Origin of the sequence: Shewanella algicola, assembly GCF_014648035.1 — a bacterium.
In the GTDB taxonomy this organism is placed as follows: domain Bacteria; phylum Pseudomonadota; class Gammaproteobacteria; order Enterobacterales; family Shewanellaceae; genus Shewanella; species Shewanella algicola.
In genome coordinates, this window is sequence record NZ_BMQI01000008.1 from 57,672 (window position 1) to 111,720 (window position 54,049).

The following is a 54,049-nucleotide window of genomic DNA, read 5'->3' on the forward strand; positions in this document are numbered from 1 at the left end:
CGTGTGATGGAAAACCACAGGCAGTACAGCGATAACTAGGACGGAATTTAATTTGTTGTTCAACAAGCTGCTCAAGCATGGATAAACTTTGTTTTGCCTGGCCATCTTCTGCTTGTTTAATGTGTAATTTCATTAAGTGCTGAAACCCTTTCATGGTCGGATGGCGATATAGATTATCGAGCATCATGGTTTCAGCGCTTTGGTGTTGGTTCAGTGTGATTTTATGTTCGGCTAGCGCGACAACGACGCTGGCGCCTGCACCGTCGGCAATCGCTTTGGCAAGCAGTTCATGAAAGCCTTCTGGGTCTTGAGTATCGCGATACACTTGTTTAGCAATCGCGACACCATCGGCAAATAGGTCGATGTCGGCCACTTTGAGCTCTAACAGCGCTTGTTTACATTGTTCAAATTGCCCTGCGTCGAGGTAAATTTTGGCAAGGGTTAACCAGGCTCGACCGCATTTGGCGTCTTGTTTGATGGCTTGTTGCAGTTTTTTTATTTTATCGATGTCGTTAGGTGTTTCATCGGCAAGCTGACAATAAAAATGGGCGGTGGTGTTTTTTAGCGCTTGTTGGCGCTTGCGCGGAAGACGCTTAGTAATATCAATGGCGTTTTGCCATTCTTTGGTCACCTGGTAAATCAAAATCAGCTGTGTTTCAGCTTCTTCGCTGTGATCATCTTGGCTAACCAAATTAGTAAAGATTTCTTCTGCACGGTCGTAAAAACCTGCGGCCATGTAATCTTTACCTAACTCCATCATCGCGATATCGCGCTGTTCATTGGTTAAACTTGGGCGGGCAATCAAATTTTGATGAATGCGAATTGAGCGGTCCACTTCGCCGCGCTTACGAAACAATGACCCTAATGATAAGTGTGTATCAATGGTTTCATCATCCACATCTAACATACTGATAAATAAGTCTACAGCTTTATCTGACTCATTTGACAGTAAAAAATTAAGCCCAGTGAAATAGTCTCGGCTTAATTTCTTACTTTGTTGGCTATCACTATGGCGAATACTGCGTCGCCCCATGTACCAACCGTATCCGGCGGCAATGGGTAATAGCAAGAACAAGATTTCTAGCATACTAGACAGCTTGATCCTTAGCGGGTGCGTCGATGTTTATCGCATCAACTGTGGTAAATTTTTTGAGTGCTTTATTACTTTTACGTAATGCCAGTTTGAGCTTAAGGATGTAAAAGCTCGCAAATATCCAACTGATGATAAACCCACCAAAAAACACACTAGCAAGTACCACGGGTAAACGATATTCACCTTCGGCAATGAAGTAACTCAAGGTTACAATTTGTTCGTTTTTAGCCCCAAATAGTAATGCTAAAACAAACAGCAAACCAATTAGTACAATGACAATAAAAGATCTCACGTTATTCTCCATGTATACGCATCAATATAATGATTATCCAAGAAATTTACTAAGCTGACCAGCATTGACTGTGATTAGATACAAAAAAGCCTCCAAATGGAGGCTTTTTTTAAAGCGTTAATCAAACATTAACAGCATCGACACGTTCGCGCAGTTCTTTGCCTGGCTTAAAGTGCGGTACATACTTGCCTTCCAAATCAACAGATGTGCCTGTTTTTGGGTTACGACCAGTACGAGGTGCACGATAGTGAAGAGAAAAACTACCAAAGCCACGGATTTCTATACGATCACCGCCTTCTAATGTTGTTGCCATTTGCTCCAACATTTCTTTGATTGCACTTTCCACTTCTTTCGCCGACAATTGCGACTGCCTAGTGGCAAGTTTTTCGATCAGTTCAGATTTTGTCATCTTAGCTATCCCATATTATCAAGCCAAACACAGTCGCCTAATGGGGACGGTGTCCCCATACAACAGACGATTTTCGATTACTTACGAGCCGCTTTGAAAGCTTCAGCCATCGCGCTGCTCATTACAACGTCATCTTGCTTGTTCAGAGTAGCAATCGCTTCTTTCTGTTCAGCTTCATCTTTCGCTTTGATAGATAAGCTGATAGAACGGTTCTTACGATCTACACCCATGAACTTAGCTTCGATTGCGTCACCTACTGAGTATACAGTAGATGCATCTTCGATGCGTTCTGCAGAGATGTCAGCTACACGGATGTAACCTTCAACAGTTTCTGCTAATTCAACTGTAACACCTTTTGCGTCAACAGCAGAAACAGTACCGTTAACTACGGTGCCTTTCTTCTTGTCAGCTAAGTATGCGTTGAATGGATCATCTTCAGTTTGCTTAACACCTAAGCTGATGCGCTCACGCTCTGGGTCTACAGATAGAACCACTGCGTGGATTTCGTCGCCTTTCTTGTATTCAGACACTGCGTCTTCGCCAGTACCGTTCCAAGAAATGTCAGATAAGTGAACAAGACCATCGATTCCACCGTCAAGACCGATAAAGATACCGAAGTCAGTGATTGACTTGATCTTACCAGATACTTTGTCGCCTTTGTTAAACTTAGTAGCGAAGTCATCCCATGGGTTAACTTTACACTGTTTAAGGCCTAGAGAAATACGACGACGTTCTTCATCGATGTCTAGTACTAACACTTCAACTTCATCACCTAAGTTAACAACTTTAGATGGGTGAATGTTCTTGTTAGTCCAATCCATTTCTGAAACGTGTACTAAACCTTCAACGCCTTCTTCGATTTCTACGAAGCAGCCGTAGTCAGTAAGGTTAGTTACGCGACCAGTAAGCTTAGTGCTTTCTGGGTAACGCTTGCTGATTTCTAACCATGGATCTTCGCCAAGTTGCTTAAGACCTAGTGATACGCGAGTACGCTCACGGTCATACTTAAGAACTTTAACGTTGATTTCGTCACCAACATTAACGATTTCAGATGGGTGCTTAACACGTTTCCACGCCATATCAGTGATATGTAATAGACCGTCAACGCCACCTAAATCTACGAATGCACCGTAGTCAGTAAGGTTCTTAACGATACCTTTAACTGCTTGGCCTTCTTGTAGATTTTCAAGAAGTGCATCACGTTCTGCACTGCTTTCAGATTCGATAACTGCACGACGAGAAACAACAACGTTGTTGCGCTTCTGGTCAAGCTTGATAACTTTGAATTCTAATTCTTTGTACTCTAAGTGAGCGGTGTCGCGAACTGGGCGCACGTCAACTAGAGAACCTGGTAAGAAGGCACGGATACCGTTTAATTCAACAGTGAAACCACCTTTAACTTTACCATTGATGATACCGATTACAGTTTCAGCATCTTCGTACGCTTTTTCTAGAACGATCCAAGCTTCATGACGCTTAGCTTTTTCACGAGACAATTGAGTCTCACCAAAGCCATCTTCAACAGAGTCAAGCGCTACGTCAACTTCATCGCCTACTTGAATTTCTAAAACGCCTTGTGCGTTTTTGAATTCGTCAGCAGAGATTGGGCTTTCAGACTTAAGGCCTGCGTCAACAAGTACCATACCGTTTTCGATGGCAACAACTGTACCACGAACGATAGAACCTGGACGGAACTCTAGGGTTTGAAGGGATTGTTCAAATAGATCAGCAAAAGATTCAGTCATGTTTTAGGTTACTTTCATTAAATAAACCACCATCCATCCTAGATGTGGAGTCTAGTAATATTATTCGTATCATCCTTAACACGAATACCTACTGTGCGCGTTAACCGGGAATTCGATTAGGCTACAGTAATTTTTTGTTCAACGTATTCAAGCACTTGCTTTAATACATCGTCAATGCCTACGCCACTTGTATCAATAACAAGTGCGTCTTCAGCAGGAACTAATGGCGAGGCGGCACGATTAATATCGCGGTCATCTCGTTCGATAATTTCAGCTAAAAGGCGATCGATTTTAACATCGAAGCCCTTGTCCTGCAACTGATTATAGCGTCTTTGCGCCCGTTCTTCAGCGGACGCAGTTAAAAATATTTTTACTGGCGCTTTAGAAAAAACAACCGTGCCCATATCGCGGCCGTCGGCCACTAAACCTGGAGCGGCGCAAAATGCACGTTGACGACGTAATAATGCTTCGCGAACACGCGGTAATGCAGCCACTTTAGAGGCGGCATTTGAGCATTCTTGAGTGCGAATGGTGCTGGTAACATCCTCGCCTTCTAAAATCACTTTAATGGCATTTTGTTCTGTGCCAGTAAGAAACTGCACATCAAGGTGGGCTGCTAACAGTGTTAATGCTTCTTCGTTTTCGAGTTCTACATCATGATGTAAAGCGGCTAACGCTAACACACGATAAATTGCACCACTGTCTAATAAATGCCAGCCTAAATGCTGCGCCAATAATTGGCAGATCGTCCCTTTCCCTGCACCGCTAGGGCCATCAACTGTGATCACTGGAGACCGTTCAGACATAATTTCCTCCGAAAATAATCTATCTTCCCTGAAAGTAAAAAAGGGGGTTACCAAATTAAGCGCGCGCATTGTATAACAAATAAATGTTAATTACTGATGAAATTTTAGTTATTTAAACCAAGATCGCCCTTTTGCATTGTAAAGAAACACAAAAAGGCGTCAGGTAAACAGAGGTTATCAGCTTATTTAGCTAAACGACTAAACTGGGCAAAATAATCGGGGAACGTTTTAGAAGTACAATCTGGATCGTTAATGGTTATGCCACAATCAGCAAAAGCCATCATTGAAAAACACATCGCCATACGGTGATCGTTGTAAGTATCAATATCAGCAGTATTTAACTGTTCTGGTGGCGTAATGGTTATGTAGTCATGACCTTCATCAACTATTGCCCCCACTTTGCGCAGCTCTGTCGCCATTGCGGCTAAGCGGTCAGTTTCTTTAATGCGCCAATTGTAAATATTAGTCAACTTGGTGGTGCCTTGAGCAAATAGCGCTGCGGTAGCAATGGTCATGGCCGCATCAGGGATGTGGTTCATGTCCATTTCGATGGCGGTTAATGGCGATTTACGGGCAATAATGTAATCATCGCCCCACTCTATATCGGCACCCATTTTAGCTAAAGCATCGGCAAACTTCACATCACCTTGAATACTTAAACGCCCAACGCCAGTGACTTTAACTTCACCGCCTTGAATGGCACCCGCCGCTAAAAAGTACGATGCCGATGAAGCATCACCTTCAACTAACACTTTACCTGGTGATACATACTGCTGACCGGCTTTAATTTCAAAACGCTGATATTGATGGTTAATTACTTCAACACCAAACTGTTTCATCAAGGCGATGGTGATGTCGATATAAGGCTTAGACACTAACTCGCCTTTAATTTTAATATTTACACTGTCTTTGGTGAGCGGCGCAACCATTAATAAAGCCGTTAAAAACTGACTTGATAAATCGCCAGCAATTTCGACATCACCACCATTAAGGCCGGTTGCATTAATGGTTAATGGTGGAAACCCCTCATTTTTAAGGTAATTCACATCAGCGCCTAACTGACGCAGCGCATCCACTAAGTCGCCAATAGGACGTTCTTCCATGCGCGGCTCGCCCGTTAAGGTGAATTCACCCTGACCTAACGTCAACGCTGCACACAAAGGACGCATTGCGGTGCCTGCATTGCCTAAAAATAAATTTTGAGCGGTGTCAGACGATATTGGCCCGCCGTTGCCTTCAACCACACACACCGTTTTATCGTCGCTTAAACTGTACTGAATACCCAGTTGCTTTAGCGATGCCAACATATAACGAATGTCATCTGAATCAAGTAAATTGGTGAGGGTGGTAGTGCCCTTTGCGAGTGTAGCTAACAGTAATGCACGGTTAGAAATACTTTTAGAGCCAGGAATATTAATTTCGCCGTTGATGCAGGTAATTGGGTTAAGACGCAGTTGCTTCATTCGCTTTCTTCTTTTGCTACAGATTAACCTCAGATTAATCTTGGTGGTAAACATCACTCAGTTATTGCCAAACAGCGTAAATCAAGTGGCACAAATTCATTACAGTGTCCATTCAGTGCGAGCGACGCATTGATGCTTATAAAATACGGATCGCCACAGTGATATCAAGCATAAAATGAATTATTTATGTCTGTTAACATCGAGTATTGACCACGATTTCGCGTTAATATCGACTAAACAATGTAATGGAGCACCATTACAGCAGATAATCTCTCGATATGACAGTATTATTTGTCCGTTCATTTAACTTTCCAAATGAAAAAAACTCAATGAGCAATTAATTATCTAGGCAGCCAATTTTGACTTTAACTCTGTGTTTAAAGCGCGTTATGCTTAGTGCAAATAGTCATTACAAGGTTCCATTCATGTTTGATACCCTAAAAGCCTTACCGTCTGATCCAATTTTAGGTCTTTTGACCCAGTATCGAGAAGACAGCCATCCCAATAAAGTTGATTTAGGCGTTGGGGTTTATAAAGATCCTGCGGGTCACACTCCGATTTTAGACTGTGTAAAAGCCGCTGAAAAAATTCGTTTAGACACCGAAACCACTAAGGTCTATATCGGCCCAACAGGTTCTGCTCCCTTTAACCAGTTAATGGCTGAATTAGCCTTTGGTGCCAGTCACAGTGCACTTATTGCCAACCGGGTGCGTACAGTATCAACTCCTGGCGGAACCGGCGCATTGCGCGTAGCGGCTGATTTTATTGCCCGTTGTAATCCTAATGCCGTTTTATGGGTGAGTGACCCAACCTGGGCTAACCATACTGGTTTATTTGAAGCCGCGGGTATTACGGTAAAGACCTACCCATATTATGATTACGACACCAAGAGCCTCAAATTTGAGCAAATGTTGGCAACCTTAAACACCATAGGTAAAGACGATGTGGTGTTATTACACGCTTGTTGCCATAACCCAAGCGGCATGGATTTAACCCAAGAGCAGTGGGATGAAGTGGTTAAGGTGACGGTGAAGCAAGGTTTTACACCACTAATAGACATGGCTTATCAAGGCTTTGGTGATGGTGTTGACGAAGATGCTTACGGCGTGCGCCAAATGGCTGCAGCTGTGGAAAGCATGATTTTATGTAGCTCATGCTCTAAAAACTTTGGCCTCTACCGCGAGCGTATCGGTGCTTGTACCATTGTAGCTAAAGACAGCGCCACGGCAGATATCGCGCAATCAGTATTGTTGTATGTGATCCGCTGTATTTATTCGATGCCGCCAGCGCATGGTGCGGCCATCGTTGAAACCATTCTCGGCACCCCTGCCCTTAAACAGCAATGGCTAGAAGAGTTAACCGTTATGCGCGATCGCATTAACGGCAATCGTAAGATGCTGGTAAATCAGTTAATCGCTAACGGTGTTGAGCGTGACTTTAGTTTTATCGCTCGTCAAAAAGGTATGTTCTCGTTTTTAGGGGTAAACCCAGAGCAAGTGGCAACCTTAAAAGCGCAGTACAGTGTGTATATGGTCGGTTCAAGCCGCATTAGCATTGCCGGTATTAGTGAAGCAAACGTTGATTATTTGGCGAAATCAATCGCGGCAGTAATCAAATAAGCTCCTATCGTTAGGGCAGAAATAATAAAGCCGACTTATTTAAGTCGGCTTTATTTTGTCTGATTAAGCTGTTAACTAAAATTAGGCCAACTATCAAACGGTTGCTTTTCTAATACCATGTTGCCTTTTTCATCTTGAGAGATGTTTATCCATGCTTGCCAGTTTTCGTAATCAATATCGGGACAATCTAAGCGGTAATGACTGCAACGACTTTCTTTACGCATAATGGATGCTTTGAGCTTCATCTCTGCGGTGATGATCATATTTTCAGTTTCGTGCGCTAAGCGAAGCGCATGTAAATCATCTGCCATCAACATAGGTACATGGTGCTCATTGAGCTCCTCAACATAGGCTAACGCGGCTTGCATCATGCGCTCTTTTTTAATGTAAAGCACAAAGTTGGGGATCATCACTCCCTGCAAAACCTGAGTTACCCAGGCTGGACTATATCCACGTTCACGCTTTAATGGTGCTAAAATTTGCTGATTAACCAATGCCAAATATTGTTCAGACACATCCAACTTGCTAGCCATACCGAGACTGTCATTTGCCGCTGCAGCACCCGCAATTGCCCCTTGTACCGCTGAGCCTGCTAACGATGAACCAATTTGAGTATAAATACCGCCAGACATATAAGAACCTAAGGCATCACCTGCGGCATATAAACCAGGAATCGTCGACAAACCTTGGGCATTAATTGGCACTAGCCCTTCTGATTTATGTATTGCCATCCCAGCACTTGAACCGCCCACTTGCTCGCCTCCCATACCTGGAGGGCCTGAATGACCTTTACTTGATACTAAACCGCGAAAAAAACCTTGTTCTGGTGGTTTTGGTGGCGGTCCTGATTGTTTAAATGCCTCTGGCACAAATGGCCCTGTAGGAAAAACATCATTTTGACGTTCAACTTGTTGTGTCACCATCTCACCTGGGCGTTTAGGTCGTGGAGGCATCATCATAACGGGCGCACCTTGAGTGTATGCCTGATAATTCATATCAACACCCAAGTGATGGTTTATTCGCGCTGAGGTTATCGATGGTTTTTCTTCAATTTGCCCATGCCAATTGTCGTAGCTTGAACCCGAATTTTTAGCCGAACCGGGATGACCATCGTTCCATTCTTTACCGGTGACTTTAGCACCAATTTTATAGGCCATTATGGTGCCGTCATGGGTTAAGTCGCATACCGGAAAACCATTGGGTTTAAAGCCTCCTGCGCCGGTGCATAACACTACTGTTTTTGCATGATAATGAACGATTTTTTGCAGATCTAAACTAAATCCTGACGCACCTACCACACGGCCATCTTGTTTAAGTAGATGAGTGATCATCATGCGCTCTTCAATCGGTATATTACGCTCACTCAGAGGCTTCATAAAACTGTGATTGTAAAGTGGTGAGTCAAAAAATCCCCAATCCTTTAATTCTTGTACCCGCGCATAAGAATGTTCGGCAAGTTGTCTAGTAAACACTGGGTTGTTGGTTTGTATTGCAGACTCGGTCACTGTGTCGACAAATTCATCAATGCTCATTCTGGCATTGGTTTTATCGTAACTAAAAATACCTTTGGCAAAAGGCGTTAACCCAGAGCTGCCAACACGACCTTTAGACACCATCAACACGTTAGCGCCTGCGTCGTGGGCTTTTACCGCCGCAAACACACCGGCCATGCCGCCGCCAATGATCAATACATCAAGGTGGCGATTTTCAATATCAAAACCATTACTGTCAATTTTAGGTTTATTTTCTTGCGCGGGTGCATCAAACGGAATATTGGCTAATGCAGCAGCCCCTGCAATACCGCCAGCAATACCAATAAACTGACGGCGCGATAAGTTAGCTTTAGGGTTCATCATTACCTCCATGAAACCATAACAGGGATACTTTTATCGGGCGTGATGGTAATCGCGCCAACAGGACAATACAGTCTGCATAAATGACAGATTTGACAGTCTTCTGGATAACGTATTTCGGCTTTATTTGTTTCTTTATTCATATGGATAACATCGGTTGGACAACTTTTAACGCAAGCCTCACAACCAATACATCCAGAAATTTGTTTAATTGGCATGTTGCGCTCCTAAAATGCAAGTTTTTCAAAATTAATTTGCGGCTGAGTAATGCCTAACGTGTGTAAATGTGTTGTCGTTGCAGCAATCATCCCTTTTGGTCCACATAAGTAAAACGTCCATTGTGACTCTTTACCTGTTGTCATGGTGGTATTGATAAGCGTTTGGTTAATCAGCCCTGGTACGAGGTAAATAGGTAAGCTGTCATCATGCACATTTAGCTGTTCACATATTAACTGTACTTTAAAATCGATCATGGTCTTTTCAAGCTCAACTAACTCATCAACATGCACCATGCGCGCCTGAGTGCGGTTAGCATAGAGCAGCCTGATTGGCCGTGGATCATGTTGCGCGGCAAGCTGGCGTAATAAACTTAACATTGGTGCAATCCCCGCTCCGCCGGCGATTAGGGTGATACCACTGGCAAGCTGGCTTTGATCTAACGTCATGCAACCGTAGGGGCCATCAACAAACACGGTTTGACCTGCAGTTAATTGATCAAGTGACGAGGTATAATCACCAAGTGCTCTGATAATAAACCCTAATTGATCTTGCTCAGCACCTGTCACAATTGAAAATGGATGTTGCTCAAAGCTGTAAGGGTTGCCCGTGGTATTGAGCCACACAAATTGCCCAGGTTGATATGCCAGAGTATTGGAGGTGGTCGGTGCAATGTTAACCTGCCAATCAGATTCATTCATTTTTTCAACATGAGAAATGACATAAGGACGTTGCTTAATTAAACGCGGTTTAATGACATAGTTATAAACAATTAATGTCATAGACACGGCATACAGCAACCACCAAATAACATTAAACTGTTGATTATATTGGCCATGACTGCCCACTGTGGTGATATGCAATGTTGCCAGTGTAGCGATAATGCTAAAGCCAATCACATGCAGAAAACGCCAGGTTTCATAGTTGATATTGAGCTTATCTTTAAACACCGACATCAACACCCACACCGCCATCGTGACCCAGGCGAGTATTCCGGTTAATAAATGGGGTGACGTAATTGCACTGATGAGGCTGACACTAAAGTCGTCAAATGACATCATAGCTTTAGGCAGTAAAATCAAAATGGGATGTAAGAAAAAGAATATGCTTAGATACTGCCCGAGCTGTTTGTGCTTGGTGATCCCCCAGTCAATATTGGCGAACAAAGGTAATTGCTTGATGCGACCCGCCAGCGGGAATTGCATAAAAAACACACTCATGGCAAGTAAGTTAACCGCACTCAATATGCTGGTATAAATACCTTCAATTTGCATACCTAAAAGCTGTGCTATGACAACCGGCACGATCACGATAGAGAGATAGGCCACTGCCAACTTGGTACTTTTAGGCAGTTGTAATGGGTTAATACTCGCCTTGTGGATAGGCGGTTTTGTTGCTGTTGGACTGGTCATTATTTGTCTCCATGAGTGTCGCCCATGGAAAGACTATAAAACTTATGCGGTTAAAAAGGGGTTAACAAACCCGTATTTAAGGGTAAAACTATGCAAAGATAAGTGATGACTCATCCACATTTACACTACACATAACAAAAAAGATCCACTTGGGATCTTTTTGGGATTTAACGCCTCAACAGAGGCGTTAACAATGGCAGCAAACGTTAAGCGTGTTGAGTGGCAAATTGATTCATAAAGTTGACCAGTTTTTGCACACCCGCTAATGGCATTGCGTTATAAATACTCGCGCGCATGCCGCCGACAAGACGATGGCCTTTTAGCGCAACTAAACCCGCCTTCTCTGCTTGTTTTAAAAACTCGCCATCAAGAGCGTCATTCACCAACTGGAAAGTAACGTTCATGCGTGAACGATTGTGCGGCGCAACACCATTTTTATAAAATGGATTTGAATCGATACAATCATACAGTAATGCCGCTTTTTGTTGATTGACTTCAGCCATTGCACTCACGCCGCCATTTGCCACTAACCAGGCAAACACTTCTGATGCGAGGTACCATGCAAACGTGGGCGGAGTATTAAACATTGAGCCATGCTCAACTGCAACACGATAATCCATGATAGACGATTGTGGCAATGCTGGTAACTTAAGCATGTCATCACGCACTATCACAATCGATAAGCCCGATGGGCCAATGTTCTTTTGTGCACCCGCATAAATAAGACCATATTTACTGACATCAATATCATGAGACATAATGGTTGAAGAAAGATCGGCAACCACTGGCCATGGGCTGTCTAACTCTTCAAAGATTTCTATGCCGTCAACCGTTTCATTAGAGCAGTAATGCACATAACGATAGTCTTTATCGATTGCATTAAGATCTGGCAAGTTAACCTGGTTTAGTCCGTCAACTTTTTCAACAATATTAAGACTGTCTATTTGGCTTTCATCAACTAATTTACGTGCTTCGGTTACTGCCGAAGACGACCATTGGCCACTAATTAAATACAATGCACGGCCGTTGTCGCCTAAAAAGTTATTCACTACATTAGAAAACTGAGCACGGCCACCGCCGTGCATAAATAACACATGATAGTTTTTAGGAATGTGCATTAACTGGCGCAAGGTCACTTCCGCTTGTTCCGTTAACGCGATAAATTCCTTACTACGGTGGCTTATTTCCATCACGGAAACGCCAAGGCCATTCCAATCAATTAATTCCTGTTGTGCTTTTTGCATTACAGCTTGAGGTAACATCGCAGGACCCGCACAGAAATTATAAATCGCGCTCACAGACAACTCCTTGACTCAGTTTGTATTCATACCAATCAGATTAACTCTCTGATCTGCTCTGATAATTCATACGATTGGTATCATTATGTTTAGCGGTTAATACTAAGGACTTTATTTACTGTTGAATAGGTCTTTATTTGCCTATTTTGATGAATAATTTTCCGCAAAATAAAACGAGCGCCATTAGGCGCTCGTTATTAATGTGATTAAGTTAACTGACAGGTTATTCCTGCTCGTCAGCCTCTGCATCACCTTCTACTTCAGAACTTGCAGACTCAACCGTTTCACCTTCGGCTACTTCGCCTTCAATGATGTCAGCAGGCACTATTACATTGCCTTCTTCATCTAGCAACTCTTCTGTTTGAATTTCATCAATGCGCTGCAAACCAACGACTTTCTCGTCATCTGCGGTACGGATGATGGTCACGCCTTGTGTGTTACGGCCAATGATTGAAACGCCTTCAGCAGGCGTACGAACCAAGGTACCTTTATCACTGATTAGCATGATTTCGTCAAAGTCACCGACTTGAACTGCGCCCACTACTGGACCGTTACGCTCGCTCACTTTAATGGAGACCACACCTTTGGTGCCACGGCTCTTCGCTGGGTATTCACTTAGCTCAGTACGCTTACCATAACCGTTTTCGGTTACCGTTAAGATTGCGCCATCACCTTTAGGTACAATCAGTGACACCACTTTTTGACCATCTTCAAGCTTGATACCACGAACACCTGTGGCAGTTCGGCCCATTGGACGTAATGCAATGATTTCTTCGCCAGTTTCCGCATCGACCTTCACTTCACCGGTTTCAGAATCACGGGCTTTTTCGTTAAAGCGAACGACTTTACCTTCGTTAGAGAACAACATGATGTCGTCGCTACCTTCAGTAATATCAACACCAATTAGCTGGTCACCGTCTTTAAGGTTTACAGCAATAATACCGTTTGCACGAGGATTACTGTAAGCCGTTAATGCTGTTTTTTTCACGGTTCCATGTGCTGTTGCCATGATGATAAATTTATCATCAGCATACTCACGTACAGGTAAGATTGCTGTAATGTGTTCACCGTCAGATAACGGTAATAAGTTAACAATTGGGCGACCACGAGCAGTACGACTCGCAAGCGGTAATTGGTACACTTTAAGCCAGTACATTTTGCCAAAGTCAGAGAAGCACAAAATAGTATCGTGGGTATTAGCAACCAGTAGTTTTTCAACGAAATCTTCGTCTTTTACTTTAGTGGCGGCTTTGCCTTTACCACCACGACGTTGTGCTTGGTAGTCAGATAATACTTGGTACTTGGCGTAACCTAAGTGCGATAATGTCACCACCACGTCTTCTTCATTGATTAAGTCTTCTAGACTCATGTCAATTTCGTTAGCGTTAATAATCGTACGACGGGCGTCACCGTATTGCTCAAGAATTTCTTCTAGCTCTTCTTTGATGACTTCCATTAACCGTTCAGGACTGCGCAGAATTAATAATAAGCCTGCGATAAGCACAAGTAGATCTTCGTATTCAGCTAAAATCTTGTCATGTTCTAAACCGGTTAAACGGTGTAAACGTAATTCAAGAATCGCTTGCGCTTGTTGTTCTGTTAAATAGTATTTTCCATCACGGATACCATACTCAGGCTCTAACCATTCAGGGCGCGCTGCATCATCGCCGGCTTTTTCAAGCATGCCTTGTACATGGCCTAATTCCCAACCTTGTGCCACTAACTTCACTTTCGCTTCAGCTGGTGTTGGAGAGGCTTTAATTAACGCAATGATTGGGTCGATGTTAGCCAGTGCAATCGCTAGTGCTTCAAGAATGTGGGCACGTTCGCGGGCTTTACGCAGTTCAAATACGGTACGGCGGGTAACCACTTCACGGCGGTGAAGAATAAAGCACTCGAGCATTTCTTTAAGGTTAAACAATTTTGGCTGACCGTTAGTCAATGCCACCATGTTAATACCAAAAGAACACTGCATTTGCGTTTGAGCGTATAAATTGTTTAATACAACCTCGCCTACTTCGCCGCGCTTGATTTCTATCACGATACGCATACCGTCTTTATCAGACTCGTCGCGTAAGCCGCTGATGCCTTCAATCTTTTTGTCTTTTACTAGCTCAGCAATTTTTTCAATTAACTTAGCTTTGTTCACCTGATATGGAATTTCATGAACGATAATACGTTCACGCCCACTATCTTCGGTTTCAATTTCTGCTTTAGAACGCATCACAGCACGGCCGCGACCCGTTTTATACGCATCAATAATGCCTTTACGGCCATTAATCGATGCTGCTGTAGGGAAATCAGGACCTGGAATGTATTCCATTAGCTGCTCAATCGACAGGCTAGGATCTGCGATTAAGGCTAAACAGCCTTGAACAACTTCAGTTAAGTTGTGTGGCGGAATATTGGTCGCCATACCTACCGCGATACCTGATGAACCGTTAATTAACAGGTTAGGTACACGTGTTGGCAATACTGCAGGAATAAATTCTGTGCCGTCGTAGTTAGGAACAAAATCGACGGTTTCTTTTTCAAGGTCGGCAAGCAGCGAGTGCGCCAACTTTTGCATACGGATTTCTGTGTAACGCATTGCTGCTGCAGAGTCACCGTCGACCGAACCAAAGTTTCCTTGTCCGTCAACCAAGGTGTAACGAAGCGAGAATGGTTGCGCCATACGAACAATCGTATCGTATACGGCGGTATCACCATGTGGGTGATATTTACCGATTACGTCACCAACAACACGAGCGGATTTTTTATATGGTTTGTTCCAATCGTTTTTCAATTCACTCATGGCGAACAATACGCGACGGTGAACTGGTTTTAAACCGTCACGTACGTCAGGTAATGCACGACCTACAATTACACTCATGGCGTAATCTAGGTAAGAATTCTTAAGTTCGTCTTCGATATTAATTGGCGAAATAGATGATGCCAGATCAGTCATAAACTGCGCGTTCCCCTAAAATTAGCTGACAATAAATGTTCCATATTATTATCTAGCTTAAAAACGTGATTTGGCATTCTAACACAGATATTTAATGTCGCCAGAGCAAACACCAGCCAAATGTACTATGCAGGGTAAAATTTATAAAAAGCAGGGTAAAATTTATAAAAAAGCCAATATTTTCAGCAAACTTAGTATATTCAGTTGCTAATATAGTGACTCAATATGCCGACATAAAAGCCAAACTGCTGCAGCTTTAAGCGCTTTGGTTTATAAAAATAGTCAGGCTCGATGCTAAACGGTGATTTTATAACCAGCGCAACATGGCAAAAGCGTAATGTTGACTACTATTCGCTAAGGTAATCGTTATAATAACCGCCATACATTATTAGACACTTAGGTTAGCTTATGTCACACGCTGAAAAATTACCGGCCAATGTTGATCCTGAAGAAATCGCAAAATTTGAAGCCATGGCACAAACTTGGTGGGATCTTGATGGTGAGTTTAAGCCATTACATTTACTCAACCCACTGCGCTTAAATTATATTGATCAAACCTCGGGCGGTTTATTCGGCAAAACAGTTTTAGATGTTGGCTGTGGCGGCGGGATTTTATCTGAAAGCATGGCACGTATTGGCGCGAATGTTGACGGCATCGACATGGGTACTGAACCGTTAGAAGTGGCAAAGCTACATGCATTAGATTCTGGGGTAACAGTTAATTACCTTAAAACGACCGCAGAAGAACACCGTGATAATCACCGCGAATACTATGATGTCGTTACCTGCATGGAAATGCTTGAGCACGTGCCAGACCCTCAATCGGTTATTCAGGCGTGTTGTGACATGGTTAAACCTAACGGGTTTGTGTTTTTCTCAACCATTAACCGTAATGCCATGTCTTACTTGCAAACGATTATTGGTGCAGAGTATCTATTGAAAATGTTGCCAGTCGGTACTCACGACCACAGTAAATTTATGCGTCCATCTGAGCTTATGGCGCTGGTTGATAACACAGATTTATTGTGTAAAGACGCGCTCGGCATTACTTACAATCCATTATCTGGCGTATTTAAATACACCAATAGTGTTGATGTAAACTATATGATTGCCACGCAAAAAATCGACTAAGTGTTTTATTAATCAAGTCACACCGATAAACGCTAAGTTTATCGGTGCCCTGCTCTCAAGTTTCATTCCACCCAGGATAATAGGAATTACACAGTGTATAAAGATGATGTTAAAGGCGTGCTATTTGATCTTGACGGTACCCTTGCAGATACTGCGCCTGACCTAGTCTATGCACTTAATTTAAGTTTAAATGATGCCGGTTTTAACTCTCAACCCCTTGATACAATGCGTCATGCCGCATCGCACGGCAGTTTATTTTTGGTTAAAACCGCGATTCCTGATGCAGATGAAGCCTTACAAATTAGTATTCAACAAGGGCTGTTACAACATTATAGCCGCATCAACGGTCAGCACAGTCGTCTATTCGATGATTTACCAGAGCTACTGACTTTATTGGACCAACAAGGGATCCCTTATGGGGTGGTTACCAACAAACCTGCGCGTTTTGCTCGGCCATTGGTCGATAAACTAGGCTTAACACCTCATCTTAAAGCCATGATAAGCGGTGACAGTACCCGCCATGCCAAACCGCATACTGCGCCAATGTTGTTAGCGGCTCAACAAATCGCTGTCCCGCCAGAACATATTTTATATCTTGGCGATGCTGAGCGTGACTTAGTGGCCGCTGATAATGCCAATATGCATGGTGGCGTTGCGTTATGGGGTTACTTGTCTGCAGCCGACAATCCGCATTTGTGGCCGGCTAAACGCCACTTCGAGCATGGAGCGTCGTTAAAGCAGTTTTTTGTTGAATAACCCAAGGGATAATTGCAACCACGTCATGAATAATTGTGCTCAATTGATTATGACCAACATAGCAGATCAAATAGGGCAAAAGATCAATCTAAAAATGGGCTGAATATTTTGATCGCTGCTTATTTTAGCGATCAAATTTTTCTAATCTATCGATTAAAAAAACATCACCCATCAAAAACGCTATATAAATTTGGGCTCTAGGGTTAGTCGTTACTAACCCTAACCGTTATCCTCAACTTATCCACAAGAAGTTAATGTAATTGTGGCTTGCAAATCAACTCAAACCTCACTATCTTGTATCTCAGTTAATAAATAACACCATATCTTGTGTGTTGGTAACAATCAAAACACTACGTTGTTGTCGTACAAAAGACGTAGTTTATATTATGAGTGTACTGTAATAGATTTTGCCGTAAGTCCATTCATAGTGATTGTTTTAACATGGAACTGTTTTGTGATTTGTTCTGATCGAATCAAAGCTACAGCATCCTGAACATGATCACATTACCTGATATAGAACCAAGGCCTCTCTTCAATGAATAGCAATATGACAGTCACTAAACGCAGTGGCGAACGTGAAAATATCGATTTAGATAAAATTCATCGCGTGATCACTTGGGCAGCCAAGGGATTAAAAAACGTCTCAGTATCTGAAGTTGAACTTCGATCTCACCTGCAGTTTTTTGACGGCATTCCAACAGAAGCCATTCATGAAACCATTATTAAAGCCGCTGCTGACTTAATCTCGCCAGAGTCGCCAGATTATCAATTTTTAGCGGCTCGCTTAGCAGTGTTTCATTTACGCAAAAAAGCCTTTGGTCAGTTCGAGCCACCGAAGTTGTACGATCATGTGACGCGTTTAGTGGAAATAGGCAAATATGATATGCATATTTTGACCGACTACACTCGTGAAGAAATCGATACACTAGACAGCTATATCGACCACTGGCGCGATATGAACTTCTCTTATGCTGCTGTTAAGCAATTAGAAGGTAAATATCTGGTGCAAAACCGCGTGACTCATGAAGTTTATGAAAGCGCGCAGTTTTTATATATTCTTGTGGCAGCGTGTTTATTTGCACGTTACCCAGCAGATGTGCGCTTAAAGTTCATTAAAGATTTTTACGATGCGACCTCACAGTTTAAGATTTCATTACCGACACCTATTATGTCTGGTGTGCGTACACCTACGCGTCAGTTCAGCTCATGTGTATTAATCGAATGTGATGACAGCTTAGACTCAATCAACGCAACGGCATCTTCTATCGTTAAATACGTTAGCCAACGTGCAGGTATTGGTATTAACGCCGGTCGTATCCGCGCATTAGGTAGCCCTATTCGTGGTGGCGAAGCATTCCACACAGGTTGCTTACCTTTTTATAAGTACTTCCAAACTGCTGTTAAGTCTTGTTCTCAAGGCGGCGTTCGTGGTGGTGCTGCGACCTTGTTCTACCCGCTATGGCATTTAGAAGTTGAGTCGTTACTGGTGCTTAAAAACAACCGTGGTGTTGACGACAACCGTGTTCGTCACCTTGATTACGGCGTACAGCTAAACAAACTCATGTACCAACGTTTGATTAAAGGCGAATACATCAGCTTATTCAGCCCATCAGACGTACCCGGCCTTTATGACGCCTTCTTTGAAGATCAGGCCGAGTTTGAACGTTTATACCTTCAGTATGAACAAGACGACAATGTCCGTAAAAAACAAATTAAAGCGGTTGAGTTATTCTCACTAATGATGCAAGAACGTGCTTCTACTGGCCGTATCTACATTCAAAACGTGGACCACTGTAATACCCACAGTCCGTTTGACTCTAAAGTCGCGCCAATTAAGCAATCTAATTTATGTTTAGAAATTGCATTGCCGACCAAGCCAATGAATAACATTGACGATCCAAATGGTGAGATTGCGCTTTGTACACTGTCTGCGCTTAATTTAGGGGCAATTGAAGATTTATCTGAACTTGAGCCGTTAGCCGACTTAGCCGTGCGTGCCCTTGATAATTTATTGGATTATCAAGATTACCCAATTAAGTCTGCACAGCTTGGTTCAATGAACCGCCGTACCCTAGGTGTTGGTGTGATTAACTTTGCTAACTACCTTGCTAAAAATGGCAAGAAGTACTCAGACGGTTCAGCAAACAACCTGACTCACAAAACCTTTGAAGCGATTCAGTTCTATTTATTGAAAGCTTCAATGAACCTTGCTAAAGAAAAAGGTGCATGTCCGTTATTTAACGAGACCACTTACTCGCAAGGCATCTTACCTATCGACACTTATAAACGTGACCTCGATAAGATTTGTGATGAACCATTACACATGGATTGGGAAACACTCCGTAGCGACATTAAACAGTACGGTTTACGTAACTCAACATTGTCTGCATTAATGCCGTCTGAAACCTCATCGCAAATTTCAAATGCGACTAACGGTATTGAGCCTCCGCGCGGCTTAATCAGTGTTAAGGCCAGTAAAGACGGACAATTAAAACAAGTAGTACCTGACTTTGACCAACTTAAAGACAAGTATGAATTGTTATGGAACATGCCAAACAATGATGGTTACATCCAACTTGTTGGCATTATGCAGAAGTTTATTGACCAGGCAATTTCAGCTAACACTAACTACGACCCAAGCCGTTTTGAAGGCGGTCGTGTACCAATGCAAACCTTACTTAAAGATTTGTTAAGTGTGTACAAGTTAGGGGTTAAGACTTTGTATTATCATAACACCCGTGACGGCGCTAAAGATCAGTTTGACGACTTGATTGCCGTAGAGGAAGAAGATGACGGTTGCGCAGGCGGAGCTTGCAAGATTTAATCATCTAATGGAATTATTAGCGGGGACTTCCCCGCTTTTTCAAATGCGCTTTCAGGACACCTAAATAATGGCTTACTCAACATTTTGTCAAACACCTAACGATGCCACTAAAGAACCGATGTTTTTTGGCCAATCAGTTAACGTGGCTCGCTACGATCAACAAAAATACGAAGTCTTCGAAAAGCTGATTGAAAAACAATTATCGTTTTTCTGGCGCCCTGAAGAAGTTGATGTCAGCCGTGACAAAATCGACTTTGGTGATTTACCAGAGCACGAACAGCACATTTTTCTTTCTAACCTTAAATATCAAACTCTGCTTGACTCTATTCAAGGTCGCTCGCCTAACGTGGCGTTTTTACCGTTAGTGTCATTACCAGAGTTAGAAACCTGGATTGAAACCTGGTCGTTTTCTGAAACCATTCACTCACGTTCATATACCCATATTATTCGTAATATCGTTAATAACCCGTCATTGGTATTTGACGATATCGTCGAAAATGATCACATCTTAAAACGTGCAGGCGACATTGCCCGTTATTACGATGACTTAATCAAGCTGACTCAGGTGCATAACCTGCACGGCTCGGGCACGCATATCGTCAACGGTGAAAAAATTACCGTCAACTTACGCATCCTAAAAAAATCACTGTATTTATGCATGATGTCAGTCAACGCACTAGAAGCGATTCGTTTCTATGTAAGCTTTGCGTGTTCATTTGCTTTTGCAGAGCGCCGTTTAATGGAAGGTAATGCCAAAATCATTCGCTTAATTGCCCGTGATGAAGCCTTACACCTTAATAGCACTCAGCATATTCTAAGCTTAATGCAAGGTGGTAAAGATGACCCTGAAATGGCCGAAATTGCCATTGAGTGTCAACAAGAAGCCTACGACCTGTTTGTTAAAGCGGCTGAGCAAGAAAAAGAATGGGCTAAGTATCTGTTTAAAGACGGTTCAATGATCGGTCTAAACGAACAAATCTTATGTCAATATGTTGAGTTTATTACTAACCAACGTATGAAGTCAGTGCACTTACCACAACCTTACGAAGAGTCTTCAAATCCACTACCGTGGATGAAGAACTGGTTAGAAAGTGATGCAGTTCAAGTAGCCCCGCAAGAAGTTGAAGTGTCTTCATACCTTGTAGGACAAATTGATTCTTCTGTTGATGGCGATGAGTTTTTAGATTTTGACTTATAAGAATTTTTTTAAAAAAGCCCCCATAGTAAGCCTGAAGGGCCAGCCAGTCATCTTGTTTGACGGCCAGCATTCAAGCTTATTAGACGCGCTTGAGTTTAAAAAAGTCAAAACGTTTTCTGAGTGCCGCAATGGTTTTTGCGGTGCTTGTAAAACCACAGTGATTTCAGGTGAAGTAACTTACTTCACCGAGCCACTGGCAGAATTAAAAGACGACGAATGCCTACCCTGCTGTTGCGTACCGAAAACTGACCTTAACCTTAAATTGTCATGTAAAGGTGTCGAGGTGGTGGCTAAGCGCCAATACAATGAGACCAACACATCTGCCCCCGTAATGACTAAACTTGCCCACGAAGGTTAATCAGCTTAAGTATTAAATGACGAACTCCACAACACTGATATGATGATGTTGTAACCTTGCGTCAAATATTCACAGCAATAGTCAATATAACCCGTTGACCCGACTCTATTTTAGTCACGCTGTGCTCATAAAGATCTGGGCGGAATAAATACACTCGATTAAATAAATTAAATATCGTCTTTTGGCAGATAAAGACCCCACCCACCTTAGGCTGTTTAACAATAATGTTGAACTTAAAATAGCGCCCTTGCTGTACCGGATCAACATGGTTCATTACCCGATGATTAGTATGGTAAGTCACTAAATAAACATAAAATACTCGACTACTGAATATCGCTTTATTAACCACCTTGATCATAGGCCATAATATTCTCTATCAACTAAACAAGGGTATTGTACCTGCTAATCCGTTGGTTTTAAGGTAAAAGGTCCATTCAAAATAACATATGATATTTAGTTTTATAGGGTGCTAAACCAGAATCAATTCGATTAACTTATGACTCATTATTGCATCTGCACTTTGGCGAGCGTGTTATGGATAGCATTGACTTCCATTAATGCTGCGCCGCCATACCAGGGCACAAACTCCATCACTAAACTGCCCGCTTGAATAGCAGGATCGGTAGTGGTTAACCGCTTAGCCTATTCAATGGTTTCTACATCGAAAATATCAATACCACGGAGTTCGCCATCTGCTAAAAAAGGCTCTGACAATACCATCTGCTAAACGTCCAATATTGGCCATATGTAAGCGTTGTAACTCATCGGCTTTAGTGCGATCTTGATTAGGCCCACGCTTAAGAAATGCCATCACATAGCGCTTCATGCCATATTCATTTGCACCGGTTTTCATCGCCCTAGCCTGGTCGTATAAGGGGTTTGTAGACTCATTAGCCCACGCATATTGGCTAGCATTACCAAATGCTCAACAGTAATCCACACAGTACAATTATCGACGGCTTCATATTATGTCCTATTCTCATTATTATCACTGACTATACATAAGTAAGTGATGACATTAACCCTAAACTACTGAATCTCATCCTATCCGTGCGGATTGGTATAAATATTTATCATATGTATTCAACATCATTGAGTATGAGATAAAAATAGTTACGGCAGATATATCATCATAGTCGTAACTAAGGTATAACGAGCGCTATGAAAACCCCAATACGATTACAACCACTGGTTGACGATGGTCTCGTCGATGAAGTGATAAGCCAACTGATGAGTGGCAAAGAGGCTACCGTCTATATGATCCGGTGTGGCGCAGACATTCGCTGCGCTAAAGTCTATAAAGAAGCCGCTAAACGTAGCTTTAAAAAAGCAGCACAATACCAAGAAGGTCGAAAAACCAAAAATAGCCGTCGTGGTCGCGCGATGGAAAAAGGCTCAAAATACGGCCGCGAAGAACAAGAGAAAGCCTGGCAAAATGCCGAGATTGATGCATTGTATCAATGCGCTGCAGCAAAAATTCGCGTTCCTGTGCCTTACGGTTGCTTTGACGGCGTATTATTGATGGAGTTGATTACCGACGCCAATGGCGATGTGGCTCCACGTTTAAACGACGTTAACTTAACTCATGCGCAAGCCATGTCGCAACATCACACTATGATGGGCTACATCGTACGTATGTTATGTGCCGGCATTGTGCATGGTGACTTATCTGAATTTAATGTCTTAGTTGATAGTCATGGCCCAGTGATCATCGACCTTCCACAAGCTGTCGATGCATCGGCTAACAACAATGCCAGAGCCATGTTGTATCGTGATGTGAATAACATGACCGAATATTACGGCCAATTTACTCCAGAGCTGCTGCAAACAAAATACGCTAAAGAAATGTGGGCCCTGTACGAACAAGGTGAACTTGAACCCGATACCGCGCTCACTGGTTTATTTGAAGACGACATTGATGCTGCCGATATTGACTCGGTACTTGAAGAAATCAACGCCGCTTATGAAGACGCTCAGTTCAAACGCGAGCGTCAACAGGCGATAGATAATGATCATTATGATGATTAAACCGCTATAACCAGGCGAGACAACAACCATCAACAAACACAAATAAGGCAACCACTAGGTTGCCTAATTATTTACAGGCTCACGTATTCTTTTATAAAAGTCTTCAACGACTTCTAGTTCAGAGTTGAATGTTGGCATTTGAAAGCTAAGGTTAGCTTGTTATTGGATAGAATTTTATTAGTGGCAAAAGGTTTAAAAATGAGCGGTGAAATGAGAAAATGTACGGTAATAAATTAAAGTTTACACTGACCCACATATCATGGCCTGCAGCCAAGCTAGAATTTTCAAACTTCGTTTGAAGTAAGATCGCAAGGTTCCACCCTGCACTGGCCAAAAAGGGATCAACAGCAATCCCCTCTTGGATCACCCCTGCCGTTCCGGCAACATTTTCGCTTTTTCACCAAACAACAGCAGCGAAAAAATTGCGACGGAAATCTATCCAGCTTTTAACTCTATTTGGAGTCGGCCTCGGCTTTATTCGAAAATGCTAACGCTTCAGATGGGGCGTCCCTTCCCCTCCAAAGCTAGTACGCCATCCATGGCTAGCTCACGTCATTTTCTTCAACGGTCTCAAGTTTAGAGTTGAATTTAGGCATTGAAAGCTAAGACCAAATCATTTTGGACAAAACTGGTTAACACTCTTCTCATTATCCCTGAGTGCTTGTATCAGGGATCCAGGTGTTTCTTTATGCCTTGTGATTTTGGCCTATAACCACAAATGTTGTGGTGGTATGCTCAGATCACGTATTCTTTTATAAATAATCTTCAACACCCTCAAGTTCAGCGTTTAATTTGGGCATTTTAAAGCTAAGAACAACTCGTTTTTGGACAGAAACGTTTTAGAGTATTGCTTCTAATTGACTTGACATAGATTAGATAAAGTATCTTAACTTACCAGTACATCCTTATTTGATCCAACACTGAGAAGGCCTCACGAAATTTAATAATATACTTACACCTTAATTATATCCTGCTGCATCTTAATAGCTGACTGCCAATGGGAGGTGTACAGGTCGAGCAATACTTTGGTAATTGCTTAAGCAGATCTCAGATTAAATATAAAAATACCCATGACAATTCAATGTACATGGGTATTAAATTTATATTTTACAGTTCTTTATCAATAATGTTCGATTATTGGCAGTTGATTAACTCGATTGTTTTTAAAGTCACCTATTTCCTCACCCTCATCGCCGTCAAGCGTGGTATACGCCTGTACAAGTAAATTAAGTGAAAAATCAAGTGATGAATTATCAGAATACAGTGGACTTGCATCACGATTAAGACTGGCAGGCACCACAGTCAATTGTGTTACATCATCCATATTCCAGCTTGTGCCATCTTCAAAAGTAATCGAAGCTAGGCTGTAATCACTATCGCCATTATTAATAAAATAGCCTTCAACAGTGACTTGATCTTCTGTGCCATTGACTTGAAGTACTAAATCATCATCACGCCGAGAAGCACTGACTTGTGAACTCAAGATTCCCGGACCAAAAGACAATACATCCGTATTCGTTGCCCCAGTGTCATAATTATTAATAACATCTTGGCCGTCACCTAAAGCGAATAAGTATTTATCGTTCCCACTACCGCCAATTAGAGTATCATTTCCAGCCCCGCCAGATAGCACATCATCACCGCCTTCAGCTAGCAATAACTCATCATCAGACGAACCAAATAAGCCTTGACTACTGTTATTACCTCTAATAATCTCAGTAAATTCACGTAAATCAGGTAAATTCATGGTTTGATCAGACTCTTCAACATCGGGTATGCTTAAACCATAGGCGCCAAATATTTGTGCAGCACTAAGCTGTCCGCCCGACTCAAAAATAAAGCTATCGACGGCATAATCTCCACCTAAAAAGAAGTTGGTAATCGTAACTTGACTATCACCACTGCCTAAAACTAAATCATCCCCCATCTTCATTAAAGATGAGGCTATATCATTAAAACTGATACCCGTTTTAAATAAGATGCTGTCAACCCCTCCACCTGATGCGTTAACAATATCTTGTCCATCTCCTTTGCTTAGCACAAAAGTATCATTACCTAATCCGCCTATGAGTGTGTCGTTACCTCGGCCACCAGTTAATATGTCATCACCACTTTGGCCGTTTAAAATATCATTGCCACTCGTACCATTCATTGTATTGTCAGCTAAGTCGCCAAAAGTAACTTCCGGAGTAGGTGGTGGAGTTGCACTCGCAACAGGTAACCCATAAGCCCCAAAAATCTGTGAAGGTGTTAAATTACTACCATCAGCAAACTTAAAGTCACTCATTATATTGCTACCATAGAGGAAAAAATCGGTAATTGTTATTTGATCAGGACCACCGGCAATTTTTAAAATTAAATCATCACCATATTTAGACAGATTTTGCGCAACATCTTGCCATGAAATACCACTTGCGAATTCAATAATATTAACACCCGTGCTTATTTCGATAACATCTTGACCATCTCCTTTGGCAAAGATGAATATATCATCACCTGTACCACCGAATAATACATCATTACCTTTACCACCCGTTAAGGTGTCGTTACCTGCACCACCCACAAGGACATCATTGCTTATATTACCAACAATAACATCAGGACCGCCAACGCTAGGTGTTGGATCTGGGTCAGGTGTGGGTTCGGGATCAGGCGTTGGGTCTGGGGTAGGATCTGGTTCAACATTAATCAAAGCATTAATATAGGCTGTGTTTAACCAATGACCGTCGGCTGTCTTGATATTATCAAGTGCTGACTCTCCACCGGTGAAATGCTTGCTCACACGGATAGACTGGCTAGCGCCATCGCCGATGAGCAATAATAAATCATCACCATCTTGGGTAAATCTAACTTGGTCAAAGTTAATGTCTTGCAAGAACAGATTATCTTGACCACCTTCGCTAACATCTAACGTATCATGACCATCACCTGAATAAATAAGGTAACTATCGTTACCCAAGCCACCAATTAAGGTATCATCACCAGTATTTCCACGTAATGTGTCATTTCCAGCGTCACCAAATAATTCATCATTACCGGAACCACCATCAAGATAATCACTGCCATTGCCACCAGATAAAGTGTCATGGCCGCCTTGACCAAAGAGTTGATCATCCCCACCTAATCCTGATATACGATCGTCATTGGCCGAGCCAATAAGTTGATCACCAATGTCTGTACCTAGTTGAACAACAAGATCGTTAATTTCGGTAACGGTTAAACTCGAACCATCACTAAATTGAAAGTTATTAACTAGGAAGTGTTCGGTATATGACAGGAACCAGTTTTCAATAGTGATGCTATCACCGCCATTGGCGACATTAATCAATATATCATCGCCATGTCGTTCGAAACTTAAATCTGCAGCTGCTATTCCTTCACCAAAAATCAAGGTATCGTTGCTAGCCGTGAAGTTAGAATAGGCTTGCTCTTTTCTTGTTGCTATTATGCGGTCTTGACCATCACCCAGATTAAACTGGTAGGTATCATTACCAAATGAACCATAAATTGTATCATTACCCTTGCCACCAATAAGTATTTTACTACTTTTATCATAAATATCATCGAAGGAAATTAAAGTGTCATCACCAGCACCACCTTCAAGTCTATCACTCCCGTTGCCGCCTTCTAGCGTGTCGTTACCTTCTCCGCCAACCAGTAAGTCGTTCCCCATGCCTCCTTTTAAGATGTCATCACCCTCATCGCCATAGAGCTTATCATCACCACCTTGGCCATAAATGATATCGTTACCTAGGCCTCCCTTGATAGTATCTGCCCAATCAAAAGCTGTGATAACATCATCAGCGTTACTTGTTTTTAAAGAGTTTTGATAAAGATCGTTCGCTTGCCATACGACACCATCAGAGAATTCAAAGAGCTCAATATCGTAATCGACTCCTGAATTTCTATCGAAATCTCTAAATTGGTTTTCAATCGTGATCTGATCTGTAGAATCTTTAAAGGTTAAAATTAGATCATCACCCACTTGCGTTGCATATATATCGGTCGATTTAATATTTTTGAAAACAACTATGTCTTGATTGGCTATTGAATTTCCATCAACGGAGTCATAGTCGCTAAAAGTATCTTTTCCATCACCGGCAGAAAATATATAAGTATCCTTACCAGATCCGCCACCTACTTCATCATTGCCTAAACCACCTTCCAATTGATCATTCCCAGCCCCCCCATATAAATAGTCACTCCCAGCCCCCCCGAATAACTTATCATTCCCAGAGTCACCATTTAAATTGTCATTTCCAGAGCCCCCGGATAACTGATCATTATCTTGACCTCCTTGAAGCTCATCATTTCCTGAACCACCTATTAGTAGATCATTGCCGTCACCACCGAACATAGTGTCTTTACCTGAACTACCTTTTAATACATCATCACCAGATCCACCGGCAATTCTATCATCACCAGCTCCACCATCAATCACATCATCTAAATGGTCACCATATAAATAGTCATCTCCATCAGTGCCTTGAATAACCAGTTTTTGAATATCTTCGGCGACTAGTACTGAACCATCCGGCAGGACTATCTCATTCAGAGACGGCTCGTATTGATCATAAAAATAAAGTTCAAATGTGATTTTATCGTTAGTGCCGTATATTTCTACAACTAGATCATACTCAGACCTAGATATTTTAACCTCTGAACTAGAAATATCATCAGCAAGAACGAGTCGATTATATCGACTACTAGAACTCCACACAGATTCACGAGGGATAATATCTTGTCCATCTCCCTTAGCAAAATAAATAGTATTTTCGCCTGAACCAACATTAATTATATCATTACCGCGGCCACCAATAAGAACATCATTGCCATCACCCCCATCTAAAGTATCGTTACCATTGCCGCCTTCAACAATATCATTTCCTCTCCCCCCTTTTAGGTTATCATCGCCAAGCCCCCCTAAAAGAGTGTCATCACCATCTTGGCCATCGATAACATCATTACCACCTAGCCCCTCAATAACATCGTCACTATCAAAGCCAACAATATTGTCGTCAGCCTCGGTTCCCTGTAGTAACGATGAATTAATATATTCAGCAGACCATATTGTGCCATTTGCAAACGTTACTTGAACAAAATCACCATAACCTCCTGTAGTGTCGAAATAGCCTCTTATGGTGATTTTATCGTCAGTATCTAGGATGCGAAAGACTAAATTAATGCCCTCACGAGCAAATACGACATCTTTAGGACTAATTTCGCTGGTAAAAACTAATTCATCGCTGGAGCTTCGATATCTGCTGGCACCAATGGTGTCTTGCCCATCTCCTTTGGAGAAAATATACTTGTTATAACCTACCTCACCATCAAGCAGGTCATTACCTTTACCGCCTATGAGTTGGTCATTACCTGTTCCACCTAAAACCTTGTCATTACCACTGCCGCCATAGAGCACATCATTGCCTTCTCCGCCTTCAAGAGTGTCATCGCCCCCCTCGCCAAACAGGACATCATGACTTTCTATAACCCCTTCATGTCCACCCCAGCCCTTATCACCTTTAAGGATGTCATTGCCATCGCCACCATATAAGAAGTCGTTGCCATCACCACCGTTAATGACATTATTCCTTTCATTACCAATAATCAGATCATTTAAAACGCCCCCTTCAGAGCTATCAAGATCATTTATAGTTGAATTTTCTGAAAGTAAGGTAAATGCACGGTCAATGGCTTGACCTTGGGTATATTCAAAATTGGTGGTATGAGTGTTACCCGTTGAATCATATGCGGAATAGGAAGCTTGTTCAGCTATGCCCATTTCACGATAGATTGAGTTAGCAAACTCTACTGTTGCGCCTTGTTCGCCAGGGTTACTTTCATCAGTTAAGCCGGTCATTAAATGCACTAATTCATGAATAAGCGCCGCTTCCAGGGTATCTTCTACGGCTTTGCCGTTGGTGCTGATATAGGTATTGTTTTCAAGCCAGTTTAAATCGATATAAAGACCTTGGGCTACACCAGCAGCATGCTCAGCGCCGGTAGATTCCCTATTACCATTTGAAGAATAAGTTCCATTCTCAGACAAGAATATATTGATACCATCTGCAATATGGTTGATTAACATTTCTCTTGCTGTGTTAGAGGTATCAAAAATATTCGTTATAGCTGCTATGATTTGTTCTTTTGATATTAAGTCAAACTTATCATCAAAGTTTAATTTATCGATAACCTCTGTAACAGACAGTCTTGGATGAGGATCTACCCAGCCCCCCATTTCAGTATTTTCGAGGATTATGCCAAAATCCCCATTATGAAAGTTTTCAATCTTATGGCCAAAATCATAAAAATGGAGTGTATTAGAGCCATCCGCTTTAACTTCTAACGTTAGTCGTAGTACTCCACCATAATCAACACCATAATAATCATTTAGTACTTGGCCTTCTGCTGAAGTCATACGATAATCGTAAGCAAATAGCGTTCCGCCATTATAAGGACGATGTGAGGTAAATGTTGCACCAGTCACTTTAAAGCTATTGTCATTAATGCCGTCAGCAGTGAGGTATATTTCTCCTTGCCCATCGCTATCATAAATAACGGTTTGCGCTTTAGAGAGAAAGTACTTATCCGTGCCCTCGCCACCGTATAGATAGTCAGGATGAGTGTGGACGGTGTAGCTACCACCATTATAGGGATCGCCAATAATAATGACTTCTCGATTAATGTGTTCGCCAGCATAAAGCGTATCATTGCCTGTACCGCCGTAAAGATGGTCAACACCTGCACCACCAATTAAGGTATCATTACCTTCTTCACCATAAAGATAGTTAATATCACCAGAACCTTGACCATTCACGATGGTATAAACATCTTCTTCGCCGGCTTCTAAGTGATCATTATCTTTGCCACCATGTAGGGTGTCAGCTCCCTTTCCGCCATATAGAGTGTCAACTCCTTTACCGCCTTCTAAATAATCATCCCCCTCTTTACCAAGTATCGTATCATTGCCTCCACGACCATATAACCTGTCATCATTATCAGCCCCCGCAATACCATCATCATATTCAGTGCCAAATTTAATGTGCTGATAAGGCAACTCACCGTCAACACCATCGATTTGTAGGGCTAAATCTTTAAAGTTATTAATAGATGATGCTAAATCGGTAAAAATAAAGTTACCGTTAATGTCATTAGTGGTAAGTAAATCACCATAGTCAGTATCTTCTTCATTATATTTAGTCAGCAATTTAAGCATTGCTGCACGGTCGGTGAGATATTGCTCAGAGAAATTTTCAGCGTCTAATAAATTATCATTATTGAAAGCCTCATATAAATTGTTTCCGCCTAAAACAGCAAACGGAATCATGTTCACCAACGAATAGCGATAAGCATAACCAGCTTCATCATTGTTTTTAGAAGAATATGACAACGTATCAAAATCAACTATCTGTAAGTTTCTATATTCATCTTTTAATACGGGGGTTAAAGATGTAGCATCAACAAACAGTAAACTTCTTAGGCGTAACAAGTTACTGTGATAGACTTTTCTCCCTTCACTTCCTGCGTCATCACTTGTTGGTGTATCAGGTAATTGCGAACCACTTAAAATGACACCAAAAATATCCAAAACTCTTTCTAAAGAGCGTTCGGGTCTATTTGAAGCAATTTCAAACAAGCTACTTAACTCTTCGAATCCAAATTTACTATCCAATGTGGAAACTATAACGCTCAAAGCCAGGCTATCAGTTAACTTATATTGGGAATGATTCGGCAAACCAGTCCCTTCTTCATTAAATAAAGGAGTTCGGTTTCCTATCTGTCCGTTGAATAAGTTTTGCGTAGTAACATTAATTCCATTTTCCGCAAAAAAATTAGTTTGCAAGTTATCTTGTGGAAATTCTCCCGTGCTAATGTCACCTAAAATAAATTCAATATTATCAAAAAATAACTCACTAGCAAGGTTAAAGCCAGCACTGTTAAAGGTATGGACACTGTCAATGGTCACAGTTCCCCCCAACAAACGAGAGAACGCAGTGGCCAAATGACCACCTAAACTATGACCATTAACCACTACATTAGTCACATCACTTAGCACCCCAGTGCCAGGTACTGGCACTCCCCATGAAAAAAATCCTCCGACTAGCGAAATCTGTTGAGCACTATTACCTAGTGCAGTACTATTTTTTAGCCACCAATTTACCATGTCAACAATTTGATCTCGAGCCAAGCCTGATAACGTTAGATCAATATCAACACCAAAATCAGCAAGACCTTTAGTCCCCTGCATAGACACATAAACCTGACCTTCCTCACTCCGCCAAACTGTAGCATCAAAACCGCTATCATATAGATCGTTAGACTCAACGTGATCGATGACTGTAAAGTTGTTACCAATATACTCTGCTTGAGTCGGAGTCATACGCTCATTGAGAAATTCTTCTAGCTCATTCCCTGTAGTTCCACGCTCTACACTATCGTCAAGAGCATAGGTAGCATCTGCTAACAATGCATTAATATAAGCTTGGTCAATTGTTGTCATGATTATTCTCCATAATAATTTTTAGTATCTTCCGTAATATTTAGTTTTTTAATTATTGAAACTGGTTTTTTAGCTCCACATGAACCATCAAACGTATATGGGGGGCTGCCTTGAGGAAAGCCGATCAAGTGGCTTAGCCACCCTCCTTTAGCATTAAAATATGTGTATTTGATTAGTGTTTTTCCAGTTCTTGAATCAACCCAATCCCTCACGTCCGCTCTAATGGGGATAATCTTGTGAATTATTTGATCGTCTTGCCTTACTAACTGTATGGTTGCATTTCTGGCACTCTCGTAGTCAATGAAAACCGCAGTATTTTCAGCACATAGTTTTCTAAACTGAAACCCTCCTGCAATATCATCCACAACAGGCATAACAAATATAAAAATAAAGCATATGACTTGCACAACTTGTTTCTTATTGCCTTTCGGCAATCGTATTTTTAATACAAACCAATCTGTCAATTTTTTTGTGACGTAAAACCAAAAAACCAGTATTAAAATCAGGATTATTCCACTCATATAACATCCAAGTTTGTTAAATTAATATAACGTCAAGAGCATATTCACAACACTCTTCACCTTTCTCGCGCCCCTTCACTCACACCTCGCATTAACGGTGCTAATAAAAACTCCATTAATCGTCGTGTGCCGGTTTTTACTTCAACCGTGACTGACATGCCAGGCTTTAATTTAACCCATTTACCATTTACATTTATTTCATCGGTCGCTAATGACGCTTTGAGCGGAAACAGTAAACCCAGTTGCTCATGCTCAATGGCATCGGCAGAAATATCGCTGACTTCACCATCAATGACGCCGTATTTAGTAAATGGAAAACTGTCTATTTTGATTTCAGCAATCTGCCCGATATGCACAAAGCCAATGTCTTTATTTAATAATCCAGCTTCGACCTCAAGCTGCTGACCACCTTGCTCACTGAGCGGCACGATTTTTAATAGCTCTTGCGCCGGTGTGACGATGCCGCCAATGGTGGCAATACTTAGCTCTTCAACCACGCCATCAACGGGGGAAATGAGCACCCTTAGCCGCGTTAGACGGTTTGCTTTGCTCAGCTCTTGCTTAATGCTTTCACTCTGTCTTGTCAGTTGGTTAATTTCTTGTAAGGTATTACGGCGCGCTTCTGACAGATAGGCGTGGAGGTTTTGCTGAGCAGAGACGATGCTTGCGGTCATTTGTTCTACATTGGCACGCTTCAATAACAAGGTTTCTTCTTGGTCAATACGCTGCTGTTTTAATTCTAAATATTGATTACGCGATACGGCCGAGGTGCCCAGCAACGCGTAATAACTTTGTTCTCGTTCAATCACTATTGGCATTGTTTTCTCTAGGCGACCAACATCTATCAGCATCGACTTTTTCTCCGCCGTCAACTTGGTAATCTCACTGTTAAAACTGTTTAGCTTGGACTGATATTCTTGCCAAATACTCTCCAGTAACAGACGTTGATTAATGGGTAATTCTGAAGTGTTAGATGTGGCAACCTTTGGTTCAATGACGTTTGATAAAGTCTTGTTTGATATAATATCGTTTGAAGTAAAGGAATCCATTTCAGCACTATTAATAACAGCATCCTGGTTAACAACAGCATCTAACTTAGCTAAAAATGCTTTGTGACGGGCTAAATCTTCAATATATCCATGCCATTCACTACTAAATCTGTCGGCATCGGCTTGACTAGAAGTGTTATCGAGTGCGATGAGTTTCTCACCAGCTTTAACGTACTGACCTTCTTTAACAAAAATCGCTTTAACCACGCCGGTCTCTAGCGGCTGAATAACTTTCACTTGGCCACTTGGCACAATTTTGCCCTGTGCTGTGGCGATAATGTCAATCTCAGCCCATGATGCCCATACAATCAACGTGACCATTAAAGCCATAATGATCCACAACAAAGATCGACTCCATTTAACCGGTGGCGCAGCTTGGATCTCAAGCGCTGCAGGCAAAAAGGCCAGTTTTTCTTTTGCTAATTTACGATGGGCAAGCTTAATTGCTTCTTCTGTTTGAGGCTCAGGTTGATGAGACATTATGACCATCCACGTTAGGTTTATTTTGTACAATGGGATGTATCGGCGCTTGCGCAATTGGTTTAGCCGCTATACCTAATCCATGGTGGTTTTGCAACGAGTTCAGTTGTGCATAGATGCCGCCGTGATCAACGAGCTGTTGATGATTACCTTGTTCAGCTAGCCTTCCTTTATCTATCACCATAATACGATTAGCATCTTTTACTGCAGATAACCGATGAGCGATAATAAATACCGTTCGACCTTGACTGATACGGCGCATATTAGCTTGAATAATACTTTCTGATTCATAATCCAGTGCACTGGTAGCTTCATCAAAAATCAGTATTTTAGGATTAGTCACCAATGCTCTCGCTATCGCCACACGTTGTCGTTGACCGCCTGATAATGACGAACCTTGTTCACCAATTACAGTATCGTAGCCTTCTGGTAATTCTAAAATAAAATCATGGGCACCACTAAGTTGCGCCGCATTCACCACTTGCTCCATTGGCATACTAGGGTCAACTAGGGCAATATTTTCTCTAACGGTGAGGTTGAATAAAAAGTTTTCTTGTAGAACAACCCCTACTTGCCTGCGAAGCCATGCAGGTTCAACCATGGCCAAATCAACACCATCAATAAGCACTCGGCCTGCTTCGGGTACATATAATCTTTGTATTAACTTGGTTAAGGTACTTTTACCTGAGCCTGAACGGCCAACAATACCAATCACTTCACCGGGTTGGCACTCGAAGCTGATATTATTGAGTACCGGAGCCCGGTTGGGGGCATAACGAAATAACACATCGTTAAATATCACTTTTCCCTTTATATCAGGCAAGGTGGCACGATTTGGGTTATAACTAGGTTCTGATGGTGAGTTAAGTACATCGCCTAAACGTTGTAATGAAATATTCGCTTGTTGAAAATCCTGCCATAGATTAACTAAACGCATAATGGGCCCACTTACACGCTGAGCCAACATGTTAAACGCAATGAACTGCCCTATGCTTAACTCTCCCGAAACTACCGCAATAGAACCAAAATAAAGCGTTAACAAACCGCCAATCTTGTTGATGTATGCAGCCACTTGACTGTATATATTGTTCAAGTTACTCGTTTTAAAAGAGATGTTAACGTAATCTGCCAGCTTATCTTCCCAGCTATTACGAAGTTGTGGCTCTACAGCCATGGCTTTAATGGTTTCAACACCATTGACTGACTCGACTAGAAATGAATGATTTTCTGCACTGCGTTGAAATTTTTCATTTAATCGCTTACGTAAGGTTGGAGTAATAATTAAAGACAGAGCAAGGTAGAAAGGAATAGTGCCAATAATTATCCATGTAAGTAGTGGTGCGTAATAAAACATGACTCCGAAAAAGACAAAGCTAAAAAATACATCTAGCACAACCGTTAACGATGAACCGGTTAAAAATTCGCGGATACTATCGAGCTCTTTCACTCGAGCAACCGTATCGCCTACTCTACGACTATTGAAGTAAGCTACCGGCAATGACAGCATATGCTTATATAGCTTACTGCCTAGCTCAACATCTACGCGATTGGTTGTATGCGAAAAAACATAAGTACGAAGCCCGGTCAGTATCACTTCAAAAGTGATGACAATAAAAAAGCCAACGGCAAGCACATCAAGCGTAGTCATGCCTTTATGCACTAGTACTTTATCAATTACCACTTGGAAGAATATAGGGGAAGCTAACCCAACTAACTGAATGAAAAAAGATGCCATAAAAACATCGTTAAAATAGGATTTGTATTTAATCAGTGCGGGAATAAACCAGGAGAAACCAAATGTAGCACTTTCTGTCATAACACCACTGATTAATGAGCTACGTTTTGACAATAGTAACAAATCACCATTCCAAAACTCGTTAAGCGCATCGAAAGTATAAGTAATAGGACTAGTGCTAGCGTCAGTTAAGTCTTGGACTAAGACTTCGTCATTCGTAACCTTGACGATAATGAAAAAGTGACCATCAATATGTCGCGCTATAGCGGGTAATACATGGTCGGTAAGTTTATCTGCTGTATCTGTAATTAATTTGGCTTTTAAACCGAGACTTTTAGCCGCACGAACTAAATTAATATCTGTCAGGGGCGAGTTCGTATCATCTGCATCATTGAATTGAAATTCACGCAGCAGTGCACTCGGCTCAGCGGGGATTTGGTGAAAACGGGCAACCAATGATAAACATTGGATCCCTGAAGAAAAATTGCTCGACATCTTATCCTGAGTCATCTTCGTCCTTGATGGCGAAAATATACACGAAACACAACATACCCGCAACACGCGTAAGTACTTGTTGCAAAGATATTTAACACACAGTGCAGATAGTGAATGAACCGCCAATCTAACGCCATTCGTAAACAAATACTAAAGCGTATTTGTTGCCTTCACCCACTAAGAATAAACTTTCAATAAATTAAAATTTTAAGTTCTGTACTAGTGAAAGTAGCAAAATTTGATCACTGGCCCAAAGGAACTAGACCTCAAAAGAGTGCAAGAGCTCGGAAAGGATACAGACTTTTCATTTCCTCAGAAAAGCCTGTATCAGTACTTCTAGCAATCTGTTTGCTCTGAGAGCCTCAAAGCATCTTCCAGTTCAACGCCAAGGTAACGAATGGTGTTATCTAGCTCCCATTCAATCCAACGGCATCGGATGATGGTTGGCTACTACGTGCTTCTAAGTTATCGGAAAAAATGAATTTAGAAATCATCCCTAACTTAAGAGACAAGGGATGGCAGTGCCATTCGTTCACTGACCCAGTCAAGGAAGGTGAATACATTACAGTAAAAGCATCTAAAGGCGATCGTGAGATTAAAATCTCTTTGCTCTATACATGTGCTACTGGAAATGACATTTATAAAGAACTTGATAAGTCCTGTGATTTTATTCTTTATCAAGGAGCATATTACACACCAAGAGAGCTATGCGTTTGGCGTGATGGCAAGTGTCCTCCCACTTAACGCATGGATTACACCTGACTAGCAAGTGATCTTGCTACGAACTTGACGCCCCAATACTGCTCGCACTTACTTATACTTCGAAATACCTTACGAGGTAGAAGAGAAATTAAGGCAAACAATAAGCATTAAGATTGTTGCGATGCCATTACTCTAAAAACGTTTGGGTCAAAAGTTGAGTCAATTATGAACAACTGACTTAACGGTGGACAGCGCCGAGCCTGTTATTCTTTACCGACTCTAATTTAAATATGCTTAAACTGGCATGATTTTATGTATGAACTTAGCAAATGGAATAACGTTACCATCAATGGATGCTTGTTCTAATCCATCAAGGTAGGTTGTGCGTTCTGTAACGGGTACTACTACCCAATTATAACCACCTAGCAGAAACATAAAATTCATCAAAAATCGACTCGTCCTGCCATTTCCATCCGGGAAGGGATGAATATAACCCAAAAAGAAATGCCCAAGTACAGCTTTAATTGCAAAATTAGGTTCATTCACAATGAGATCTTTTAAGGCTGCCATGCAGTCCATAAGCTGCTCGCTCTGTGGTGGAATATGCCTTGATGTTCTGATCATGATTGGGCCTTTACGATAGCCAGCTAAATCTTGATCTTTAATGATACCGGCACTAACACAAGGCTTAAATAACGATGTATATATCTGCGTGATGCTGACATCAAGCAAATAGGCAAGATCCAAATTAGTTGCACCTTCATAATGCGCCTCTTTAATCAACCCACGTAGCGCTTGAAACGCTTCATAGTAGCCTCTTGCAGCCAGTGCGTCCTTTTGTTGTTTGTCCGATTCAATTTGATTGACATCCCACTTTCCGCTCGCGACACGATTAATCAGATCTTCCGTAACAACATACCCTTCAATTGATAGAGAGTGATAAGCATCAGAAACGTATACCTTATCCACAGCATCAAGTAAATCATCAAGTGATCGTTGAAAAAAATCAAAAACAACATGGTCGTTAAATATTGCTTCAACATCGCCACGGAGCTTTTGCCAAAGTAATTTTACACGTACTGCTGCCGCTGATTCTTGACGTTTATTACCAATCTTAACCACTGGTATTTCAAATGGGTTCTCACCTTTAAGCGGACCTAAACCAACAGCATCAATCATACTTGTCAAATTTCGAGAATCAGCTTTACGCCCAATTTCTAGGTAGGCCCCAACCAAGCGGTTAGCCGATTGAACATTTTTAGTAATAAGCAAACTACTTGCCACAGTATTAACATCAGATTGACCGAGTGCAATTTGTACGGCCAGCGGGTTTGAACGATATATACTTGGTGCCAGACCTGCGAGTGCAAACTCTAGCTTTAGAACCTGCACGCCATTAAGTTCCATAATTTCACTCGGCTTTTCTGAGGTTTTAATGACCATCAAACTCATATCATTCGGTAAAAGAATGTTCCTTGTCTTTCCTTGACTAGTAAACACGACCAATTGTCTTGGCAAAGAATTGTTGGCAGTGTGGATATCTATAGAAGCCTCGGGATTTAGCCAGTAGTCATCACCGTATGACTCATTTAAATATTGTCCAATAAACTGCCAAATTGATTGATACCATAAAGCGGATTCTCCTGTTTTCACCACTGAGACGTCGGCGTCGAACAGGTACCATCCACGAATAATTGGTTTTAGATAACCTTCGCTGACCAAAAGCGTTCGCGACGTTGGTTTAAGGTTACGACTATTGACGATATTTCCAGCTCTTATCGTCGCCGCTTCTCTCAGTGCATCCACTAATTTTTCATTGCCAGTCTTTGCCATGCCTGAATACTTCTTATAAATAGTTTTATTTGATACATTAAAAACTTGTTTTTACGAAATTGTAATACTTGCTTTTACGGAATTAAAATACTTGTTTTTACAAATTTACACAAGTTACTTTTATGAATCAGTATCCTCTGAAATATTTAAAGCGTCTTCTAACTCTACACCCAAATAGCGGATGGTATTATCTAACTTAACGTGGCCAAGTAGTAGCTGTACTGCTCGTATATTTTTAGTTTTTGCATAAATTAATGTTGCCTTAGTTCTTCTCATGGAGTGAGTGCCATAACGGTATTCGTCATACCCTAACTCTCTTGCCCATCGATGAATAATACTAGAGTAGTAGCTGTAACTCATTGGATAACCGCTCTTTCTAGGGCTTGGAAATATATAATCTGCTGGGGTAAGTACCTTTTCATTAATCCATTTAGACAGAGATTGGGCTGTTCGAGAAGTGATTTCAAATTGAACATCGCGGTCAGTTTTACTCTGCCTGTAAATGACACGTGTATGGATTACGCCACCACTGCTAATATCTCTAACTTTCATTCTAAGTAAATCACAAGAGCGTAACTTACAATCTATCGCTAGATTTAACAAAGCGAGCTCTTTAATATTTTTTTCGATTTCTAATCTTGTCCTAATTCTCCAGATATCTTCCAGTTTGAATGGTTTTTTCTGTCCTGTTGAGTGGCCTGTTTGCGTCAACATAACGCACCTCCTTAATAACAACAAGATTGCCCTTACTAAGTTTAGTCGGTGAAAAAATTTAATCATTAGAATAAATGCATATCTGGAATTCCCAGTAAAAAGACAATTTAGATTTCGTTTCACTGATACAGAGATGGCAACCTTTCACATGAGAAAATATATGGAAAAAATGATCCACCGATATGTTTATAGGTTTATTTGCTAAATGGCTTTGGGGCAAAAATGTGCTAACTCTTAATCCGCACATTCACCAAAAGAGCCAAAAAATATCAAACTATTATATAAATGATCAAACATTATTAAGAATTATCAAACTATTATATAAACGCACATTAACGCGATAGTGAAAAACCATAGAATAAAGCTAATTAAAAAACAAAAAACCGACATAATGTCGGTTTTTATAAATATGTAGAGGCAGTAAGTGCCTAGCGTGATGCAGCAGAACCTTCATCCCACATTCGCTTTTCAACTCTTAACCGTTCGAGTCGCCACTTATAAGCCAAGCTCCATTTCATTTTTTTTACTATCACTCTCATAGCAGCTTTATATAATTATATCTTCAGGCCAAATAAAGTAATCTCCAAACCGGCCTGTTTTGGCCTCCCCACCCATTTCAACACCCTTCTGCGTCAGCACTTGCTTTTGGTCCACTTCGGCTACATACCCAATCTTTATAAGTTTATCAAGAAGCTCTGAAGTGCTTAATTTGAGCGTCTTAGCCAGCTTAGATGAAGTCACCTTTTCTTGTTTCCCGGTTAACTCTTGAGTTTCTTTTTTGGAATTAGGTATGATTATTTTTTCTAATGTCACTCTTACTTCATCACTAATTCTGATTATCCGCTGGGCTTCTTCAAATGTGTCTCGGTACATATCACAGTCATCTATTCTAGAAATGTGAATACCCATTTCATTGTTATTGACCTGACTAAACTCATAAAGGTTCAAGCTAGTAATAATGCAAGAATTTTCGTTTAAATAACACTTAGCGTGAAGGTTCTTGCAAAAACTTGTTCGAACAAAAGAAAGCTCATTTAACCAACTTATTTCACTCGGTTGCAGCTCACTTTTACCATACACAATCCTCACATCAATTTTTAATCTGTTCTTATCTTCTAGTAGCTCTTTAATACGATCATTTAACTTTAAATAGGGACTGATTAAAATGAGTCTGTCGGATGCATTTTTAATTAATTCTTCCAAATAATAATTGGTCGCGCTAGTGTTTAAGAATTTTGCCATACTCAAGCATTCCTCTTCTAAAAATAAATTCCAACCCCAAATATGTAACGCTTCACATGCTTAATTCCCATGCAAACGGATTCATTGTGCTAATCAACTCTTACCCATTCGACGTCTATTTGTGGTGACTTCGTTTTAACTTATCGTGATCAGCACTAAGGAATTTTTCACATAGTCATTTGAACGAAATGTAAACGATATTCCATTGTGATTAATAACACATTCATTCAGATGTATTGCATCAGGATTAGCTATTAAAGCTTCTTTAACCAACTGATTACACCAACTGCTAATACCATGCTCTCCATCAAATTCATTTATAAATTTATGCATGTAAAGCGTACTAAGTCTATCGATCGCGTGAAGCGTAATATCAAATGTCACCCCTAATACTTCACTATCGATATAATTTCTGCGAGCCAGCTCTGCTGCAGCTAAATTCTTTTGAATGCGTGTAGCTTTTGAATGAGATCTTATTGATTTTAATTCTCTGGCCCTAAGTCGTGTATAGCGTTGGCCTCGATATACAGGCAATGTGCACAACACATTATGCGTAGAGCATTCTTTTTCTGTGTTTTGGATGTCTGTGTCTAATACTATTTCCATTTTTGCGTTCCCTATCTGCGGTTGATAGAAACATTTTCTCACTGGACTTTAAACCGGCAACCACCCTACTCGGCACCCTTTTCTTTAAAGTTTTCGTACTGTTTTTTAAAGTCTTGGTTCATTTTAAAATATACGATTGAGTCGTTTACTGACTTAATGACTTCGAACGAACCTAATGAACCATGAAGAAACGATTCGTTTGCAGGTAATAGTGTAAATTCAAACTCATATTCAATCTGCCCTTGGTTACAAAGCTCTAATTTAACTTCTTGGGCCACAATTTCAATTTGAGTTACCTCAGACCGCTTACCGTTCTTAAGTAGGTATTGATCTGTTATATCGATACCTTCTATTCCTTTCATCTTGTCATTGCAAAAACCTTCTGCAGCAACCCATTCACCAGTAGCTTTCAGCCTTAATTCAGCCTTATGGCCTTCAGCTGCTTTCATGAAGTAGCTGGCAGCTAACCCTATGAGGATAATTCCAGCTATCACTATCGATGATTTGATCAATTTAGTGTTCATACACTCCCTCGTTTGAGATAAGCCCGGAAAATATATGTTTGTAGCACTGAATGAATGTATTAATCATGTAGTAGATGTGTCTTTTTGTAACTCCACCACTCATATGAATATCGACCCGATACACTGAGGTTTGTGAGCTTGAGTCAATTGTATAAAGGCGACCAATTTTTGTGTTTTGGTTAAACTTTGAGATAAAATCTAAATCAAACCCAATCGGCAATGTTGCCATGACGCAGAAAAAATCTTCCGCACTTTTTGCAGACCAGGTGTTGTTACTAAAAAACAACACTCTACCAACATCAATCTCGATACTAAACATAGCGTCATCTGGTGATAGTGATTGCTTGGCATTTGAAAAACTAAACTCATTAATGATATTAATTAGCTCTTGAGTTGTTATTTTTTCAAATACTTCAGCCGATATAATTTCAGGTATTTCAGAGTTAACCTTTTTAGCGAGTAGTACCTCTGCCAAAAAATCATCTTGTTTACTGTTCATGTGAATTCCTAGAATATTATGGCCAGCCATAGCAGGCCCAATGCGATTATGGGTTCCAACAACCCACCTGATGTACAAAGCTTTATGCCAAACCGACCCTGATGTGGCCAGAATAGCGGTATACCGCTATCGGATATAAAATCTGCCAGTAAATGCGAAAAATACCCAATGCCAAAGGCCATAGCCAATGGCGTGGCCCACGTATCATAGCTTAATGCCCAAGCTGTTAATACAAATGGCCATACCGAGTGCGTTATCTGTCTGTGTCCAAACAATCCGGCAAGTGGAAGCGAAATAAAGAGAAATCGCTTCCCTATTGTTGAGCTAGGGTGATCTAAATCAGGTAATAAGGAACCCCCAAAAATGAGAATCAACACCACCCACAACGGCATGGCAAAGTTCACATATTTCACTGTGAAAATTGCCACCGCAGCTGTCACAATTAAGTGATTGCGAAACATCATCGCTAATTAACCATATCCAGCAACGCTGATTTAATATCAGCTTTTGGCGTCTCAACCGGCACAGTTGAAGATTGTGTAGCTTGAGCCACTGGCACCGTCACATCCGATAAAATCATGTTCTGCTGTTGCATCAACTCTAGTTTTCGCTCATGGTCTCGGTCATCATCTTTAGCTTTACGATTGCGTTTAGCTTCTAAACGACGTTCTAAGTCATTAAACGCCTCTGATTCACGTGTATCTTGTGAATCTAACTTCATGCTTTGAAGCACTTTATTAAATTCATCATATGGCAGCTTTAACAAGCTATAAGCCTGAAACTGACCATCTGGTAACACTTGGATTTTTTGATCTATCATGTCGTAACCGACAATAGGTACAGAATCCACCAATTTATCGATTAGAAATTGGCTAGTTTGCACCAGTGTGCCCATGCCATTTTCACGTTCATAAATTCGCTCTGAGCCTGAAAGCTCTTGTCGATAGTTTTTCGCTAATTCAAACTCTGCCTGTAAACGCGCCTTCTTCAACGCGTGATGCATATCTTTTGATGATGCCGCACCAACACCCACTATTCCCATGCCATCATTTTTAGGCGGATTTAAATACCACTCAGGCACACTATCTAACTTTGCTTCAGCATCAGATACCGCTTTTTCTTGCATGTCCTTTTGGAGTTCTACATATTTTTCCACTGGATCTGAGGCGCAACCTGTCATAATTACAGCAATACATAAAAGTGTTAATTTATTCATTGTTAATCCTTAAATTAATAAAATTCAATTTCTCTGCTTTGGTACCGCAAAAGCTTCCCTGACATATCTTTCCATTGGTATGTATTAGGATTGAACTCCTCCCGCTCAACACTAAATGACACTTTCACCCCATTCCCCACAGCCTTTTCTGGCATGTATGCAGATAGCGTTATGTCTTCAGTTAAAATGTTGCTTATATTAAGTTTGAATTTTTCACTGCCTATGTTGATCCTTAACCAAAATGCTGTATTGGAAAGCTCTTTAAAGGCGGTCGTAAAAACGTCTGAGTTATCTGGAACCATTGCCATAGGTTTTTTATTTGTATACCCCGTTTGATAAAACGCCATGTTCTTATATGCATATTTAACCGATCTACCGCATTCGATGTCATCAGTGTCATTGATAAAGGCTCTCGCTCCTGGTCTGTAATAAGGCAAAAACTCAAACAACGAATCTCCACAATATTTAGGCCTTAATAACTCTTTAACTGCCTTTTTTTGCGAATGACTTAATTCAAAAGCTTCGCATCCGTAAAAGAATTTTTGACACAGATTCAATGATTCTCTTGATTGAACCGATGGAAACCAAGCGTCGGTCATATCACCTTTGCGATCTATGCTAACCCGGACCTTAAACTCCGCAACTGAGTAATCATGTGGAATGATATCAATAACTTGGTAATTAATAATCGGATTGGCCATAAACGGGAAAACAAACATTTCATATGCGGCCTTAATTTCAGCACTGAGCTTTGCCTGATTTGTCGTGCCTTCTTTATGAGCTCGTAAACGCTGCTTGATTACGTCACCATCAATTACACTCATCGAGTTATTTAAAGCCGCGTAGTAGTCGGTCACAACAATAGAATCAAGATTGCTTAACGTGATGTTATGTTTCATCTTCTCTAACACACTCGATAATTTTTTGTATTCATCTGATAGTTCATTTATTGTCGATTCCAGTAACCTTTCGCGCTTTTCACTCCCAAGCTTGGCCTTCATTGCAGATACATCTACTGATACATCTGCTGTAACTCTCAATATAATTCGATCACCTTCAACACTTCGTAAGTGCTTGGCATTGAAAACACGCACGTTCGCCCCTTGTGCTATCAAGCCTTTTTCTACGATTTCGTCTGTTCGGCTATCGTAATGAGTATTGTGACTCACAAATTTAGGTGTCATCGTTACAGCGTTTATCTGTAACATTGATTCTGCTCTGCGAATCGCTTCATCCATGGTTTCATCGTCATTCAAATACACTGACACTGATAATGCTTTGTACTCATAAATATCTTCACTGGACGCTTGTAACTGAAAACAGACCACCAGCAAGAAAATGAAACATCTAATCATTGACGCCCCCTTAACTTATTGAACCTATATACCAACATTTTTACTATCCACCGATTTTTTCAGCGTCTATTCAGTACGCGCTAATTTTTAAACCTATTCTCCCACCCAAACTAAAACGCGCAACCGCATACTAAGCAATTGAATTTTATGGCAGTTGCGAGTTTATTGATCCGTGGGATGATTTGATTAAATAAAGCAATCTGAGGTTAGCTATGAATACTGCGGTGAAATCACAAACATCTTCTTGGCATGATTATATACAGCCAGCGTATGACGATAACGGCAAGCCAAACTTCCTGAATAGTCATGGTGAAGTGCTTGAAGGAATTTATACCGACATGCCTAACGAGGTTTATCATGCCTTAGATGCTCACAGCTCAACAGGCATTAAGACTTTCGCTAAAGGCCGTCACCATTACTATCGTCAATATCTTTCAAATATTTGTCGCCTTAGAACCAAGCAACAGGAATTCACCTTTGATGCGGGTACTTACGGACACATGCTTGTATTGGAACCCCATAATTTCCATGGTAACTACATGAGAAATCCTGTACCTGAAGACTTTCCTGACATTGAACTAATAGACTCTATTCCTCAATTAAAAGATGCGCTAGCAAGCCGTGGTCTGCCTGTATCTGGTGCAAAAGCAGTGTTAATTGAACGATTATACGAAAGCGACCCTACTTTGCCGATTTTTGAAAAGTTACGCGAAAATATGATTTGCGAGTTTTTAGATCAACGCTATAAAAATTATCTTCGTACTGATGTTGAACTCGATGATATGGCGAAATTTTATGGCATCGATGTCTCGTTAAACAGAGAAGCAAAAATAAATGCGATCTTAGAAATTAGTCCAACACAACCTATTTGGGAAAAGCTTATTGCGACACATGTCATTGACCATATCGTTTGGGATGATGCTTTTAGGGTTCAAAAAAGCACACGTGCTCACCCGAAAGCTGACTGGTTGTTAAGTGATGGCTATCCAGAACTCTCTATTATCGCTCGCTGCCCGAAAACGGGTTTGCTTTTAAAAATACGTTTTGATTGGCTTCGCAATGACGCTATTGCGGTCGATTTAAAAACCACTCTTTCGACCAACCCAACTAAATTTGGTTATCAGGTTAGAGACTTGCGATATGACTTGCAGCAGGTTTTTTACTGCTACGTGGCAAATCTGGCGGGAGTACCGGTCAACGTCTTTGCATTTGTTGCAACAGAATACAAGGATGCTGACAACTGTGAAACGTTCGAACTTTCTCAACGTAAAGTGGAAGAGTCGAAAGAAGACCTGTTTCAATATTTGGAAGAATTCAATGAAGCATTAACGACGGGCAATTGGTATGGGCATGATAAAAGCCGTTCTACTTGGGTTATCGATGTGTAGTTGCCCGTTATAAAACCTGAATTACATTAGTTATATATTGCTAAGGGGCTTTCTATGAACACGATTCCATTCCAACATGTTTTCTCTCAACACTTTGCTTACTTAAGCTCTCAAGCTTTTGATAGCTCATTTAATTTAAATGAAGAAATCAGTTATTTAAATCAAATTATATTTAACTCTCAATCAACAGCAAACCCGCTGTCCATGGCCGCTGACTGGTCAGTGTTTGACTTGTTGTTGAATTTAGCTCGTTTAGGGTTATCTCTTAACCCGGAGAAAAAACTTGCTTATGTACTCCCTCATTATGTCGAAACGGGTGAAATGGCGTTAAAGCTATACCCTGGATATCGCGGTGAAATAGCTATTGCAACGAACTTTAACGTTATTCAAAACACCATGTCTACATTGGTATACGAAAAGGACCAATTCAAAGTCCAGGTGGCAACGAATGACGTTGAGCATTTTGTGACTTCATTATCATTAGATCCCAACGTAAGAGGTGCCTGTTCTGGTGGTTATTGCCGAAGCGTATTAAAGGATGGAAGTGTACATGTTGCGTATATGAGTATCGAAGAATTAGATGCCATCGCGCAAAATCAAATCGAAATGAATATGGGTAATACGCCTTGGAACTCTGTCTGGCGCTCAGAAATGCGCCGCGTAGCTTTATACCGGCGTGCAGCTAAAGATTGGCGAAACATGATTACCGCCTCAAATGAAACTAAATATGCATTATTATCAACAGAATATTAGGATTATCAATCATGAACACAATAAACGCTACTCTAACTAACTTTGCTGATGCATTTGCAAAACCTTTGGACACCCAACAACACGATGCTATCGCGCAGCTGGTGAATGATTCGTTAAACACGCGCTTTCAATTTGGTCACGAGTTTTACACGATGAAAGATGTTATTCCTACATCGCTTGTTGATGCCGTTGCGCCATACGTTGATTCTGGATTGGAGTTAAACAATCAATTAGTTGAATTAGAAGCGAGATATAACGAATCTAAATTTAGCTTTGAATTTGAAATTAGCCACACGTTAAGTGGTTTGACAGGCTTGTTAATTGACCAAACTTCCATTTCGAAAATACAGATAAACGCTGTGTACGAAAATGACACGTTAGTAATTGATCATGCAAACCAACAAATTAATCATGACGTATCAATTGAACCAAGTGATCTACATGGTCTGTACTGCATAATTGATTTAGACAATGGCCAATCTTTCTTATCGCAGATGTCTGCTGATGAGGCAAAGCAAGCGATGTGGGCCAACACGAACGATAGATTAAATGGCGTCAATCCATACACAACCAACTCAAAAAAATTGATGTTCTATAAAGCCTCATGTTTACGTCGTGGACTCAAAACCATTTCAGCCTTTAATAACTGTGGTGATTTGGCGTTAGTGGCCACTTTGCTCAATTTACATGACCGTCAATTTAATAAAGCCAAAGCCATGCGTAAAGTCATGCCAATCAACAGCTACAAGTTTCGAGGTTGTTCAAAGCAACCGAGCACAATAGACCTAATGTTTAAAGCAGAACAGGGTAGCGTGGTTATTCCATTCAACTCAAATTCTATTCAGACAGAAAAAACAACTAAGACAGGAGCGCCGCAAACCAAATTGCTAACCGAGTTTTATGATGAAGGAATGCAAGCTTGGAACTCAGATACGCTCGGTGTAGGGTTTTAAGTATGAAGTCATATAAATACATTGAAAAGCTAGTCGTCATGCAGCACCCGGACTCAAAAGATCTTATTCGTTTAATGATTGAACATGACGGGCAGCAAACTTATGGTCTGCAACGTTCAATCGTTAATAAAGGCAAGGTGCGCCATTTTTATAACAAAAAATTATGGCACTCTGCCTACAACGTTAAATTAGAGCTGGCTCGGCGCATATCAGACTATGAAGATAAAGGGTTCGATGTTATGACCGAAATATCACTCCAGCACAATAATATCGGCACAATACCTGAATTTTTTTATTCAAAAAAATCGATTAATGCCGGTGACAAAGCAGTGTCAATCGAACCTACTGACGTGCCTATTTTTGTTGATTGTAGCTTTCACAAGCTTTCAATTCGAGACTTACGCTATAACACTGAGATTGTAGATGAAGATTTGATTGCTTTTTTTAACACCTTAAGAAAAACAATCGAATTTTTACCTTTCACAATGGTGTCTGTGTGGTCTAATAATGAAATAAAAGTGCTATTGCTCGACTATCATTCTAAACCTAAGCCTAAACATGGGTTTAACTATCTGGCTAAGATGGCCACAACAGAACCAATGGTGTTTGTCGTTACTGACTGCACAGTACAAAATTCTGTTATAAGCAATGACACGCTCAGCGAAAGCTTTGCTGTATTAAGCGGTGATTCGCTCACATATCATTTATCTTCCAAATGGAAGTCAGCAAACGTATTCTTAGAAAAAAATAACCATATTAACAGTTTTTCAGTTTACTGCATGGATTCTGGCGTTTATAGGGAGGTCTTAACGGATGTTAAGCTTAATGAGGTAGACCGCTCTTGTAATGCAGAAATATTATTCACTCACGTTGAAAATCAAATCTCTAACGTAACATTTGTTCGGTCACTTGGCTTTCACGTAACAATTTCTAATGAAAAGGTGTTTTACCTACATAATTAACAACCAGATATAGTAAGTTTTTATGTTATTTTATTTGTAATTCATTGATATTTTTAAGGGGTTTTATATGTTGTTTTGGATTATATTGTTCATCGTCATTTTTTTAGCCATTAATGCCGTTTCGAAGAATAAGGCTAAAGCCGAACTGCAGCGCGCAAAATCGGCAATTCAAAAATGTCGTGTTTGCCCAGAGTGTGCAGAAGACATAAAAGTAGAAGCTAAAAAATGTCGTTACTGTGGTGTCTCACTCATGCCCGTTACTGAGGATGAGCAGGCCCAAATTGACAAAGCTTATTCGTTGAAAATCTCAAAACTTGAGAATATGAACACAACACAGCCTCTGAACAAGAAATATCAAAACTCGGATGGTTGGAAGTAATCTTTGATAATGATGTGACAGAGGCGCTTTTTCTGACTTATACCGATCATTAAATCAGTTTATCATCTACTTCATTAAACGTCCCCGATAGGTATCTTTTCGAGGACGCTTACTGCTCGACTCTTTTCGAAAAATCATTTTTCCTTGTATCTTGTTGAAATAACTAAGTTATAAATTTCACTTTCAAATAGTATCAGAGAATTAGCAGAAAAATTACCATAATTTGATATTTTGTGAAAAGAGGCAATATCATTTTATGGTTAGATAAAATATCTGTATTCAACATCACATCACACTATGGTTGCGGCTTATCAAAGCGGTGAGATTATTAATTCACCTAACACAAAAAGGCCATCAATATGTTCACTCTCAGTTTAGCTAACAAAAACCGCATCCAAACAATTTGTAGTCATGCCAACAGTAGAATTAATCCCGTTTATGAAATGGTATTAATTGAAGCAGAAAACAATCAAGTTCGTTTTAGCGCATCAAATGGCGCTCAATTCAACTCTTTGACGTTACCCGCGCAAGTGAGTGAGAATATCTCGTTTACCTTGTCAGCAAAGCGTTTGTCGCTGGAAGCATAAGCTGACATAGGCTGCCTCCAGCTTTCAATCACTTAGCCAAAAGATGTAACCATAACCTGACATAAAATATAACCATAAACTGACAAATAAGAGTAGCCTTTTTCAGGCCATGGTTATGACATGTACTTTTACAACACCCGGATATTTTAAAAATCACTGACAACGCTGCATAGCAAGTGGCAAGACTAGCATCGGTCAATTACACCAGTAGCAGCTGAGGCTCAAATCGCTCCAACTGTGGGCAAACACTATACGCTTCGGCCACACAGCATAAATCAGGTTATAGGAAGGAGCATCATACACTATTGAGCTTAGTAACGGCGTTGCCCCAAACTGCCCACCCAGCTGTCAGACACTGATCGCTTCACTGGCAAGCAGTGCTCAGACTACTGGTCACATTGCCCTGTTTCAAACAAGAAAAAGCCCCAATAAATTGGGGATAGCACTGAAAGCCGGGGGCTGTCAGATCTGGTCGAAACTAATTCATGTAATGTCACGCATGGTGTTGTTCTAGTTTGTTTTTGGCGAAATTGATTAGATCAAACAGCACCATGCGTGTCTACTAATTGATTGTAAAATAAATTATCTGGGGATTCCCTAGCCTACTATTAATAAGGTTTTATTAAGTTAGCAACTTCTCTTAATATATCTTCTTCACTAGCAACAATACAGTTAGTCAAGTCACCTGATGTTCGCCCTAAATACTCTTGCCCAATAAGAATACCGCCTTCATGTTTAGTTAGTATCACTCTCTGCCTAGAATACTTTTCATCTTTAGGTGACAAATATAAAAATTTATCAGTGGAGTAAATTATTTCCATTACACCAGGAATTGGAATAATCATATTGGCCAACCTACTTTCACCTTTACCTGACAATAGTTCTTCCCAAACAGAATTTTTTTGACTCTCAAGACCTTCCATAGAAAAATAACTATATATATATGCACTAGATTTCGTATAAAAGCCTACTGTATTCTTCACGTCAAAACTACAGACATAAAATACCTTAGCTTTTGGCAAAAAAAACTCCCCGGTGCTCAGCTGGTGTTTTTCACCCCTTTCTTTCACACCTTCAGAACATGCTTGGCCAGAAAAGGTTAAAAACATGATTAATAGTACATTTTTCACAATCACCCTCCTGTTGCCGAAGCAACATCATCAGCTAGCTTATATAGAAAACCTTCTACCTTGTTAGGGTTCATATCAAATACAGCATTTTTTACCTGACCACTAAAGCTATACTGATCTACCATGATTTTTCCTATTTTATTACCTACTTTTTGTAATGTCGTTCTAGCCCATGTAGATCTGATATTCACCATTGAATCAGTAACTCTTAACTCAAAATCTAAAACCTGACTAGATTTTGCATTAGTTAAATCTAACCCTCGATGGCGATCCCACTCCCCAAACTCTATATACTCTCTATCTTCTAAGTAATTGATAATCTCATCTGATGATTTAGCCTCAACCATTAACTCTTTTATTTTTTGAAAGTCATCATAAAGCTCATCTTGCAAACTATCTAAAACATCCTTTACTTTACTGACATTTGAAAATGATATTTCGTTAACGACAAACTGAATAGCAGAGGTTATTGCACCATTACCAAACTTTCCACCAGTCAGCTTTGAAATTGTCCCACCTGCAATAGTTTGAATTAATACCCTCTCTATTGTAGAAGAAGTTTCAATTTTCCCAATGCCCTTCATAATACCAGCACTAATAAACCCATGACCAAAGTCACCTCCCTGAACGGTACTCAATACTCCACCTGCTGTGGCATGAGCAAAAATTTCCTCTTCGATAGACCATGCGTTGATAGTATCTTCTGCAGCATGAATTTCTCCACCAATAGCTCCGAAAACTGCACCCGACAAAGCTCCGTAAAATGTCCCTCTCAAAGTTCCGGTAGCAACATAACCACCCGCGGCTCCTGCAACAGCCCCCGCAGCAACAGGCCCCAATCCCCAAACAGTTGCTGCCCCGTATGTGGCATATGTAATGATCGCTGCCAATATTACACGACCATATTTTTCTATGAACCGGCCAAACTCTCTGAATATTTTTTCAAAAAAGTACCCACTGGGGTCGGTATAGCTCATTGGGTTATTCAACACATAACTATAGCGGTTATAGTTCTGGCTATTCTTAGGCGCCTGGATGAAAGGATCGGCCTGCATGAAACGACCTAGGGTTGGGTCATAAATTCGCCCTCCCATGTGAATGATATCCAGCCCTTTAAGCTCTTTATGACCGGTATAGCCGCGCTCTGTCGGCTCAGGAATCGTGAAGTTGGCCATTAAACTATCGACATAAATGCTGTGTCGCTTGCCATATGGGTCATAAATCGCTTGCGACACTACCTTGCCATTTTGGTCGGTTACCGCAACAACCGACCCTTGATGGTCTTTATGAAGATAATAGGACGATTGGCTACCATTACTTCGGTGTGTGACAACTATATCACCACCAACATAGTACTTGTGCTCAGTTAGCGCACCAGCCCCACCACTACGAACAACCTTTTCATAGTTACCAAGATAAGTTGTTTGGTAAGTCGTGCTTTTACCTTGCTCTACGCGACTATCGGTCTTGAAATACAGTTCTCTATCGACACCGTAGTACATTGTAGATGAGTTGCTACCTTTACTTATCTTGGTAGCTTTGTCGTAGCTGCCATAGGTAAAGCTACGACTACCGTCTGACGTAATATTGCCATTTCCATCATAGCTAAAGCTATAAAGTGCATGCGTGAACGATGAGTCACTGTAGACGCCCAGCAACTTATGGACTTTCACCGCATCATACTTGTAGTAACCAGCTCCCGACTTGTATTTGAAGTTACCCCAGCCATCTAGCGTATAAGTTTGAGTCGACTTAAAGCTACCAGGTAGCGCACCAAGAGTGTCCTGATAACTGATGGTACGACGTTCCAAACGATTTAAATCGTCATAGGCGTACGACTCAGTAAAATTGCTACCACTGCCTACTTTTGAAGAGTAGTTGCTAGTCCTAGTTTTTACGTTGCCGATTAAGTCGTAAGTGACCCCAGCATAGTGAATATTTGGGTTTGAACTGTGAGTGATTTGTACACTGCTAAAGCGCCCCGTATCACTTTCATAGTCAATAGTGCTAATGACATTGTTGCCGTAACTCAGTTTTGACACATGATTACGTTCATCCATGTCATCAATCTGCTTTAATTTTGCCTTGGTTTGGTTATTTCGCAGCAAATATAGGTAGCCGTTACTCTTATAAACAGATTCAACGGCAAAGCTACTGGTACCCGAAGGGTAGGTGGTCACTTTGGGTCTGCTGTAGCTGTCATAGGACTGAGTCTGGGTATACCACTGACCATTGATATAAGTTTTGGTCTGCTCAGGCAATGACAGTTGATTATAGGTAAATGTTTTCTTGGTCGACGCCGATGACGTTGTATTACACGCAACAGAGGTGGCGGCATATTTTGCCGTCGACACCAGCTTGCCTACGGCTTTGCTGCTTGCGTGTGCCGTTGAACCATAGTTCCAGCACAGCGTCCCCTCCGAAGCCTCGTAACTTCTTATTTTGCGCCCTAATACATCATAACTAAAGGTAAACAGGTGCTGTCGAGCCGTTTTCTGCGTATAGAGTTCACCAAATGCATTATAGGTATACTGCCAGAGCCCTTTGATAGGGTCGTTAGTACTAAGCTTACGCCCCCAGTCATCATAGGTATTGCTAATAACACTCGACTTCCCATCGGCCACCGTTGTAGAGGAAAGCAAGTTCCCATACGAGTCGTACTCAAATTCGACCGTATTACCGAGTTCATCGACCGTTTTAACTAACTCTCCAAATGCATTTTGGTAAGAGTAAGCAATTTGCCCTAAACCATTAATCTCCTGCGTTTCGTTGCCATACCATCTCTTTTCGACATCATTCCCATTTGGACTGGTTACCAGATAAGGCCGTCCCAACACATCGTAATCTATGCTAGTCACAAGACTCGAGTTGGGTTCAGAAACAGTCTTCTGACGTCCCCGTTCATCATACGTTAAAACAACCGTATTCCAGGCTCCATCAAAGCCTTCGACGCTGTTAGCAACTTCTCTTCCCCAGCG

The 54,049-nt window shown here is 41.0% G+C and carries 42 protein-coding genes (1 of these 42 running past the window's edge); 14 read left to right on the forward strand and 28 right to left on the reverse strand.

The genetic code is table 11. The annotated features are described in order from the left end of the window. The 6 genes from lapB to aroA form a co-directional block, all read right to left on the reverse strand. On the reverse strand, positions 1–1,087 hold the 5' portion of the coding sequence (gene lapB, locus IEY42_RS05180) for a lipopolysaccharide assembly protein LapB (RefSeq protein ID WP_188924267.1). 74 nt of this gene lie to the left of the window's left edge; only the first 1,087 of its 1,161 coding nucleotides appear in the window; its start codon is at positions 1,085–1,087; its stop codon lies beyond the left edge, outside the window. A gap of 1 nt (position 1,088) precedes the next feature. Further along, positions 1,089–1,385, reverse strand: a complete 297-nt coding sequence (locus IEY42_RS05185) for a LapA family protein (protein ID WP_188924268.1) — start codon at positions 1,383–1,385, stop codon at positions 1,089–1,091. Between the two features lie 121 nt (positions 1,386–1,506). Then, positions 1,507–1,794: an integration host factor subunit beta gene (gene ihfB / locus IEY42_RS05190; RefSeq protein WP_160052494.1), complete on the reverse strand. Its 288-nt coding sequence runs from the start codon at positions 1,792–1,794 to the stop codon at positions 1,507–1,509. Between the two features lie 77 nt (positions 1,795–1,871). Beyond that, positions 1,872–3,539: a 30S ribosomal protein S1 gene (gene rpsA, locus IEY42_RS05195; RefSeq protein ID WP_188740495.1), complete on the reverse strand. Its 1,668-nt coding sequence runs from the start codon at positions 3,537–3,539 to the stop codon at positions 1,872–1,874. 116 nt (positions 3,540–3,655) lie between these two features. Further along, a complete protein-coding gene (gene cmk / locus IEY42_RS05200; RefSeq protein WP_188924269.1) occupies positions 3,656–4,345 on the reverse strand; it encodes a (d)CMP kinase in 690 nt (229 codons plus the stop codon). A gap of 182 nt (positions 4,346–4,527) precedes the next feature. Next, positions 4,528–5,808 (reverse strand): 3-phosphoshikimate 1-carboxyvinyltransferase, encoded by a 1,281-nt coding sequence (aroA, locus tag IEY42_RS05205; RefSeq protein WP_188924270.1) that lies wholly within the window; start codon positions 5,806–5,808, stop codon positions 4,528–4,530. Positions 5,809–6,233: 425 nt separating this feature from the next. Between aroA and IEY42_RS05210 the strand changes: the two genes are divergently transcribed. Beyond that, complete coding sequence (locus IEY42_RS05210) at positions 6,234–7,427, forward strand: amino acid aminotransferase (protein WP_188924271.1); 1,194 nt, start codon at positions 6,234–6,236, stop codon at positions 7,425–7,427. Between the two features lie 71 nt (positions 7,428–7,498). Here IEY42_RS05210 and IEY42_RS05215 read toward each other — a convergent pair whose 3' ends face one another. The 5 genes from IEY42_RS05215 to gyrA all read right to left on the reverse strand — a co-directional run bounded on the left by IEY42_RS05215 (position 7,499) and on the right by gyrA (position 15,153). Beyond that, positions 7,499–9,283 carry an FAD-dependent oxidoreductase gene (locus IEY42_RS05215; RefSeq protein WP_229779927.1) on the reverse strand — a complete coding sequence of 595 codons (1,785 nt, stop codon included), beginning with the start codon at positions 9,281–9,283 and terminating at the stop codon, positions 7,499–7,501. After that, entirely contained in the window at positions 9,283–9,498 is a 216-nt protein-coding gene (locus tag IEY42_RS05220) for a 4Fe-4S dicluster domain-containing protein (RefSeq protein ID WP_137227248.1), read from the reverse strand. The genes IEY42_RS05215 and IEY42_RS05220 overlap by 1 nt, the downstream gene beginning before the upstream one ends. Positions 9,499–9,507: 9 nt before the next feature. Then, positions 9,508–10,908, reverse strand: a complete 1,401-nt coding sequence (locus IEY42_RS05225; protein ID WP_188924273.1) for a ferredoxin reductase family protein — start codon at positions 10,906–10,908, stop codon at positions 9,508–9,510. A gap of 206 nt (positions 10,909–11,114) precedes the next feature. Beyond that, positions 11,115–12,206, reverse strand: coding sequence for a 3-phosphoserine/phosphohydroxythreonine transaminase (gene serC, locus IEY42_RS05230; protein WP_188924274.1), 1,092 nt, complete (start codon positions 12,204–12,206; stop codon positions 11,115–11,117). 223 nt (positions 12,207–12,429) lie between these two features. Further along, complete coding sequence (gene gyrA / locus IEY42_RS05235) at positions 12,430–15,153, reverse strand: DNA gyrase subunit A (protein WP_188924275.1); 2,724 nt, start codon at positions 15,151–15,153, stop codon at positions 12,430–12,432. Between the two features lie 408 nt (positions 15,154–15,561). Between gyrA and ubiG the strand changes: the two genes are divergently transcribed. The 5 genes from ubiG (at position 15,562) to yfaE (ending at position 21,420) form a co-directional block, all read left to right on the forward strand. Then, complete coding sequence (gene ubiG / locus IEY42_RS05240; RefSeq protein ID WP_188924276.1) at positions 15,562–16,284, forward strand: bifunctional 2-polyprenyl-6-hydroxyphenol methylase/3-demethylubiquinol 3-O-methyltransferase UbiG; 723 nt, start codon at positions 15,562–15,564, stop codon at positions 16,282–16,284. A gap of 93 nt (positions 16,285–16,377) precedes the next feature. After that, the gene (locus tag IEY42_RS05245; protein ID WP_188924277.1) at positions 16,378–17,040 is read left to right on the forward strand and encodes an HAD family hydrolase; all 663 of its coding nucleotides are present in this window, start codon (positions 16,378–16,380) and stop codon (positions 17,038–17,040) included. 535 nt (positions 17,041–17,575) lie between these two features. After that, complete coding sequence (gene nrdA / locus IEY42_RS05250) at positions 17,576–19,864, forward strand: class 1a ribonucleoside-diphosphate reductase subunit alpha (protein WP_188924278.1); 2,289 nt, start codon at positions 17,576–17,578, stop codon at positions 19,862–19,864. Positions 19,865–19,931: 67 nt separating this feature from the next. Then, the gene (nrdB, locus tag IEY42_RS05255) at positions 19,932–21,062 is read left to right on the forward strand and encodes a class Ia ribonucleoside-diphosphate reductase subunit beta (protein ID WP_188924279.1); all 1,131 of its coding nucleotides are present in this window, start codon (positions 19,932–19,934) and stop codon (positions 21,060–21,062) included. Beyond that, entirely contained in the window at positions 21,052–21,420 is a 369-nt protein-coding gene (gene yfaE / locus IEY42_RS05260) for a class I ribonucleotide reductase maintenance protein YfaE (RefSeq protein ID WP_188924280.1), read from the forward strand. The genes nrdB and yfaE overlap by 11 nt, the downstream gene beginning before the upstream one ends. A gap of 61 nt (positions 21,421–21,481) precedes the next feature. Here the strand turns inward: yfaE and IEY42_RS05265 are convergent, their stop codons facing one another. Next, the gene (locus IEY42_RS05265; RefSeq protein WP_188924281.1) at positions 21,482–21,778 is read right to left on the reverse strand and encodes a 2OG-Fe(II) oxygenase; all 297 of its coding nucleotides are present in this window, start codon (positions 21,776–21,778) and stop codon (positions 21,482–21,484) included. Between the two features lie 312 nt (positions 21,779–22,090). Then, a complete protein-coding gene (locus IEY42_RS05270; protein WP_188924282.1) occupies positions 22,091–22,273 on the reverse strand; it encodes a hypothetical protein in 183 nt (60 codons plus the stop codon). Positions 22,274–22,581: 308 nt separating this feature from the next. Between IEY42_RS05270 and IEY42_RS05275 the strand changes: the two genes are divergently transcribed. Next, positions 22,582–23,448 (forward strand): PA4780 family RIO1-like protein kinase, encoded by an 867-nt coding sequence (locus IEY42_RS05275; protein ID WP_188924283.1) that lies wholly within the window; start codon positions 22,582–22,584, stop codon positions 23,446–23,448. 1,120 nt (positions 23,449–24,568) lie between these two features. Here IEY42_RS05275 and IEY42_RS22575 read toward each other — a convergent pair. From IEY42_RS22575 to IEY42_RS05340, 4 genes are read right to left on the reverse strand one after another with little or no spacing between them, the layout of a single operon-like run. Next, positions 24,569–31,948 carry a calcium-binding protein gene (locus tag IEY42_RS22575; RefSeq protein WP_268244261.1) on the reverse strand — a complete coding sequence of 2,460 codons (7,380 nt, stop codon included), beginning with the start codon at positions 31,946–31,948 and terminating at the stop codon, positions 24,569–24,571. A 2-nt stretch (positions 31,949–31,950) separates the two neighbouring features. Then, positions 31,951–32,469 carry a hypothetical protein gene (locus IEY42_RS05330; RefSeq protein ID WP_188924284.1) on the reverse strand — a complete coding sequence of 173 codons (519 nt, stop codon included), beginning with the start codon at positions 32,467–32,469 and terminating at the stop codon, positions 31,951–31,953. Positions 32,470–32,525: 56 nt separating this feature from the next. Continuing rightward, a complete protein-coding gene (locus IEY42_RS05335; RefSeq protein ID WP_188924285.1) occupies positions 32,526–33,998 on the reverse strand; it encodes an HlyD family type I secretion periplasmic adaptor subunit in 1,473 nt (490 codons plus the stop codon). Next, positions 33,982–36,243, reverse strand: coding sequence for a type I secretion system permease/ATPase (locus IEY42_RS05340; RefSeq protein WP_229779929.1), 2,262 nt, complete (start codon positions 36,241–36,243; stop codon positions 33,982–33,984). Before IEY42_RS05340 ends, IEY42_RS05335 begins: the two co-directional genes overlap by 17 nt. Before the next feature lie 462 nt (positions 36,244–36,705). Here IEY42_RS05340 and IEY42_RS05350 point away from each other — a divergent pair, with 462 nt between their 5' ends. Continuing rightward, positions 36,706–36,972 (forward strand): hypothetical protein, encoded by a 267-nt coding sequence (locus IEY42_RS05350; protein ID WP_188924286.1) that lies wholly within the window; start codon positions 36,706–36,708, stop codon positions 36,970–36,972. A 252-nt stretch (positions 36,973–37,224) separates the two neighbouring features. Here the strand turns inward: IEY42_RS05350 and IEY42_RS05355 are convergent, their stop codons facing one another. From IEY42_RS05355 to IEY42_RS05395, 9 genes are all read right to left on the reverse strand, one after another. After that, a complete protein-coding gene (locus IEY42_RS05355; protein ID WP_188924287.1) occupies positions 37,225–38,763 on the reverse strand; it encodes a Fic family protein in 1,539 nt (512 codons plus the stop codon). A 120-nt stretch (positions 38,764–38,883) separates the two neighbouring features. After that, the gene (locus tag IEY42_RS05360) at positions 38,884–39,477 is read right to left on the reverse strand and encodes a tyrosine-type recombinase/integrase (RefSeq protein ID WP_124014335.1); all 594 of its coding nucleotides are present in this window, start codon (positions 39,475–39,477) and stop codon (positions 38,884–38,886) included. 546 nt (positions 39,478–40,023) lie between these two features. Next, positions 40,024–40,719: a phospholipase D family protein gene (locus IEY42_RS05365; protein ID WP_188924288.1), complete on the reverse strand. Its 696-nt coding sequence runs from the start codon at positions 40,717–40,719 to the stop codon at positions 40,024–40,026. A 135-nt stretch (positions 40,720–40,854) separates the two neighbouring features. Then, positions 40,855–41,325, reverse strand: coding sequence for a hypothetical protein (locus IEY42_RS05370; protein ID WP_182771278.1), 471 nt, complete (start codon positions 41,323–41,325; stop codon positions 40,855–40,857). A 65-nt stretch (positions 41,326–41,390) separates the two neighbouring features. Beyond that, entirely contained in the window at positions 41,391–41,849 is a 459-nt protein-coding gene (locus tag IEY42_RS05375) for a hypothetical protein (RefSeq protein ID WP_188924289.1), read from the reverse strand. Next, complete coding sequence (locus tag IEY42_RS05380; protein ID WP_188924290.1) at positions 41,839–42,348, reverse strand: hypothetical protein; 510 nt, start codon at positions 42,346–42,348, stop codon at positions 41,839–41,841. Before IEY42_RS05380 ends, IEY42_RS05375 begins: the two co-directional genes overlap by 11 nt. Before the next feature lie 8 nt (positions 42,349–42,356). Next, a complete protein-coding gene (locus tag IEY42_RS05385; protein ID WP_188924291.1) occupies positions 42,357–42,812 on the reverse strand; it encodes a metal-dependent hydrolase in 456 nt (151 codons plus the stop codon). Positions 42,813–42,814: 2 nt separating this feature from the next. Continuing rightward, positions 42,815–43,564 (reverse strand): hypothetical protein, encoded by a 750-nt coding sequence (locus tag IEY42_RS05390; RefSeq protein ID WP_182771274.1) that lies wholly within the window; start codon positions 43,562–43,564, stop codon positions 42,815–42,817. Between the two features lie 14 nt (positions 43,565–43,578). After that, positions 43,579–44,919 carry a hypothetical protein gene (locus IEY42_RS05395; RefSeq protein ID WP_188924292.1) on the reverse strand — a complete coding sequence of 447 codons (1,341 nt, stop codon included), beginning with the start codon at positions 44,917–44,919 and terminating at the stop codon, positions 43,579–43,581. Between the two features lie 212 nt (positions 44,920–45,131). On the opposite strand from IEY42_RS05395, the gene IEY42_RS05400 reads away from it, so the two are divergent. The 6 genes from IEY42_RS05400 (at position 45,132) to IEY42_RS05425 (ending at position 49,941) form a co-directional block, all read left to right on the forward strand. Further along, on the forward strand, positions 45,132–46,307 hold the full coding sequence (locus IEY42_RS05400; RefSeq protein WP_188924293.1) for a PD-(D/E)XK nuclease-like domain-containing protein: 1,176 nt from the start codon (positions 45,132–45,134) through the stop codon (positions 46,305–46,307). 54 nt (positions 46,308–46,361) lie between these two features. Beyond that, positions 46,362–47,060, forward strand: coding sequence for a recombinase RecT (locus IEY42_RS05405; RefSeq protein WP_188924294.1), 699 nt, complete (start codon positions 46,362–46,364; stop codon positions 47,058–47,060). Positions 47,061–47,071: 11 nt separating this feature from the next. Then, a complete protein-coding gene (locus tag IEY42_RS05410) occupies positions 47,072–48,013 on the forward strand; it encodes a hypothetical protein (protein WP_188924295.1) in 942 nt (313 codons plus the stop codon). Beyond that, complete coding sequence (locus tag IEY42_RS05415) at positions 47,980–48,975, forward strand: hypothetical protein (RefSeq protein ID WP_188924296.1); 996 nt, start codon at positions 47,980–47,982, stop codon at positions 48,973–48,975. Before IEY42_RS05410 ends, IEY42_RS05415 begins: the two co-directional genes overlap by 34 nt. A 67-nt stretch (positions 48,976–49,042) precedes the next feature. Next, entirely contained in the window at positions 49,043–49,354 is a 312-nt protein-coding gene (locus tag IEY42_RS05420) for a hypothetical protein (RefSeq protein ID WP_188924297.1), read from the forward strand. Positions 49,355–49,713: 359 nt separating this feature from the next. Beyond that, positions 49,714–49,941, forward strand: coding sequence for a hypothetical protein (locus IEY42_RS05425; RefSeq protein WP_188924298.1), 228 nt, complete (start codon positions 49,714–49,716; stop codon positions 49,939–49,941). A gap of 608 nt (positions 49,942–50,549) precedes the next feature. On the opposite strand, the gene IEY42_RS05430 is transcribed toward IEY42_RS05425, so the two are convergent. Together IEY42_RS05430 and IEY42_RS05435 are read right to left on the reverse strand one after the other, a co-directional pair. Next, entirely contained in the window at positions 50,550–51,071 is a 522-nt protein-coding gene (locus IEY42_RS05430; RefSeq protein WP_188924299.1) for a hypothetical protein, read from the reverse strand. 2 nt (positions 51,072–51,073) lie between these two features. Further along, on the reverse strand, positions 51,074–54,049 hold a 2,976-nt coding region (locus IEY42_RS05435), incomplete at its 5' end, for an RHS repeat domain-containing protein (RefSeq protein WP_229779930.1).

Bases quoted from the DNA above. Each gene is read 5' to 3' on its own strand.
- gyrA (WP_188924275.1), bottom strand. From the start codon at position 15,153: ATGACTGATCTGGCATCATCTATTTCGCCAATTAATATCGAAGACGAA.
- IEY42_RS05390 (WP_182771274.1), bottom strand. From the start codon at position 43,564: ATGAATAAATTAACACTTTTATGTATTGCTGTAATTATGACAGGTTGC.
- IEY42_RS05210 (WP_188924271.1), top strand. From the start codon at position 6,234: ATGTTTGATACCCTAAAAGCCTTACCGTCTGATCCAATTTTAGGTCTT.
- IEY42_RS05350 (WP_188924286.1), top strand. From the start codon at position 36,706: ATGAATTTAGAAATCATCCCTAACTTAAGAGACAAGGGATGGCAGTGC.
- ihfB (WP_160052494.1), bottom strand. From the start codon at position 1,794: ATGACAAAATCTGAACTGATCGAAAAACTTGCCACTAGGCAGTCGCAA.
- IEY42_RS05420 (WP_188924297.1), top strand. From the start codon at position 49,043: ATGTTGTTTTGGATTATATTGTTCATCGTCATTTTTTTAGCCATTAAT.
- aroA (WP_188924270.1), bottom strand. From the start codon at position 5,808: ATGAAGCAACTGCGTCTTAACCCAATTACCTGCATCAACGGCGAAATT.
- IEY42_RS05355 (WP_188924287.1), bottom strand. From the start codon at position 38,763: ATGGCAAAGACTGGCAATGAAAAATTAGTGGATGCACTGAGAGAAGCG.
- ubiG (WP_188924276.1), top strand. From the start codon at position 15,562: ATGTCACACGCTGAAAAATTACCGGCCAATGTTGATCCTGAAGAAATC.
- IEY42_RS05220 (WP_137227248.1), bottom strand. From the start codon at position 9,498: ATGCCAATTAAACAAATTTCTGGATGTATTGGTTGTGAGGCTTGCGTT.
- IEY42_RS05330 (WP_188924284.1), bottom strand. From the start codon at position 32,469: ATGAGTGGAATAATCCTGATTTTAATACTGGTTTTTTGGTTTTACGTC.
- IEY42_RS05340 (WP_229779929.1), bottom strand. From the start codon at position 36,243: ATGACTCAGGATAAGATGTCGAGCAATTTTTCTTCAGGGATCCAATGT.
- IEY42_RS05360 (WP_124014335.1), bottom strand. From the start codon at position 39,477: ATGTTGACGCAAACAGGCCACTCAACAGGACAGAAAAAACCATTCAAA.
- IEY42_RS05380 (WP_188924290.1), bottom strand. From the start codon at position 42,348: ATGAACAGTAAACAAGATGATTTTTTGGCAGAGGTACTACTCGCTAAA.
- IEY42_RS05225 (WP_188924273.1), bottom strand. From the start codon at position 10,908: ATGACCAGTCCAACAGCAACAAAACCGCCTATCCACAAGGCGAGTATT.
- IEY42_RS05275 (WP_188924283.1), top strand. From the start codon at position 22,582: ATGAAAACCCCAATACGATTACAACCACTGGTTGACGATGGTCTCGTC.
- IEY42_RS05410 (WP_188924295.1), top strand. From the start codon at position 47,072: ATGAACACAATAAACGCTACTCTAACTAACTTTGCTGATGCATTTGCA.
- IEY42_RS05365 (WP_188924288.1), bottom strand. From the start codon at position 40,719: ATGGCAAAATTCTTAAACACTAGCGCGACCAATTATTATTTGGAAGAA.
- IEY42_RS05400 (WP_188924293.1), top strand. From the start codon at position 45,132: ATGAATACTGCGGTGAAATCACAAACATCTTCTTGGCATGATTATATA.
- rpsA (WP_188740495.1), bottom strand. From the start codon at position 3,539: ATGACTGAATCTTTTGCTGATCTATTTGAACAATCCCTTCAAACCCTA.
- cmk (WP_188924269.1), bottom strand. From the start codon at position 4,345: ATGTCTGAACGGTCTCCAGTGATCACAGTTGATGGCCCTAGCGGTGCA.
- IEY42_RS05270 (WP_188924282.1), bottom strand. From the start codon at position 22,273: ATGAAAACCGGTGCAAATGAATATGGCATGAAGCGCTATGTGATGGCA.
- IEY42_RS05385 (WP_188924291.1), bottom strand. From the start codon at position 42,812: ATGATGTTTCGCAATCACTTAATTGTGACAGCTGCGGTGGCAATTTTC.
- IEY42_RS05395 (WP_188924292.1), bottom strand. From the start codon at position 44,919: ATGATTAGATGTTTCATTTTCTTGCTGGTGGTCTGTTTTCAGTTACAA.
- IEY42_RS05265 (WP_188924281.1), bottom strand. From the start codon at position 21,778: ATGATCAAGGTGGTTAATAAAGCGATATTCAGTAGTCGAGTATTTTAT.
- IEY42_RS05215 (WP_229779927.1), bottom strand. From the start codon at position 9,283: ATGATGAACCCTAAAGCTAACTTATCGCGCCGTCAGTTTATTGGTATT.
- IEY42_RS05405 (WP_188924294.1), top strand. From the start codon at position 46,362: ATGAACACGATTCCATTCCAACATGTTTTCTCTCAACACTTTGCTTAC.
- nrdB (WP_188924279.1), top strand. From the start codon at position 19,932: ATGGCTTACTCAACATTTTGTCAAACACCTAACGATGCCACTAAAGAA.
- IEY42_RS05425 (WP_188924298.1), top strand. From the start codon at position 49,714: ATGTTCACTCTCAGTTTAGCTAACAAAAACCGCATCCAAACAATTTGT.
- IEY42_RS05370 (WP_182771278.1), bottom strand. From the start codon at position 41,325: ATGGAAATAGTATTAGACACAGACATCCAAAACACAGAAAAAGAATGC.
- IEY42_RS05335 (WP_188924285.1), bottom strand. From the start codon at position 33,998: ATGTCTCATCAACCTGAGCCTCAAACAGAAGAAGCAATTAAGCTTGCC.
- IEY42_RS05375 (WP_188924289.1), bottom strand. From the start codon at position 41,849: ATGAACACTAAATTGATCAAATCATCGATAGTGATAGCTGGAATTATC.
- nrdA (WP_188924278.1), top strand. From the start codon at position 17,576: ATGAATAGCAATATGACAGTCACTAAACGCAGTGGCGAACGTGAAAAT.
- IEY42_RS22575 (WP_268244261.1), bottom strand. From the start codon at position 31,948: ATGACAACAATTGACCAAGCTTATATTAATGCATTGTTAGCAGATGCT.